This is a genomic window from Maribacter sp., from assembly GCA_020629415.1.
Taxonomy (GTDB): Bacteria; Bacteroidota; Bacteroidia; order Flavobacteriales; family Flavobacteriaceae; genus Maribacter; species Maribacter huludaoensis.
The window spans coordinates 1-50,703 of the sequence record JAHDDL010000028.1 but is presented as its reverse complement, the minus strand read 5'-3'; the positions used below and the strand labels follow the sequence as shown (position 1 = coordinate 50,703).

Annotated in this window: 51 protein-coding genes and 1 pseudogene; 23 read left to right on the top strand and 29 right to left on the bottom strand. The window is 34.8% G+C overall.

The annotated features are described in order from the left end of the window. Positions 1-1,154 (top strand): PDZ domain-containing protein (locus QZ657_RS12250; RefSeq protein WP_291967181.1); only part of this gene is annotated, 1,154 nt, incomplete at its 5' end. Positions 1,155-1,207: 53 nt separating this feature from the next. On the opposite strand, the gene QZ657_RS12245 is transcribed toward QZ657_RS12250, so the two are convergent. Beyond that, positions 1,208-1,600 carry a DUF1573 domain-containing protein gene (locus QZ657_RS12245; protein ID WP_082643031.1) on the bottom strand — a complete coding sequence of 131 codons (393 nt, stop codon included), beginning with the start codon at positions 1,598-1,600 and terminating at the stop codon, positions 1,208-1,210. A gap of 193 nt (positions 1,601-1,793) precedes the next feature. Between QZ657_RS12245 and QZ657_RS12240 the strand changes: the two are divergent. The 4 genes and pseudogenes from QZ657_RS12240 to QZ657_RS12225 all read left to right on the top strand — a co-directional run bounded on the left by QZ657_RS12240 (position 1,794) and on the right by QZ657_RS12225 (position 6,583). Further along, a pseudogene (locus tag QZ657_RS12240) lies at positions 1,794-4,419 on the top strand (valine--tRNA ligase). Between the two features lie 124 nt (positions 4,420-4,543). Further along, a complete protein-coding gene (locus QZ657_RS12235) occupies positions 4,544-5,428 on the top strand; it encodes a dienelactone hydrolase family protein (protein ID WP_291967179.1) in 885 nt (294 codons plus the stop codon). A gap of 140 nt (positions 5,429-5,568) precedes the next feature. Beyond that, positions 5,569-5,736, top strand: coding sequence for a lmo0937 family membrane protein (locus tag QZ657_RS12230; RefSeq protein WP_027067903.1), 168 nt, complete (start codon positions 5,569-5,571; stop codon positions 5,734-5,736). Positions 5,737-5,818: 82 nt separating this feature from the next. Beyond that, entirely contained in the window at positions 5,819-6,583 is a 765-nt protein-coding gene (locus tag QZ657_RS12225) for a creatininase family protein (protein ID WP_291967177.1), read from the top strand. Positions 6,584-6,783: 200 nt separating this feature from the next. Here the strand turns inward: QZ657_RS12225 and QZ657_RS12220 are convergent, their stop codons facing one another. The 6 genes from QZ657_RS12220 to rsfS are packed head-to-tail and all read right to left on the bottom strand — an operon-like array spanning position 6,784 to position 11,540. Next, positions 6,784-7,038 (bottom strand): acyl-CoA-binding protein, encoded by a 255-nt coding sequence (locus QZ657_RS12220; protein ID WP_276473631.1) that lies wholly within the window; start codon positions 7,036-7,038, stop codon positions 6,784-6,786. Continuing rightward, positions 7,019-7,702, bottom strand: coding sequence for a phosphatidylserine decarboxylase family protein (locus QZ657_RS12215; RefSeq protein WP_276473630.1), 684 nt, complete (start codon positions 7,700-7,702; stop codon positions 7,019-7,021). The genes QZ657_RS12220 and QZ657_RS12215 overlap by 20 nt, the downstream gene beginning before the upstream one ends. After that, on the bottom strand, positions 7,692-8,495 hold the full coding sequence (locus tag QZ657_RS12210; RefSeq protein WP_291962675.1) for a phosphatidate cytidylyltransferase: 804 nt from the start codon (positions 8,493-8,495) through the stop codon (positions 7,692-7,694). Before QZ657_RS12210 ends, QZ657_RS12215 begins: the two co-directional genes overlap by 11 nt. Before the next feature lies 1 nt (position 8,496). Beyond that, positions 8,497-9,108 (bottom strand): LUD domain-containing protein, encoded by a 612-nt coding sequence (locus QZ657_RS12205; protein WP_276473628.1) that lies wholly within the window; start codon positions 9,106-9,108, stop codon positions 8,497-8,499. Positions 9,109-9,149: 41 nt separating this feature from the next. Next, complete coding sequence (gene ftsH, locus QZ657_RS12200; protein ID WP_276473627.1) at positions 9,150-11,153, bottom strand: ATP-dependent zinc metalloprotease FtsH; 2,004 nt, start codon at positions 11,151-11,153, stop codon at positions 9,150-9,152. Between the two features lie 12 nt (positions 11,154-11,165). Beyond that, positions 11,166-11,540, bottom strand: a complete 375-nt coding sequence (rsfS, locus tag QZ657_RS12195) for a ribosome silencing factor (RefSeq protein ID WP_276473626.1) — start codon at positions 11,538-11,540, stop codon at positions 11,166-11,168. 93 nt (positions 11,541-11,633) lie between these two features. Between rsfS and QZ657_RS12190 the strand changes: the two genes are divergently transcribed. Then, on the top strand, positions 11,634-12,365 hold the full coding sequence (locus tag QZ657_RS12190; RefSeq protein ID WP_291967174.1) for a biotin--[acetyl-CoA-carboxylase] ligase: 732 nt from the start codon (positions 11,634-11,636) through the stop codon (positions 12,363-12,365). Here QZ657_RS12190 and QZ657_RS12185 read toward each other — a convergent pair. Both QZ657_RS12185 and pyrE read right to left on the bottom strand, forming a co-directional pair. Beyond that, on the bottom strand, positions 12,362-12,754 hold the full coding sequence (locus tag QZ657_RS12185) for an SRPBCC family protein (protein WP_276473624.1): 393 nt from the start codon (positions 12,752-12,754) through the stop codon (positions 12,362-12,364). The two genes, QZ657_RS12190 and QZ657_RS12185, sit on opposite strands and share 4 nt — an antisense overlap. 2 nt (positions 12,755-12,756) lie before the next feature. Next, complete coding sequence (pyrE, locus tag QZ657_RS12180; protein WP_291967172.1) at positions 12,757-13,401, bottom strand: orotate phosphoribosyltransferase; 645 nt, start codon at positions 13,399-13,401, stop codon at positions 12,757-12,759. 7 nt (positions 13,402-13,408) lie between these two features. On the opposite strand from pyrE, the gene QZ657_RS12175 reads away from it, so the two are divergent. Beyond that, positions 13,409-13,999 (top strand): NUDIX hydrolase, encoded by a 591-nt coding sequence (locus QZ657_RS12175; protein WP_291962045.1) that lies wholly within the window; start codon positions 13,409-13,411, stop codon positions 13,997-13,999. Between the two features lie 6 nt (positions 14,000-14,005). Here QZ657_RS12175 and QZ657_RS12170 read toward each other — a convergent pair whose 3' ends face one another. The 6 genes from QZ657_RS12170 to QZ657_RS12145 all read right to left on the bottom strand — a co-directional run bounded on the left by QZ657_RS12170 (position 14,006) and on the right by QZ657_RS12145 (position 21,696). Beyond that, positions 14,006-15,745, bottom strand: a complete 1,740-nt coding sequence (locus QZ657_RS12170; protein ID WP_291967170.1) for a M14 family metallopeptidase — start codon at positions 15,743-15,745, stop codon at positions 14,006-14,008. A gap of 68 nt (positions 15,746-15,813) precedes the next feature. After that, the gene (locus QZ657_RS12165) at positions 15,814-16,218 is read right to left on the bottom strand and encodes a response regulator (RefSeq protein WP_291967169.1); all 405 of its coding nucleotides are present in this window, start codon (positions 16,216-16,218) and stop codon (positions 15,814-15,816) included. Beyond that, positions 16,205-18,145, bottom strand: coding sequence for a PAS domain-containing sensor histidine kinase (locus QZ657_RS12160; protein WP_291967167.1), 1,941 nt, complete (start codon positions 18,143-18,145; stop codon positions 16,205-16,207). Before QZ657_RS12160 ends, QZ657_RS12165 begins: the two co-directional genes overlap by 14 nt. A gap of 27 nt (positions 18,146-18,172) precedes the next feature. Then, entirely contained in the window at positions 18,173-20,020 is a 1,848-nt protein-coding gene (locus QZ657_RS12155) for a PAS domain S-box protein (protein WP_291967165.1), read from the bottom strand. A gap of 123 nt (positions 20,021-20,143) precedes the next feature. Beyond that, positions 20,144-20,596 carry a pantetheine-phosphate adenylyltransferase gene (gene coaD, locus QZ657_RS12150; RefSeq protein WP_276473617.1) on the bottom strand — a complete coding sequence of 151 codons (453 nt, stop codon included), beginning with the start codon at positions 20,594-20,596 and terminating at the stop codon, positions 20,144-20,146. Positions 20,597-20,721: 125 nt separating this feature from the next. Further along, positions 20,722-21,696 carry a D-alanine--D-alanine ligase gene (locus tag QZ657_RS12145; protein ID WP_291962036.1) on the bottom strand — a complete coding sequence of 325 codons (975 nt, stop codon included), beginning with the start codon at positions 21,694-21,696 and terminating at the stop codon, positions 20,722-20,724. A 174-nt stretch (positions 21,697-21,870) separates the two neighbouring features. Between QZ657_RS12145 and QZ657_RS12140 the strand changes: the two genes are divergently transcribed. From QZ657_RS12140 to QZ657_RS12125, 4 genes are all read left to right on the top strand, one after another. Next, positions 21,871-22,461: a PASTA domain-containing protein gene (locus QZ657_RS12140; protein WP_291962034.1), complete on the top strand. Its 591-nt coding sequence runs from the start codon at positions 21,871-21,873 to the stop codon at positions 22,459-22,461. Beyond that, on the top strand, positions 22,462-23,493 hold the full coding sequence (locus QZ657_RS12135) for an RluA family pseudouridine synthase (protein WP_291962032.1): 1,032 nt from the start codon (positions 22,462-22,464) through the stop codon (positions 23,491-23,493). Between the two features lie 91 nt (positions 23,494-23,584). Then, a complete protein-coding gene (gene yaaA, locus QZ657_RS12130) occupies positions 23,585-24,346 on the top strand; it encodes a peroxide stress protein YaaA (protein ID WP_291967163.1) in 762 nt (253 codons plus the stop codon). Between the two features lie 46 nt (positions 24,347-24,392). Then, positions 24,393-24,758, top strand: a complete 366-nt coding sequence (locus QZ657_RS12125) for a hypothetical protein (RefSeq protein WP_291967161.1) — start codon at positions 24,393-24,395, stop codon at positions 24,756-24,758. 2 nt (positions 24,759-24,760) lie between these two features. Here the strand turns inward: QZ657_RS12125 and QZ657_RS12120 are convergent, their stop codons facing one another. Beyond that, positions 24,761-24,889 (bottom strand): 30S ribosomal protein THX, encoded by a 129-nt coding sequence (locus QZ657_RS12120; RefSeq protein ID WP_276473611.1) that lies wholly within the window; start codon positions 24,887-24,889, stop codon positions 24,761-24,763. A gap of 83 nt (positions 24,890-24,972) precedes the next feature. Here QZ657_RS12120 and QZ657_RS12115 point away from each other — a divergent pair, with 83 nt between their 5' ends. Together QZ657_RS12115 and QZ657_RS12110 are read left to right on the top strand one after the other, a co-directional pair. After that, complete coding sequence (locus tag QZ657_RS12115; protein ID WP_291962028.1) at positions 24,973-25,641, top strand: uracil-DNA glycosylase family protein; 669 nt, start codon at positions 24,973-24,975, stop codon at positions 25,639-25,641. A gap of 297 nt (positions 25,642-25,938) precedes the next feature. Further along, entirely contained in the window at positions 25,939-28,485 is a 2,547-nt protein-coding gene (locus QZ657_RS12110) for a phosphoenolpyruvate carboxylase (protein ID WP_291962027.1), read from the top strand. A gap of 71 nt (positions 28,486-28,556) precedes the next feature. Here the strand turns inward: QZ657_RS12110 and QZ657_RS12105 are convergent, their stop codons facing one another. The 13 genes from QZ657_RS12105 to QZ657_RS12040 all read right to left on the bottom strand — a co-directional run bounded on the left by QZ657_RS12105 (position 28,557) and on the right by QZ657_RS12040 (position 42,059). Beyond that, entirely contained in the window at positions 28,557-30,641 is a 2,085-nt protein-coding gene (locus QZ657_RS12105) for a hypothetical protein (protein WP_291967159.1), read from the bottom strand. A 343-nt stretch (positions 30,642-30,984) separates the two neighbouring features. After that, complete coding sequence (locus QZ657_RS12100) at positions 30,985-31,305, bottom strand: hypothetical protein (RefSeq protein WP_291962023.1); 321 nt, start codon at positions 31,303-31,305, stop codon at positions 30,985-30,987. Positions 31,306-31,525: 220 nt separating this feature from the next. Further along, a complete protein-coding gene (locus tag QZ657_RS12095; RefSeq protein ID WP_291967158.1) occupies positions 31,526-33,019 on the bottom strand; it encodes a M20/M25/M40 family metallo-hydrolase in 1,494 nt (497 codons plus the stop codon). Between the two features lie 510 nt (positions 33,020-33,529). Then, a complete protein-coding gene (gene trpA / locus QZ657_RS12085) occupies positions 33,530-34,294 on the bottom strand; it encodes a tryptophan synthase subunit alpha (RefSeq protein ID WP_291967156.1) in 765 nt (254 codons plus the stop codon). 7 nt (positions 34,295-34,301) lie between these two features. After that, on the bottom strand, positions 34,302-35,486 hold the full coding sequence (gene trpB, locus QZ657_RS12080) for a tryptophan synthase subunit beta (RefSeq protein WP_291967154.1): 1,185 nt from the start codon (positions 35,484-35,486) through the stop codon (positions 34,302-34,304). Then, complete coding sequence (locus QZ657_RS12075) at positions 35,483-36,109, bottom strand: phosphoribosylanthranilate isomerase (RefSeq protein ID WP_291967152.1); 627 nt, start codon at positions 36,107-36,109, stop codon at positions 35,483-35,485. The genes trpB and QZ657_RS12075 overlap by 4 nt, the downstream gene beginning before the upstream one ends. Positions 36,110-36,114: 5 nt before the next feature. After that, positions 36,115-36,894 (bottom strand): indole-3-glycerol phosphate synthase TrpC, encoded by a 780-nt coding sequence (trpC, locus tag QZ657_RS12070; RefSeq protein ID WP_291967149.1) that lies wholly within the window; start codon positions 36,892-36,894, stop codon positions 36,115-36,117. Positions 36,895-36,945: 51 nt separating this feature from the next. Further along, positions 36,946-37,941: an anthranilate phosphoribosyltransferase gene (trpD, locus tag QZ657_RS12065; protein WP_291961502.1), complete on the bottom strand. Its 996-nt coding sequence runs from the start codon at positions 37,939-37,941 to the stop codon at positions 36,946-36,948. A gap of 101 nt (positions 37,942-38,042) precedes the next feature. Continuing rightward, positions 38,043-38,666 carry an anthranilate synthase component II gene (locus QZ657_RS12060; protein ID WP_291967147.1) on the bottom strand — a complete coding sequence of 208 codons (624 nt, stop codon included), beginning with the start codon at positions 38,664-38,666 and terminating at the stop codon, positions 38,043-38,045. Positions 38,667-38,709: 43 nt separating this feature from the next. Beyond that, complete coding sequence (locus QZ657_RS12055) at positions 38,710-40,107, bottom strand: anthranilate synthase component I family protein (RefSeq protein ID WP_276473598.1); 1,398 nt, start codon at positions 40,105-40,107, stop codon at positions 38,710-38,712. A gap of 252 nt (positions 40,108-40,359) precedes the next feature. Next, the gene (locus QZ657_RS12050; RefSeq protein WP_276473597.1) at positions 40,360-40,941 is read right to left on the bottom strand and encodes a YceI family protein; all 582 of its coding nucleotides are present in this window, start codon (positions 40,939-40,941) and stop codon (positions 40,360-40,362) included. A 25-nt stretch (positions 40,942-40,966) separates the two neighbouring features. Continuing rightward, positions 40,967-41,602 (bottom strand): NAD(P)H-dependent oxidoreductase, encoded by a 636-nt coding sequence (locus tag QZ657_RS12045; RefSeq protein WP_291967145.1) that lies wholly within the window; start codon positions 41,600-41,602, stop codon positions 40,967-40,969. Between the two features lie 10 nt (positions 41,603-41,612). Further along, positions 41,613-42,059: a MarR family winged helix-turn-helix transcriptional regulator gene (locus QZ657_RS12040; protein ID WP_276473595.1), complete on the bottom strand. Its 447-nt coding sequence runs from the start codon at positions 42,057-42,059 to the stop codon at positions 41,613-41,615. 142 nt (positions 42,060-42,201) lie between these two features. On the opposite strand from QZ657_RS12040, the gene QZ657_RS12035 reads away from it, so the two are divergent. From QZ657_RS12035 to hpf, 10 genes are all read left to right on the top strand, one after another. Continuing rightward, a complete protein-coding gene (locus tag QZ657_RS12035) occupies positions 42,202-42,510 on the top strand; it encodes a rhodanese-like domain-containing protein (RefSeq protein WP_276473594.1) in 309 nt (102 codons plus the stop codon). A 57-nt stretch (positions 42,511-42,567) separates the two neighbouring features. Beyond that, positions 42,568-43,842 (top strand): DUF2851 family protein, encoded by a 1,275-nt coding sequence (locus tag QZ657_RS12030; RefSeq protein ID WP_291967143.1) that lies wholly within the window; start codon positions 42,568-42,570, stop codon positions 43,840-43,842. Between the two features lie 10 nt (positions 43,843-43,852). Then, on the top strand, positions 43,853-44,080 hold the full coding sequence (locus QZ657_RS12025) for a PspC domain-containing protein (protein WP_291967141.1): 228 nt from the start codon (positions 43,853-43,855) through the stop codon (positions 44,078-44,080). Positions 44,081-44,083: 3 nt separating this feature from the next. After that, on the top strand, positions 44,084-45,091 hold the full coding sequence (locus QZ657_RS12020) for a potassium channel family protein (protein ID WP_276473591.1): 1,008 nt from the start codon (positions 44,084-44,086) through the stop codon (positions 45,089-45,091). 86 nt (positions 45,092-45,177) lie between these two features. Continuing rightward, a complete protein-coding gene (locus QZ657_RS12015; RefSeq protein ID WP_291967139.1) occupies positions 45,178-46,866 on the top strand; it encodes an alanine/glycine:cation symporter family protein in 1,689 nt (562 codons plus the stop codon). Positions 46,867-46,874: 8 nt separating this feature from the next. After that, positions 46,875-47,744: a ComEA family DNA-binding protein gene (locus QZ657_RS12010; RefSeq protein ID WP_291967137.1), complete on the top strand. Its 870-nt coding sequence runs from the start codon at positions 46,875-46,877 to the stop codon at positions 47,742-47,744. A 10-nt stretch (positions 47,745-47,754) separates the two neighbouring features. Continuing rightward, on the top strand, positions 47,755-48,924 hold the full coding sequence (locus tag QZ657_RS12005; protein WP_291961519.1) for an acyl-CoA dehydrogenase family protein: 1,170 nt from the start codon (positions 47,755-47,757) through the stop codon (positions 48,922-48,924). 99 nt (positions 48,925-49,023) lie between these two features. Beyond that, on the top strand, positions 49,024-49,218 hold the full coding sequence (rpsU, locus tag QZ657_RS12000; protein WP_036155953.1) for a 30S ribosomal protein S21: 195 nt from the start codon (positions 49,024-49,026) through the stop codon (positions 49,216-49,218). Between the two features lie 89 nt (positions 49,219-49,307). Beyond that, complete coding sequence (locus QZ657_RS11995) at positions 49,308-50,201, top strand: tyrosine-type recombinase/integrase (protein WP_291967135.1); 894 nt, start codon at positions 49,308-49,310, stop codon at positions 50,199-50,201. A gap of 45 nt (positions 50,202-50,246) precedes the next feature. Next, a complete protein-coding gene (hpf, locus tag QZ657_RS11990) occupies positions 50,247-50,549 on the top strand; it encodes a ribosome hibernation-promoting factor, HPF/YfiA family (protein WP_276473586.1) in 303 nt (100 codons plus the stop codon). Positions 50,550-50,703 lie beyond the last annotated feature (154 nt).

Here is a 50,703-nt window from a genome sequence, read left to right as displayed (position 1 = left end):
CTGGTGTGGGCACGCCCATACTGTTCAATTTGGCGGATCAAGATTCCATTCAGTTAAATAATGTTACGGAGATAACCATTAACGGTTTAGGGGAAGGTGATCCCATTAACGCATTAAAGTCTACCAATAATAGAGTGGAACTGGGTGGTGTAAAGAACCTTTATCAAAATATTTATGTAGTGATGGATGCTGGAATTAATTTTTCTCCAAGTCTAGGTATTCCTGTGCATGGTATTATTGGGTATGATTTGTTTAGGGATTTTGTTGTGGATGTCAACTATATCAAAAAGACCATTAAGTTTTATGATCCAGCGCTTTATACATATAAAACGTCTAAGCATACTAGGGTAGTGGATATGTCGGTAATTAGAAGGAAGGCATATTTAGATGCTCATGTGATGATCAATAAAACCGATGAAATTCCTGTCAAGTTATTGTTGGATACGGGTAGTAGTGACGCGGTTTGGTTGTTTGAAGATGAGAGAATTCAACTTCCAAAAAAACACTATCAGGATTTTCTTGGCAAAGGTTTGGCAGGAGATATTTTTGGAAAGAGAACCAAAATAAATCATTTAAAGATTTCTGATTTTATTTTGAGCGATGCCAAGGCGGCATTTCCTGATATGGAAACATTTAATTCTATTTCCGATTTTGGTGGTAGAAATGGCAGTCTTGGTGGGGAGATTATAAAGCGCTTTCATGTGGTGTTTGATTATGCTAATGAAAAGCTCATACTTACCAAGAATTCAAACTTTGGTAAACTATTTCAGTATAATGTAAGTGGTATTGATCTTCAACATGCCGGTATGCGGTATGTTTCAGAAAGAATTACCGATGCTAACGGTATTGTAAATAGTAATGCAAAATCTTATGGAGATGTTCAAATCTTGCTTCAAGGAGCTACAAGGTTGAGTTTGGTGCCAGAGATAATTGTATCGGGAATTCGTCAAGGGAGTCCGGCACATTCAGCAGGGTTACGTGAGGGCGATGTAATTTTAGCAGTAAATGGTAAGCGTATTCATAGATACAAATTACAAGAGATTATGCACATGCTCAATGTAAACAAAGATAATAGGATAAAGGTTTTGGTAGAGCGTTATGACAATGATTTGTTGTTCAGCTTTGAGTTAAAACCCCTTTTCGATGATCAATAAGACAAAAAAAGCCCAACTTTTCAGTTGGGCTTTTAATTTTACAACAGTAATTTTTATTTGGTACCGGTAGAAGCTTTTACTTCCCCTTTGATCTTTAAAACTTTTGTTGGTGTATCTGCGTTAGATATTACCGTAATCGCTTTACGAATAGGTCCAACTCTGTTAGTATCATACTTAACTTGAATTTCACCTGTTTTACCTGGTAAAATTGGATCTTCCGGTTTTTTTGGAATTGTGCATCCACAGCTAGAACTTACTTTACTTACAATAAGCGGAGCAGTACCGGTATTGGTAAATTCAAAAACTCTAACTCCGTCAGAACCTTTTGCTATTTCACCATAATCAACCGTTTCTGACTTAAACTCTATTTTGGCCGCAGTGTCTTGAGCGGTCAAGCTAAATCCTAGTAAGCCTACAAATAATACAAGTACTATTTTTTTCATCATTTTTAATTTTGGGTGGATTTCAAAATTAAATCTTTTCAGATCAACCTCAAAATCCTTTTGTTATACTCTAACGTTACTTATTTTTGTTTCGTATTTAATTTTAGGTAAAATTTAGCTGAAATGACCGTTAGAATGTCAGTTCGGCTTTATTTTTAATAACCACATATTTATTTATTCAAAAACTGTTCCAAATATGGAAATTCCTTCAAAATATAATCCGCAGTCCACAGAATCTCAATGGTATGAGTATTGGATGAAAAACGGATATTTTCATTCGGTTCCCGATGATAGGGAACCTTATAGTATTGTAATACCACCACCAAACGTAACCGGTATTCTTCATATGGGGCATATGCTGAACAATACTATACAAGATGTATTGATCAGAAGAGCTCGTTTATTAGGTAAAAATGCATGCTGGGTACCTGGTACGGATCACGCATCTATTGCTACAGAGGCAAAAGTGGTGGCTAAATTAAAAGAGCAAGGTATCAATAAAAATGACCTTACAAGGGAAGAGTTTTTGAAACATGCTTGGGACTGGACACACCAGTATGGAGGTATCATACTAGAGCAGTTAAAGAAATTGGGCTGTTCTTGTGATTGGGACCGTACCGCGTTCACTATGGATCAAGAAAGATATGATAGTGTTATAAAAGTGTTCATAGACCTTTATAATAAAGGGTTGATTTATCGCGGTTATCGTATGGTAAATTGGGATCCAGAGGCGCAAACAACATTGTCTGATGAAGAAGTGGTGTATGAAGAAAAACAAGGTTTGTTGTACTATTTGTCATATGCCATAGAAGGTTCAGATGAAAAAGTGACCATTGCTACTACAAGACCGGAGACTATTTTGGGTGATACTGCTATATGTATTAACCCTAACGATGAGCGCTTTACTCATTTAAAAGGTAAAAACGTTATTGTGCCTATTTGTAATAGGGTAATACCTATTATAGAAGATGAATACGTTGATATGGAGTTCGGGACCGGTTGTTTAAAGGTGACACCTGCGCATGACATAAATGACAAAGCGCTAGGCGAAAAGCATAACTTGGAGACTATAGATATCTTTAATGATGATGCCACCTTAAATAGTTTTGGTATGCATTACGAGGGTAAAGATCGCTTTGTAGTTAGAAAAGAAATCTCAAAAGAATTGGAGGAAAAGGGTATTTTGGTAAAAACCGAAACCCATATCAATAAAGTAGGTACCTCAGAAAGAACCAAAGCTGTCATAGAACCTAAACTGTCTGATCAGTGGTTTTTAAAAATGGAAGATTTGGCAAAACCCGCTTTAGAAGCAGTGTTGGAAAGTGGAGATGTAAAACTGCATCCAAAGAAATTTGAAAATACATATCGCCATTGGATGGAGAACGTTCGTGATTGGAACATCTCTAGACAATTGTGGTGGGGACAACAGATACCGGCGTTCTATTTTGGTGACGGTCAAGAAGATTTTGTGGTTGCCGCTAATTTAAAGGAGGCCTTAGAACTGGCAAAGGAGAAATCTGGCAATTCAGATTTGCAGGAAAGTGATTTAAGGCAAGATGCCGATGTGCTAGATACTTGGTTTTCATCTTGGTTATGGCCTATGAGTGTATTTGGAGGCATTATGGATCCGGATAATGAAGAGGTTAATTATTACTATCCTACCAACGATTTGGTTACGGGTCCGGATATTCTATTCTTCTGGGTGAATGATAGTTGCCTGGTATGAGTTTAAAGGTAAGAAACCTTTTGAGAATGTTTATTTCACAGGCTTGGTAAGGGATAAGCAGCGCCGCAAGATGTCTAAATCTTTGGGGAACTCGCCAGATGCATTAAAATTAATTGAAGATTATGGAGCGGATGGCGTACGCGTTGGTTTGTTGCTAAGTTCGGCGGCAGGTAACGATTTAATGTTCGATGAAGATCTGTGTCAGCAAGGAAAAAACTTTGCCAATAAAATTTGGAACGGTTTCCGATTGGTTAAAGGTTGGGAAGTTGCAGATATACCACAGCCCGAAGCATCAAAACTTGGTTTAGAGTGGTACGAGTCTAAATTGAACAAGACCTTGGTAGAGATTGAGGATCACTTTAGCAAGTTCCGTATTTCCGATGCTTTAATGTCAATTTATAAATTGGTTTGGGATGATTATAGTTCTTCTTTATTGGAGATTATTAAACCTGCATACCAGCAACCTATTGATAAAATTACTTTTGATAAGGTAATTCAGCTATTTGAGCAGAACTTGAAATTGTTACATCCGTTCATGCCATTTTTGACCGAGGAGGTGTGGCAGCATATTTCAAAAAGAAGCGAGAGCGAAGCATTGGTGATTGCAAAGTGGCCAACAATAGGTAAAATAGATGAACAATTATTGGAAGAGTTCGATTTTGCCGCTGAGGTTATTGCCGGGATTAGAACTATAAGAAAGAACAAGAATATTCCTATGAAAGAAGCATTGGAATTATCTGTTTTAAATACCGAAAAGGTGAGCGATCGTTTTGATGTTGTCATATCAAAACTTACCAATGTTTCTGATATTGCTTATACAGAAGAGCAGTTAGAAGGTGCATTGACATTTAGGGTAAAGAGTAACGAATACTTTGTGCCTATGGAAGGTGCTATAGATATTGAGGCTGAAATTGTGAAGATTAATGAAGAGTTGAAATATACCAAAGGATTCTTACAGTCTGTTCAGAAGAAATTATCTAATGAGCGTTTTGTCAATAATGCCCCTGAAAAGGTAATAGCAATTGAGCGTCAAAAATTAGCTGATGCCGAGGCTAAAATTGAAACTTTAGAAAAGAGTTTAGCAAGTTTAGGCTAATATTTTTTAATATATAACAAAGCCTCATTCCCATTTTTTGGGAGTGAGGCTTTTTCTATTGTTAAAATCATGGACGCACTCAAGTGCTTTTTGTAATTTTAAATAGAACCAAAAAGCTTTGAAAATGAAATCATTAAGAAAAGAGGATATTAAACAAGAAGTGTTCGATCTCTACGATGCCTATGCCCATAATAAACTAGAACGACGAGACTTTGTGCAAAAACTATCAATGTATGCGGTAGGAGGTATTACGGTACCTTCGTTAATGAGTTTTTTAATGCCTAATTACGAAACTACGTTATTGGTCGATAAAAACAACCCTGATCTTGATTCTGGTTTTATTACCTATGATTCGCCAAAAGGCGGTGGTGAGATTAAGGCGTTACTTTCAAAACCAAAATTAGCTGACGAAAAGTTACCGGGTATAGTGGTGGTACATGAAAATAGAGGTTTAAATCCGTATGTTGAGGATACGGCAAGAAGAGCTGCCCTGGCGGGTTTTATCACGATTGCCCCAGACGCTTTGAGTCCGTTAGGTGGTTATCCGGGTAATGATGATGAAGGTAGGGAAATGCAACGTAAAAGAGACAGAAATGAAATGCTTGAGGATTTTATTGCGGCATTCAACTATTTAAAGAATCATGAAGGGTGCACAGGTAAGATAGGGGTTGTAGGTTTTTGTTTTGGTGGATGGATCTCTAATATGATGGCAGTAAAAGTGCCAGAATTGGCAGCTGCGGTTCCATTTTATGGTGGTCAGCCTAAGGAAGGAATAGAAGATATAATCGCTCCTTTATTACTGCAATACGCAGGTTTGGACGAACGGGTAAATGCCGGATGGCCTGAATATGAAAAAAAGCTTAATGAGTTGGGTAAAGAAAATACAGCCTATTTCTATCCAAATGTTAATCATGGTTTTCATAATACGTCTACTCCAAGGTATGACGAACCGGCAGCAGAATTGGCATGGTCGCGAACCATTGATTTTTTTAAGGAAAATTTAATGTAAGTGGTTGGTTTTTAGTACTTGTAGTGCAGTGTGTTGATGGTATGGCGTTGATTTAGAGCTAGTAATCAATTCGTTTGAGTTAAGGGTATAGGGCTAATGCCTTTAACTTTGTCATATAAACAATCTAAAAAACACACATTATGAGAAGTCTATTATGGTTAGTAGCAGTTATTTGTATAATTATATGGTTATTGGGAATGTTAGGAATTGTTCCTGGACTTGCAACCGGTAGTTTAGTACATATTTTATTGGTGATTGCAGTTATTGTAATTCTATACAACATTATATCTGGTAAAAAAGTCCTGTAATTACATTACATTATGTAAATAATATACAGACCCTTGAATTTATTCAAGGGTTTTTTTATGCGTATATAGTATCTTTAATACTATGATACGACCATATATACTAGCAGAAACAAATTGGAATCATTTAAAGGATGAAAATATAGAACTGGCGGTATTACCGTGGGGTGCAACAGAAGCGCATAATTATCATTTGCCATATGGCACAGATAACTACCAAGCTGAAAATATGGTTGAAGCTGCGGGTAAGATTGCATGGGAAAAGGGTAAAAAAGTAATTATTTTGCCCACTATACCTTACGGTGTCAATACAGGGCAAAAGGATATTTATTTGGATATGAATTTAAATCCGTCTACCCAATTGGCAATATTGAAAGACTTGGTAACTGTTTTGGATAGACAGGGAATTAGAAAGCTACTATTGTTCAATGGGCATGGTGGAAATAACTTTAAACCGATTGTTAGGGAACTGGGTTTAATGTTTCCAAAGATGTTCATCAGCTTCTGCTTTTTTCCACCAATGTTAGATAAATCTAAATATTTCAAGGAAAAAGGTGATCATGCAGATGAGATGGAGACTAGCCTCATGCTTTATTTAAGACCAGAACTGGTATTGGCGAAAGAAACATGGGGTAGTGGTAGTGCTAAAAAATTTAAGATCAAAGCTTATAATGAGGGTTGGGCTTGGGCAGAACGCCAATGGTCTAAAGTTAGTAGTGACACAGGTATAGGTAATCCGGAGTATGCTACTGCTGAAAAGGGAGAACGTTATTTTAAAGATGTATGTGAGAAATTGGAGGATCTTATCTGTTCCCTTTGTGATGCGGATTTAGAAGATTTATATCATTGATTTTTAATGGCAATCAATTTAACTAGAATATTGTTTTACGGCCATTCTATAAGAATTAGCACATAAATACAATGATAAATTATTTGCAGATTTAAATGAAATAGACCCAACGTTAATTTAACCTAATAATCTGTAAATTGATAAAGAGTTGTGTCTTAGGAAGAAGTAATAACGTTATCTACCCATTAAACAATCTAAGGTTATTTTTTTAGTTCTTTGTTAACCAAATCAATATAAGATTGCATGGCCTTTTTCTTACTCATGTTTTTAGCTTGAATCAAAGCATTTGCCTTAAAGGCATTGATTAGAGGGGTTTTGCTACCTGGGTTGTCAAAATTTGCATTGGCTATTTTGTAGTAGGCATACAATTTTAGTAAAATGTCCGCAGGTATTGGTTCGGTAAAGCTATTGACCAAAGCAACTTTTTCCTCAAATTCAATACGTAATTTCTTCATGCTCGTTTGGATCGACAAAAGTAGCTATACAAGTTTCCGCGCCTTTAACTTTCTGATTTAACTTGACATTTATCTGGCAATCTAAAGGTAAAAATAAATCTACTCTAGAGCCAAACTTTATGAATCCTGCGTCATCACCTTGCTGAACGCTTTCTCCTTTTTCGGCGTAATTGACAATACGCCTAGCCAGGGCACCTGCAATTTGGCGATATAGAATTTCACCAAATTTAGGAGTTTTGATAACAACGGTAGTTCTTTCGTTTTCTTCACTGGATTTTGGGTGCCAAGCAACTAAGAATTTTCCAGGGTGATATTTGGAAAATGTTATACTACCACTAGCCGGGTATCTGGTAACATGTACGTTCACGGGAGACATGAATATAGAAACCTGTCTTCTTTTTTCCTTAAAAAATTCTTTTTCAAAAACCTCTTCTATAACAACGACTTTGCCATCTACCGGAGATAAAATTTCATCAAAGTTCTTCACCGCTAATCTTTTCGGGTTTCTGAAAAACTGGAGAATTATGATCAATAGCACTAAGCCTAACAATTGAACTGTCAATTTCAACCATGCTATATCAATAAAAAAATGAGCTAGCAATACGCTAATCCCAACTAAACAAAAAGTAAGTAATATAATTTTTTGTCCCTCCCTATGAAACATAACTGAATATATTTAAAGTTAAATATGCAAATGGTGCGGCAAAGACCAAGCTATCTAAACGGTCTAACATGCCTCCGTGACCTGGTAAAATGGCTCCGCTATCCTTAACGCCGGCCGCCCTTTTTAATTTAGATTCAATTAAATCGCCCAAGCTACCTGCAACGACAATTACAGTTGCTAGAATCATCCATTGTATTGGACTGATCAGCGCTTCAAAAGTTGCCATTAAATAAGCTGCAGCCAGTGCAAATATAAAGCCTCCAAGAGTACCTTCAATAGTTTTTTTAGGAGAAACTGAAGGAAAAAGTTTAGTTCTTCCTATGCTTTTGCCCACTAGGTATGCAAATGAGTCATTTACCCAAATTAAAATGAAAATACCCATTATCAACAGTTTGGCGAAAGCATCATTTTTATAAGGTATCATAGTTAAAAAAATACACCCTCCGCCAATATAGAAAAGACCGACAATAAATTTCATTGGAGTATTGAATTTAATAGGCTTTTTCGTGAATAGGTTAATGAGCAAATAAATATCTACAACAATGGTAATTACCATTAATATATTAATGACCTGTTGATCTTTTACCAAATATATAAATGCCCACCATATGGCTAAATAAGCAGCAAAAATATGATATCCTCTTAAGTGAACTAATTTTTTGTACTCATATAAACAAGCCAACCCAAAGGTCATAAATAAAAAGTCAAAGGCATCAGAACTTAAAAAGACTGCTGACAATAATAAGATTATGTACACAGCCCCAGTTAGTGACCTTCTTAGAATTTCTTTCATACTATAAATCTTCCAAAAGTAAAAGATAAAGATTTTTAGTACTACTACCATATGTTAGAAAATCATCTGAGTTTTCTGGGGTAGCTTTAAAGTGTTTTAGTGTAGTTATATTAGCCGGTATTTTTTGACCGTATTTCTTTTTTATGGTCTTTAGTCCTTCGCCTATAGACTCGATCAGCTGACTGGTGGTTGCAAAAACTACTACATTACTAGGTAGTTCGTTTACTTTTTTCTCCAATAATTGATTGGAGCAAACAAGTATACTGCCGTTTTGTGCAATTAAGTGCTCACAAGTAGTAAAGAATACTTCGCTTGATCTTGCTTGGTCTGTAAAAGTAATGGGCTCTTTTGAAAATTTTTGGGCTAGCCTTTCATCTAGAACGAAGAAAGGCTCGCTTTCCCAATTATTTTCAGTTATTATATTTTGAATTGCTTTTGAAACTTCGGCATCAGAATCGCAATAAATAAACTTTCCGCCATTTTGCTTAAAATGAATAGTAAATTTTTCGTCAACAGGAATATTCAAATCTGGCATATGATCTCCGCGCGTTTCTGTAGTTTCTTTCGAAACCTTCTTCTTGCCACCACCAAATAAAATATCTAAAAACCCCATTTACGTTATTGAAATAATTGCTAATCTAAAGTACTGCAATTTTACTTATTCTCTGTAATTTCTTGCTCTTCCGTAGATTTGTTGTCCTCTTCTTCCTTAAGTTTCTTCTCGTTTTCTAAAGCTAAAATATCCTTTTCGAAATTTCGCTTGCCAAAGATTTTTTCTAAATCTTCCTTAAAGATAACCTCTTTCTCTAATAATCTTTCAGCTAAAGTGGTAAGTTTATCTTTATTCTCAGTTAAAACCTTGATAGCACGTTGATACTGCTCTTCAATTATTTTTGAAATTTCTGCATCTATTTTACGCGCAGTGTCTTCACTGTAAGGTTTTGAGAAACCGTAAGAATCTTGACCAGATGAATCATAATAGGTGATATTACCAATTTCATCATTAAGTCCATAAATAGTAACCATTGCTCTAGCCTGCTTGGTTACTTTCTCCAAGTCACTTAAGGCGCCTGTAGAAATTTTATTGAAAATCACTTTTTCAGCAGCTCTACCGCCCATAGTTGCACACATTTCGTCCAACATTTGTTCTGGCCTAACAATTAAGCGCTCTTCCGGTAAATACCATGCAGCACCTAATGATTGTCCTCTTGGTACTATGGTAACTTTTACTAAAGGAGCGGCGTGCTCCAACATCCAACTAGTGGTTGCGTGACCAGCCTCATGATAAGCAATGGTTTCTTTCTCACCAGGAGTAATAATTTTATTTTTCTTTTCTAGACCACCAACGATTCTATCGACCGCATCTAAGAAATCTTGCTTTGTAACCGCTTTTTTCTCATTACGAGCTGCAATTAGCGCAGCTTCGTTACAAACATTTGCAATATCTGCACCAGAGAAACCAGGCGTTTGTCTTGCCAAGAAATCTAAATCTAACGTTTCTGCAGTTTTGATAGGTCTTAAATGAACTTCAAAAATTTCCTTACGCTCACGAATATCTGGAAGATCCACGTAGATTTGTCTGTCAAATCTACCGGCACGCATTAATGCTTTATCCAATACATCTGCACGGTTGGTTGCTGCAAGTACAATTACGTTTGTATTGGTGCCAAAACCATCCATTTCGGTCAATAACTGGTTCAATGTATTTTCACGTTCATCATTAGATCCCGTAAAATTGTTTTTACCTCTTGCTCTACCAATGGCATCGATCTCATCAATAAATATAATGGCAGGAGATTTGTCTTTTGCTTGCTTGAACAAGTCACGTACTCTAGATGCACCAACACCTACGAACATTTCTACGAAATCTGAACCGGATAACGAGAAGAAAGGAACCTTAGCTTCACCAGCAACGGCCTTGGCCAATAGTGTTTTACCAGTACCTGGAGGTCCTACAAGTAATGCACCTTTTGGTATTTTACCACCTAATGAGGTATACTTGTCCGGGTTTCTTAAGAATTCTACGATCTCTTCAACTTCTTCTTTTGCACCTTCTAATCCGGCAACGTCTTTAAATGAAGTTCTTGTATCTGTCTTTTCGTCAAATAATTTTGCTTTAGACTTGCCTATATTAAAAATCTGACCTCCGGCACCGCCGCCGCCGCCGCCAGACATTCTACGCATTAAATAGATCCAAATACCTATAATCAATACAAACGGTAAAAGCGATAACAAGAAATCTAAAATAGCAGTAGATTCCTTACCAAATTCAATGATTGTATCTAAATTGTTTTCTTTTTTGATTTCAGTGATTTCATTCTGAAATATTTGAAGGTCACCATAATCTAAAGTGTACTGAGGTACATTGCCGGATGATGGAAGAAAAGACTTCTCGTTCACATCTTTGTGAACTTCTTTTGCAATAGCATCATCGGTTAAAAAAACCTTTGCTTGATTGGTGTTGGTAATGATCAATACTTTTTTGACATCACCATTTCTTAAATACTGCTGTAATTCTGAAGTAGTCGTTTTTTGTGTGCTAGCTAGGTCATCACTATTGAATAATTGAAATCCAATAAGTAATACTGCTACCAATCCATAAATCCACCAAGAACTAAACTTTGGTTTTTTCGGATTTGTTTTGTTTTCTTTTGCCATTTTAATTTTTTATTAATTTACGCTACTTTCTATAGTTGTGAATTTTGCATCTCCCCATAAACCTTCTATATCATAAAATTCTCTTACTTGCTTTTGGAAGATATGAACAACTACATTAACGTAGTCCATAAGTACCCATTCGGCATTGTCTTCGCCTTCTACGTGCCAAGGTTTGTCTTGAATCGCTTTACTTACTGTTTTTTGAATAGAACCTACAATAGCATTTACATGCGTATTCGAAGTACCGTTACAAACTATGAAGTAATCACAAACGGTATTCTCAATTTCTCTTAAATCTAATAGGTTGATGTTGTGACCTTTTACTTCGTCAATTCCCTGAATTATTAATGCAATTAACTCATCTTTGCTAGTTTTATTTTCCTGCATTCAAAAATTTTAGTTTTTACAAAGTTATTATTTTTTTGTTCTTTTAGGACTAGTTTTTAACAATACATTAAAGATTCACAATAAGAACAGTAAATGCAAATAATCAAACTTGATGCCACGCAATCTACGAACACCTATTTAAAAGATTTGTCATTTAATAAAGTATTGGAAGATTTTACTGTAATTAGTACTGCAAACCAAACTTCCGGTAGGGGGCAAATGAGTGCTAAATGGGAGTCTGAGCCTTATAAGAATCTAGCTTTCAGCGTATTGAAAAATGATATCAATGTGCCCTTACAACGTGTTTTTTTAATAAGTGTTTGTGTGTCACTTGCAATAATAGATGCTTTAAACCGGTTGGCAATACCTGATTTAAGTATAAAATGGCCTAACGACATTCTGTCAGGTAATTCTAAAATAGGAGGTATCTTAATAGAAAATATTTTGTCGGGTTCAAAAATTAAGCGCACAATTATAGGATTTGGATTAAATGTTAACCAAGAAGTATTTAGAAATGCACCAAATGCATCTTCTATGAAAAATATTGTGGGCACTGATTTTAATCTAGATTCGGTATTTTATTCAATAATTGAACAGTTGCATTTGTATTTAAACAAACCTATAGATAGTTTAGAGGAAGAATTATATGCTCAGTATCATTCTAAACTGTTCAGAATAGGTAAGGTCAGTACTTTTCTAAAAGAAGATGATTCACGCTTTACCGGCACAATAGAAGAAGTTTCTATTGGCGGTAAATTAGTGGTAAAACATGAAAATGGTAATTTATTGGAATATGGGTTAAAGGAAATACGTTTGTTGTATTAGACTTTGCCCAAATTTGTTGATAGGGTATTGATGAAATTTGTAATCGGTTTTTTGATCATCATGGCCATCATTGCATTGAATTCACCTTTAAAACTTAGAACAACCTCGCTTTTATCGGCATCTATTTCTATAATATCCGCAGTTAAGGTAAATGGTAGTTTTTCACTTGCAGCACCTAAAACAATTTGGTTGAACGGTGTTTGCTCTTTTTTCTCCAATACAATTTCTGGCATTCCTTTTAGTGCGAAAAGAAATCTATTTTCATTTAAAACTTCGAATTTGTCAATATTTTCAGGCATTAACAATCTAAAATTAGGCAGGTCGTTCAAGAAGTTAAAGGTTTCTTCTTTATTTTTTGATATTTCTGCCTTTGGTGTTTCTATAAACATAGTTATTTATTTGTCCATTTTGAAGGATCTTTCCTCCATTGCTTTAATGTAATTAGTTGCTCTTCTTTGACGTAGCCTGTGTCAGATGCCTGTTCAATTAAATAATCATAACTACTTAAAGTATGCAACTTTGTATGTTCTTCTTTAAAGTTAGAATCGGCAGTTTCAAAACCATATGTAAAAATTGCCAACATACCCTTTACTTTGGCATCTACCGCCTTTAGTGCTTTTACAGCGTTAAGGCTACTTTTTCCGGTGCTGATCAAATCTTCTATAACCACTACTGTTTGGTGGGCTTCTAAATGACCTTCTATTTGATTTTGTCGACCATGTGATTTAGGTTCAGGCCTAACGTAAACAAACGGTAAATTAAGTTTGTCGGCAACTAAAGCTCCAATTCCAATTGCGCCTGTAGCTACACCTACAATACAATCTGGCTTGCCGTAAAGTTGCTCTACCTGCTTTGCCATTTCATCACGAACGTAGTTTCTTATAATAGGATAAGAAAGTAAAATTCTATTATCGCAATATATAGGAGATTTCCAGCCCGAGGCCCATGTAAAAGGATTTTCGGGTTTCAATTTTATTGCATTAATTTGCAAGAGAAGCTCTGCTGTTTTTTTTGCAGTGTTTTTGTCTAAAACCATAACGCAAATGTATAAAGTTTTTGTTAATGAATTGCCTTTGATTTTGACAAATAAACTCTCTGACACAACAAATGGAGAGTATTATTCTTTAAATCAAGAATCTATTGAGGAGGCAATTACTTCATTGAGAAAGGAGAAGTTGAGGGAAGCGTTTATTTATCATCCTAATTACGATGAAATTTTAAAAAAATTCACTCAAGTCGTTCCTTTGGTTATTGCCGGTGGGGGTGTCGTTAAAAATAGAGAGGGGAAAGTACTTTTTATTTACCGAAACGATAAATGGGATTTACCTAAGGGCAAATTGGACAAAGGGGAATCTATTGAGGAATGTGCCGTTCGTGAAGTAGAAGAAGAAACCGGTGTAAAAGGTCTTGTTATAGATCGTTACATTAGAACAACATATCATATATTTAAGCGTAATGGCGTTAATAAACTAAAGCAGGTTTATTGGTATGAGATGCGTACTAATTTTGAGGGCAAATTAAAACCTGAAAAAAAGGAGGGTATCTTTAAGGTAAGATGGAAAGGGCCTGATAAAATAGAAAAAGCACTAGAAAATTCTTATGCCAACATCAAAATTTTATTTGGGAAAGATTAACGTCTATTACTTTATTCTATAGACCGGATATTGTAAATGTGCCTTTTCATAAAGGTTACTTTTTTTAAAAAGCCAATCTAATTGCATGTACCAGTTTTGGTTGAAATCTGGTTCATGCATTTTTTTATGATCAAATTCTGCCTTAAGAATAGAATCTGTCTCTAAAAGTTTTAGTGCGGTATCTTCAAAAACATATGGAGAGAAACCTTCTTTTTGTTGAAGAATGGTGTCAAAATAATTCCAATTAAAAAATGAATCTACGGCAGAAGGTTCTAAAGTTTCTAAAATATATCTAAAACCTGGCTGATCTGTTGGTATAATAATATCTCCTACCAAGAAAACTTTATTCTCCTCGGTTTTAGTTACGGTTGTATTGTAATGTGGGTAATGTCCTTCATAAGGTGATGTGTAAGTCTGGTATTCATTTATCCTATAGCTCTCTACTGTTATGGCCGAATCTTTTTTAAGCGTGGAATACGTAATTTTGTTCAGATTTAATTTTTCTATAATATTTTCCCACTGTTTGCCCAATACATACGCTTTAGGAATTTTAACGGAGTCTGTAGCCATATAATAATCTTGGTAGATTACTTCTTTTTCAATCGGAAAATTTCGGTTGTATTTAAGTCTAGTTGATCCTGTAACATCACTAATAATTGTATCTGCCCGATAGCCTTTGAATATATACTTGGAATTTTTGGTAGCGTCAACTGTCCAGGAAATAGGGTAATGTTCTTTTTTGCTGTTCTTTGAAAATGCCGCATTTCTTAAGTTTTTTATTTTACTGCCATCGTTTTCGGCAATGGAAATCATGTTTTTCATTAGTTGATAGGTACCTTCTACACGCATGTGGTATGGTTTTAACATATGTGTCTCTACCATCATGCCTACGGTATTGAATAATGTGGTATAACCTGTAGAATATCTTGGGTGGTCCATAAATTGTTGAAAACCATTTTCAGGTGGACTATTGAATACATTAACATATGGGGTAATATCCCAATTGGCTTTTGATAAAGAATCTTGTAGTTGAGGCATTAATGAGCCATGAACGTATTCACCTAATTCACCGCCCAATTTATTATGTTGCGTAAATAAATGTGTAAGTGTGTATTGGTAATCCGCACCATTGCTTACATGGTTGTCTATAAAAATATCAGGATTTATGAGATGAAAAATTTTTGCAAATGTCTTGGCGTTCTTGGTATCGGTTTTAATGAAATCTCTATTTAAATCGTAGTTTTTTGCATTGCCTCTAAAACCATATTCCAATGGTCCGTTTTGGTTGGCACGAGTAGTACTGTTCCTATTGAGCGCCCCTCCTACATTATATATAGGAATTGTAGCTATTATAGTTTTCTGTGGTGTTTTAATTTCATTGCCGGCCAAATCTCTAAATAACAACATTGTAGCATCAATACCGTCACTTTCACCAGGGTGTATACCATTGTTGATTAACATCATGGTATTGGTCTCGCTAAGTTTTTTGTAATCAAAATCTCCTTTTGGACTATAGGTGACAACATGCAAAGGCTCACCGCTGTCAGTATTGCCAATGGTTTGTATATTGATCGATGAAAATTCTTTGGATAGTTTTATGTAAAAATCTATGACCTCGTTATAGGTTGCAGTCTCTTTTTTGTTTGAAACTTCAAAAGGAGTAAGAAAATCTGTTTTAGTATTCACAACTTTACTTTCACAAGAGAAAATTAATAGTGCTAAAAAGATGAATGATATATTTTTCATAAACAGACAATTACAAAGGCAATTAATACCATGAACTGAATGTAAAAATAATCAATACTTTTATTGCCTTAAGCTACTTGTGTAATTTCTGATATTTTATTTCTATCAATAGGTTTTTGATTGAAGGTAATTAAATGATGGCTTTTACTTTTATAATTTTCCCATTGCTTTTTATCAAAAGGATCAATTGAAGAAGTAACGATATTTATTCTAATTTTATCTTTAATAGGAATTTTAATAAAAGCTTCTAAAAACTCCCATCCATCCATTATAGGCATATTGATATCTAAAAAAATGACTTGTGGAATTTTTTGTCCATTTTCAAAAAACTCCGTCATTGCGTCTAATGCTATTTTGCCGTTATCATATGATTCTATTGAGCTACAGTCAACACTTGATGATATTAATTTTCGTAAACCGAACACGGTAATAGCGTCGTCATCAATTATAGTGATATCATTAATTTTTTTCATTAAAAAAAATTTTAAATTCTGTTCCTTTACCTACTTCGCTGCTAACTTCTACCTTACCGTTCATGGCATCTATTTGATTCTTTGTTAAGTACAGACCTATTCCTCTGGCATCTTTATGGTCATGAAAGGTTTTATACATTCCAAATAACTTTTCTCCATATTTTTCCAGGTCAATGCCTAGACCGTTATCCTTTATGGAAAGAATTGCATAGCCCGCTTTCCTCTCAGCGCTTAGAATGATATGCCCTTGTCTCTCTGGGTGTTTATATTTTATTGCATTAGAAATAAAGTTGGTTAGAATACTGTCTAAATATGCAGGTACCGTTTTAATTTCAAAATCCGTAGGAATAATATTTTCAATTTTACTTTTACTGTTTAAAATAAAAGGAGAAAGGTTTTTGCAAACATCAACTACCTTGTTGTTCAAGTTCATTTTTTGGATGGCAATATTGGTGTTGGTATTAATTGATACCACTTCGTTTAAATTATCTAGTGTCTCCAAAAGATTGTTAGATGCTTTGGTTAGCATTTTAATTATACTCTTTTTTTCGTTTTCATCACTTTCGCTTTCTAAAAAGCTTAGTAACATTGAGAAATTGGCAGAGTGTGAACGAAGGTTGTGTGAAACTATATGAGCGAAATTTAAAAGCTTTTTATTTTGTACAGATGCAATGTTTATAATATTTCTAAGCTCTTTTTCCTTTTCCTTTAAAGGTGTAATGTCCAAACTGATGCCTACTATACCATATGCAATACCCTTGTTGTTTAAAAGTGGAATTTTAGAGCTTAAAAAAGAGGTTTCCTTGCCGCTTAAAGTAGTTCTAACTATTTCTTTTCCAATAACTGGTTTTAAGGTGTTCATAACCTTTAAATCTTCTTCTCTTGACTTTTTGGCAACTTCATATGAATACAGTTGAAAATCATTTTTTCCAATGATGTCTTTTGGGTTGTTGACACCTAAATATTCACATTCTGCTTTGTTGATTAAGACTTTTCTTGATTCGGTATCTTTAATATAAACATTGACCGGTAAATTGTCGATCAAGGTTCTTAATAATTTTTCGTTATCTATAGTCTTGATGTCCGCTTCTACTTGCTCGTGAATATCTTGAAAAGTACCTATGAGACCCACCATTTTACCTTTATTATAAATAGGTTTTCCCCCGGCCATAACCCACTTTTCTTTTCCTGAGCCCGTTATAATTTGAAGTTTTAGATTACTCCAGGCTTTACCATTGTTCTGCGCTTCAAACAGCGCCATGGATATTGCGTTTCTACTATAGCCCTCTTTATAGTAAAATAGGGCTGTTTCAATATTTGGTAGAAAACCCGGTGAAACCTCATGAATAGATTTTGTAGTGGAACACCAGAATAATTTGTTCTCGGCAATATTATATTCCCATCGACCAATTTTGGTGATTTCTGCTTGCTGCTCTAAAAGTAATTCCTTTTTATTGAGTTCTAGCTCATTGTTGACAGCTTCGGTAATATTACTTAATTGAATTATTGCGCCTACTATATTTTCGTTCGTATCATACCATGGTGCATTTGTCCATTCAAACCATTGTTCATGACCTGTACAGTCAATAGATTGATGAATGCCCATGGGTTGCGGATTTCCTTTAAAACAATTATTTAATACCATTTTCCATTTATGGCTTAAATTGGGGAATACAGCAAATAAGCTTTTGGAGTCGCTACACGATTCATTCTTGTCAAAAATGCTAGACCACTTGTCAGATGTCTGAACAATATTGTAATTAGTGTCAATAAACGCCGTTGGTGTTGGCAATTGTCTAATTAGGTACGAAGCATTTGATATTTGGGGAACTTTTATCATACCGATGTAATTTCTTACAAAGGTAGTGGGAATGTCGTATTTGGCTATATTATTGTTGTGAATGTTGTCATTTACGTTGTATAACAATTATTATTCTTTTTAAATGATGAATTTTTACTTTTTGTTGAAATAGAACTTAAAAGTAGTTCCTTGGTTAGGAATACTATCAACGGTAATTTTTCCGTTCATTGCTTCCATTTGATTTTTGGTTATGTACAGCCCAATTCCTCTAGAATCTTTATTCCTATGGAAGGTTTTATAGAGCCCAAAAATTTGATCTCCATATTTTTCCATGTCAATACCTAGTCCGTTATCTTCAACATTTAGTATCGTGTAGTTTTTATCTTCTTCTACGCTAAGTATTATTATCGGTTTCTTTTCCTCACATCTATACTTAATGGAATTTGTAATACAATTGGTCAAAATACTGTTTAGATAGGCGGGTAGGGCTTTTACCTGGGTTGTTTCTGGTATTTCGTTAATGATTTTACCATTGGTTTCTTTTAATAGACCGGCAACATTCTGTTCAACTACAAATAAACTTTCGTTGAGAGACAGTAATTTTTTCTCTTCATTAATACTGGATTTTACGGCTACTATTTCTCTTAGTCCCTTGATGGTTTCAGATAAGTTATCCGAAGCGCTGAATAGCATGTTCATATATTTGTTACGTTGAACCAAACCTGTCTCATCATTTAAAAAATTCAACAACAATGAAAAGTTTGTTGCGTGTGTTTTTAAATTATGTGATACCATATGGGCAAAGTTTAAAAGCTGTTCATTTTTTTCTTTAGCTGCATTAATGGTGTTTTTTAACTTTTTTTCTAACTGGTTTTGCGTGGTAATATTCTGAATAGTACATAAAATACTTGTCCTATTATTCAGCCCGTTTACAAGATTTCCGGTTACCTTAAGGTTTAACGTATGGCCTAATTTATTTATAAAAGTAAAATCTATAGGATCAAAAGATTCTTTTTCCTTTAATTGATTTACAATGTCCGTTTCTTTTTTTAAAAATGTTTTACCTATAAATTCCTTAAAGTTTTTATTTATAAAATATTCTTTTTCAAAACCTGAGAGTTTTGCAAATTGTTCATTTACATTTAAAAAACTTCCGTTTTTAAAATCTATAATGGCAAGGCCAAAAGGCACTTTTTCAAATAAAGGATATTCGCTAAGCTCTGTCTCAAGTATGGTATTTTTGACCTCAATTTTATTTTCTTCGTCTACTTGTTGTATGGTACCAATTATTCTAGTGCAAACACCGTCTTTAAACTTAGGTCTTCCAATAGTATTGACCCAAATTACCGTACCGTCTTTTTGTATTAATTGTGCTTTTACATTCCAAGGTTTGCCTAAGGTGGTTGCCTCATCAACAACTTTTTGTATTACTTTTTTAGATTCATCTTCATAAAAATCTATAGCCGTTTCCAAAGTTGGTTCAAAATTTGCCGGAAGACCATAGATTTTGTTGACTATAGGTGTCCAAAGCAAAGAATTATTTATAGTGTCCAATTCCCAACTACCAATCTTAGCGACTGTAGTTTTATTATTAAGAATTAGTTTGGTTCTATGTAGTTCCAATTCCAGTTCTTGGGTCTTGGTTATGGGGTCAATTTTTATGATTACGCCAATGATATTGCCATAACCATCTTTCCAAGGGTTTAAATGCCAAATAGAATCTTTTGATGCATACTTACATTTATTGGCATTGTGTTTAAACTTAATATCACGAAGGCCGTCTAAACTATATTTTAATCTTGTTTTAAGTTCTTGTGCCAACTCAGGAAACAAGTCAACAAAATATTTACCCTTTATTGGCTCTAGATCGAGTTGAAAATCAGCCTCCCATCTTGGCGATGCACTAATTAACTTAAAATTAGTATCTACAATAACAATAGATGATGGAATTTGTTTGATCCAATCTAAAGAAAACGATGAACTATTTTTTGATCTAATCATTGGTGGAAAGAATTTTCTTACGAATTTATAGGAAAATTGTAGTTTGCCCACCTAAATTGTTGTGTTTTTGCGAAAAGTTGTGGTTGAAAGTGGTTTATCTGTTGTCAGGCCGACGAAATACACTTATTTTCTTACAGAATTGGGTACTAAACCTGTATAGTCACCTCCATTGCGTATAACGTCTCTAACTATAGACGAGCTTATGTATGATTTGCCCGATGAGGTCAATAGAAACACGGTTTCTATCTCAGATAATTTTCTATTGGTATGTGCAATTGCCTTCTCAAATTCAAAATCGCCCGGATTTCGTAATCCTCTTAAAATAAAGTTGGCATCGACTTTCTTACAAAAATCTACAGTGAGTCCTACATATGATTTCACAGTAATTGAAGGAACATCTTTAAAGGCTTCCTCTATAAATTGTATACGCTGTTCTAAGCTGAACATGTACTTTTTATCGGCATTTTTTCCAATGGCAATAATGACCTCGTCAAATAAAGTTATGCCACGCATAATTATATCATGATGTCCTAAAGTTAAAGGGTCAAAAGAACCTGGAAAAATTGCGCGTCTCATATGTGTATTTTACTCGATAATCGAGATTTAAAATAATCCGATGTTTTGGTCAAATTATTTGTTGTTTTTTATCAATACCTCGCAGGCTTTGCCTGCGGGTAATTTAATTCTTAAATATAGTCAAATTATGACAATGCCTCGTTAATGGCGTACTCAAATAACATACTTAATTCAATACCGGCCTGCTTAGCTTGCTGCGGTAAAATACTCTCAGTAGTTAAACCTGGTGTTGTGTTCATTTCCAATAAATATGGTTCGTTACCAATGAATATAAATTCACTTCTAGAAAAGCCTTTCATTTTAAGCACATCATATATTCTTTTAGATGCTTTGGTTACTTTTTCTAATTGTTCAGCATTTATTCTTGCCGGAGTTATTTCTTGAGATTTGCCTTCGTATTTTGCTTGGTAGTCAAAGAAATCATTTTCCGATACTATTTCTGTAATAGGAAATACTGTGGTTTTCCCATTTAATTTTAATACGCCTACAGAAACCTCTGTGCCATCAAGAAAACCTTCAATGATAATTTCATCATCTTCTTTATAGGCTGTTTCAATGGCGCCTTTAAGCTCTTCTGCTTTATAGACTTTGGTAATGCCAAAACTGCTACCAGATTTATTTGCCTTTACAAAGCAGGGTAATTTGACCTTGTCAATGATTTCGGATTCATTTATTTCATCACCTAGATTTAGGTAGTAAGATGGTGCAGCTTTAATTCCATAAGGTTTTAAGACACTCAATAAATCGCGCTTGTTAAAAGTAAGGGCGGCTTGGTAGAAATTACAAGAAGTGTGCTTAATGCCCAATAGTTCAAAATAAGCTTGCATGAGTCCGTCTTCCCCCGGTGAGCCATGTATGGCATTAAAAACACAATCAAAAGTAATAGATGCTCCTTTTAAAGGAATGGAGAAGTCATTCCTGTCTATAGGTGTCTCATTGTCCTTTTCATCAATATAGACCCATTTATCTTTAAAGATATGTATTCTATACAGATTGAATTTATCTTTATTAAGAAAATCATAGACCACATTTCCACTTTTGAGCGATATTTTATATTCGCTAGAATAACCGCCCATGATAATTGCTATATTTTTTTTCATATGTATGGTCTATTAAGAATGTTAAAGCAAAGATGAAGCATTGAAATAAAATAAAAAAGAAAACATTGGGCATTCAACAAATAACAAGAATTTTTTATGATCCCAACAAGTATAAACCAATGCTGCAAAATGGTATGGGGGCATTTACTATATTTGTCGGGTCAAATAATAGGTATGAGGAATTTTTTCAATTTTTTAAAAAGCAAAACCTTCTTTATTCAGTTGGGTCTTGCAGTTTTGGTATTAATTATTACGATTTTTATCGTTTTAAGATATTTAAATAGTACCACCAATCATGGCGAGTTTGTGGAAGTACCGGATTTTTCTAAAAAATCTGTGATGGATATGAGAAAATCAATAGAAGAAGCCGGTTTACGATATGAAGTTTTAGACTCGGCAAACTATAATCCAGATTACCCAAGGTTTTCAATTATTGAACAGAATCCTAGTGCGGGATCAAAAGTTAAGGAGAATAGAAAAATATATTTCACCGTAAATCCCTCAGGATACAAAAAAGTAACCGTTCCAAAGATTATTCAGGTAACCAAACGAAATGCCTCTTCTATGTTGAAAGCTGTAGGTCTTGATGTACAGCGCGTTACCTACGTAGATGAATTGGGCAAGGATATGGTATATCGTATAAAATATAAGGGAAAAGATATAAAGCCTGGTGATAAATTACCTAAAACATCTAAGATAGAGTTGGTTTGTGGTAATGGTAGTATTACTGAAAGAGCAATAATTAAAGCGGAATCTGAAGATTAGATGGAGGAGAATATTGAGCGCCCAGAAAATGAAGATGGCGAACTTTTTGAGCATCATAAAGTAATAGCATCTAAAGGTCAAGTTCCTTTGCGAGTAGATAAATTTTTAATGAATTTCATTGAAAATGCCACACGGAATAAAATACAACAATCTGCCAAAGACGGTCATGTTTGGGTCAATGATAAAATTGTAAAATCTAATTACAAGGTAAAAGCAGGTGATGAGGTAAAGGTGTTGTTTGAACATCCGCCACATGAATTTTTGTTGGTTCCGGAAGATATACCGTTAGATATTGTGTATGAAGATGATGTTTTAATGGTTGTAAACAAGCCCGCCGGCATGGTAGTGCACCCGGGTCATGGTAATTATTCAGGAACGTTGATCAATGCCTTGATTTATCATACAGATAACTTACCATCTAACAGTAATGAAAGACCAGGTTTGGTACACCGTATAGATAAAGATACTTCGGGTCTGTTGGTAGTTGCTAAGACAGAAGCGGCCATGACACATTTGGCAAAACAATTTTTTGATAAAACTTCTGAGCGTGAGTATGTTGCTTTAGTTTGGGGAAATATAGAAGAGGACGAAGGCACCATTGTTGGCAATGTAGGTAGAAATCCTAAAAACCGCTTACAGATGCACGTTTTTCCAGAAGGGGAAGAAGGTAAGGAAGCGGTAACCCATTTTAAGGTATTGGAAAGATTAGGTTACGTTACTTTGGTATCCTGTAAATTAGAGACCGGAAGAACACATCAAATACGGGTGCATATGAAATACATTGGGCACACTTTGTTCAATGATGAACGCTATGGTGGTGAAAAGATATTAAAGGGGACAACCTTTACAAAGTACAAGCAATTTGTTGAAAATACCTTTAAATTACTACCAAGACAAGCTTTGCATGCCAAAACATTAGGCTTTGTTCATCCTGTTACGGGAGAGCAAATGAGTTTTGATTCTGAAGTGCCGGAGGATATGACGAGTGCCATAGAAAAATGGAGAGGTTACAGTAAAAATAGCACAGAATAAGTTTGGCCAATACCACTATTTAAACTCTTTTTTGTCTTTTGTAGGTCTTCCAATTTATCCTGTTTATTTTTGGGAATATTAAAATTGTACTATGAAAATTGTTATTTCTCCGGCCAAGTCCTTAAATTATGAAAGTGATTTGCCAACTATTACATATACTTCTCCAGAATTTATTGATGATGCCGAAAAGCTGAACAAAGTTCTTAAGAAAAAGAAACCGAAAGCACTTGCTGAGCTGATGTCCATTTCAGATAATTTGGCAGAATTGAATTGGCAACGTAATCAAGATTTTACCGTACCCTTTACACCACAAAATGCAAGACCAGCGGTTTATGCTTTTAGCGGAGATGTTTATCAAGGTTTGGATGCATATACGTTGACAGAAGAAAAAATAGAGAAACTACAACAGACTCTAAGAATTTTGTCTGGGCAGTACGGTATCTTAAAACCGTTAGATTTAATGCAACCTTACCGTTTAGAAATGGGTACTTCCTTAAAAATAGGAAGAAAGAAAAACTTGTACGAATATTGGGGAGAGAGACTTACCGATCATTTAAACAATGAGATGGCAGATGGCGAGCTTTTAGTGAACCTAGCTAGTAATGAATATTACAGTGCCTTAAAACCTAAAAAAATAAAGGCAGAAATAATTACTCCCGTATTCAAAGATTGGAAGAACGATAAATTGAAGATTATAAGCTTCTTTGCTAAAAAAGCTAGGGGAGCAATGGTAAGATATATCATAGATACTGATGCCAGAACTTTAGAAGATATAAAAGGGTTCAATTTAGATGATTACCAATTTAGTAAAGAACATACTTTGAAAGAAAATGAACCTGTCTTTATTAGATAAAATATAATCATTGCTTTTTCGTTCTTTAGTATATAAAAGTACGTCTATGAAAAGGGTTATTTTGTTTGCTGTTATATGTCTTGGTGTTCTATTCTCTTGTACAGATAGGGATGATGAAGTTAACTTGGTCAATATTCGCGTTCAAAACAGTACGGAACTTTTTTTTAGCGAAGTACGCATTGTAGAAAATGATACCGTTTATGAGAATATTGAGGCAGGTGAATTTTCAGAATACAAGGAGTTTGAAAGAGCTTATGCGTATACTGCATTATCAATACTTACAGATTCTACTAGCTTAAATTATGTACCTGTAGAAATGTCTATGGATACTTTGCCAATTGGTTTTTATACGTATGAGATTTCTTTAGATGAAGAGAACCAAGTAGACTTGACATTCAAAATTGATAATTAAGTTTATTTCTTTTTATTAATTTTTATTTTTTCTTCTACCGTAGGTCTCTTTTTAATTTTACGGGGTCTTCTAGTCCCGTAAGAGTTATTGGATATTTTTCCTTTTCTAGATTTCTTATCTCCTTTTCCCATATCTCGTTTTCTTTGATTTCTGTTTAAGTTGGTAAATTAGAGAAGATTTGGCTGTAAAATAAGCTCAAGAGAATAAAACACTAATGCAAAAGAAATTTCAACACACGCATCCGTATGAGCCGTTTATTAATGAATCTACTGAAAAATTAATTGTAGGTACGTTGCCGCCCCCACGTTTTACCACGGGAGATTTAAAAGAGGGCGATGTAAATTTTTGTTACGGAAGCTGTGATGGTCAGCTTTGGCCCATTTTAGACAGAATATTCAGTTTACATCTTAAATATGAAACAACCTATGAGGCCATAGAGCAACGTAAATCATTTTTAAAAGCAAGAAAAATTGGTGTTTGTGATATTGTAGCTTCTGCCGAAAGAGAAAAAATAGATGCCTCGGATATTGGTATGCAGAATGTTGAATTACGAAATGTATTGGGCTATCTAGAAAAGTATCCTAAGGTAACAACCTTATTGTTTACAGGAGGCAACAGTAAAAATGGTCCTGAGTTTTTGTTCAGAAAACATTTGCGCGAAAATAATGTTGCACTGCATATTATTTCCAATGACGTGCCACGAATTCATAAGTTTGTGCATCCCATTACCAAAACTACCATTAAGACAGTTTCTTTGATAGCTCCTTCTGGTGCCGCCAATAGGGCTGTGGGTAGTCTTGAAAGTTATAAGAGAATGAAAAGGGAAAACCCTAAGTTCAATACCTTGGATTTTAGGGTTCTTCAATACCAAGTTCACTTTTAGATGTAAAAATATTTTTAAAATTTCTACAAACTAAAAAGAGTCTTGCTTTTAAGACAAGACTCTTTTACGAGAACACTATATGAAAATGAAAAATTTTATTACTTATTTACACTGTAAAGATAGATAGCTTGTACCGTATTTTGAATTATTTGTTGTCAATACAGACAATTTTGTGGTATACTTCTACGAATATGATATTTCACAAAAAGGATGCTCTAAATTATCTAGGAATAGCGATATTTATGTTCGAATTTTAGAAAGTTTGCCGTAATGGTACGGCGTAAAGTTTTTTGATATATGCAACAACAAGAAAGGTTGGCAGAGTTTAAGAAGTCTGTCCAAAATAAATTCAATGTCTATAATAGTCTATTCTTAAACCTACCTTATGAGAATATTGAGAATGTGGGTATGTTAATCCCACTATTGCTCAATCAATCTGAAAAGGGATTGAGCAATGGTCTCAACCCAAAAGAAATACTAGAGAATTTTTTCGAAAATTTTGTAGCCATAAAATCTGAAAAAGAACAGATAGATTTTATGTTCCGCATCATACAGTATGTAGAGCGCCAAGTAGTTCTTTATGATAGTGTAGAAGATGCCGCTTTCCCAAAACTGCATAAACACTCTAGTTCCCTGTCCTTAAAAGATTATTTTCAATTAGTTGAAAAAAATAAATCTTGGGACACCATATGGGACAAATTAAGCACATTTAGCGCGCGTATTGTTCTTACGGCGCACCCAACTCAATTTTATACGCCTGCAGTTTTAGATATTATTACAAACCTAAGAACATTAATTTTAGAAGATAAAATCGATGAGATCGATGTAGGCTTGCAACAATTAGGGTTAACTTCATTGATCAATGCCAAGAAACCTACCCCTTTAGATGAGGCAAAGAATATTATTTACACACTAAGGCATGTATACTATGATGCTATTGGTGATATGTACGCATATATAAAAGGCAGTACTGGTTCTAAACAATTTGAAAATCATGATATTGTAAAATTAGGTTTCTGGCCCGGTGGTGACCGTGACGGTAACCCGTTTGTAACTGCGGATATTACAAGAGACGTCATGAACGAGCTTCGTTTAACCTTAATGAAATGCTATTACAATGATCTAAAAGGGTTGGTGCATAAATTGACTTTTAAAGATGTACAAGGGCCTATAGAAAAATTAAGGTCCAATCTGTATACGGCAATGTTCGATAGTTCCAAGGATATAGGCTATGAAGATTTAATTGTGCCTTTAGAAGAAATCAGATTAATTTTAATTGATAAATATCAAAGCCTTTACTTAAAAGATCTAGAGAAATTTATTGATAAAGTAAAAATCTTTAAAGTACATTTTGCAACTATAGATATTCGTCAAGACCATAGTATGCATACTAAGGTCATGGTAGAGGTTTTGAAAAAGAACGGTTTAATCAAGGAGGAGCTTAGTGAATTATCTGAAGAGAAATTGATCGATATTTTACTGCACGAGAAATTGCAGTTAGTGCCAGATGATTATGAGGAGGATATTGTAAAAGATACCATCAAAAACATACTTCAGTTACAGACTATACAGGATAAGAACGGCGAAGAAGGTTGTAATAGATATATTATTAGTAACTCTGAAGATAAGTTCTCTATTCTATTTGTTTACGCATTGTTTAGATGGTGCGGTTGGGCAGATAAGAAAATTACTTTTGATATTGTACCGTTGTTCGAAACTATGAACGGCATGGATACTGCTCAAGATACTATGAGATTTTTATTCGGTTTACCGGAGTATAAAGCACATTTAGAAAATAGAAATAACAAGCAGACTATTATGCTCGGTTTTTCTGATGGTACCAAAGATGGTGGTTACTTAAAGGCAAACTGGTCTATTTTAAAAACGAAGGAAGAGTTGTCACAGGTATGTGATGAAAATGATATAGCTGCCATTTTCTTTGATGGTAGAGGAGGACCACCGGCAAGGGGTGGTGGTAAAACACATCGTTTTTATGCGGCACAGACCAATAAGGTTGCCAACAACGAAATTCAATTGACCATTCAAGGGCAGACCATAACCAGTACATACGGTACAAAAGAACAGTTTATCTATAATAGTGAGCAACTTTTGACCGCAGGACTGTCAAATACTATCTTAGGAAAAGAAATTGTTATATCTGATGCTGATAGAGAGTTGATTGAAGAGCTGTCAGAATTAAGTTTTAAAAAGTATGATGACCTAAAACACCATGATAAGTTCATGCCATACTTAGAGAACATGAGCACCTTAAAATACTATACCAAAGCAAATATTGGGAGTAGGCCAGGTAAAAGGGGAAATAAGGCAAAACTGGAACTTTCAGATTTAAGAGCTATTTCCTTTGTTGGTTCTTGGAGTCAGCTAAAGCAGAATGTACCAGGATACTACGGTATTGGCACCGCGTTAAAGACATTGGAAGATGATGGTAGATTGGAAGAGGCTAAAAGATTATATAAGGACGTACCGTTCTTTCAGGCATTGATGATGAATAGTATGATGAGTCTTACCAAATGCTATTTTGAATTGACCAGTTATATGAAAGAGAATAAAGAATATGGTGCGTTTTGGGAAATTCTCCATGCTGAATATGAATTATCAAAAGCAATGCTTTTAAAACTTTCAGGTATGGAAATATTGATGAAGAAAGAAGCAATTTCTAGAGAGTCTATCAAAATTCGTGAGAATATTGTATTGCCACTATTGGTAATTCAACAATATGCACTTCAAAGAATTGGCGAGGGTACCCAGTATAAAGAATTGTATGAGAAGATTGTAACAAGATCTCTTTATGGTAATATCAATGCCAGTAGAAATTCGGCATAATAGTCAATAATAGAAAGTAAAAAGGCTCTGCAATAAAACTGCAGAGCCTTTTTTATTTAAAGCTATTAAGATTAATGAACCTTTCGTACTACTTCTATTGAATTGGAAATATCAAAGCAACCATTGAATTCATCAAATGTCCAACCGGGTTCCATACCGGTCAGTCCGTCTTCATATCTTATATAATAGATAAAACAAGTTCCTTCGCCAGCTGCATTAAAGTCTACTGAGTTAAGATCTTCAATAGTAGGAGGTAAGCCTAGTATTCTACCTGTTTCGTCAGTGATTATAAAAGAACTATTGGCACCCGAAGCATTTTCGTTGTTAACGGAAATACCGGTTACGTAATCAGAAGTTTCATCAACTATAAATTCAAAAGGACCACCGGTTAGCGTTCCTGCGTGCGTTTCCGTTCTTACCACCGTTAACGGATTTGATAAGGCAAAGTTTCCGGAAACGTTATTTGCATTCATATCAACTTGTAATCCGCTGATTTCACCTTCATAACGTGCGTACCATATAAGGCAAGTTCCGGCACCCGCTCCGTCAAAATTAACTCCTTCAACAGCTTCTAGTGTTGGAGGTAAACCTAAAATTTTTCCTTGATCATCGGTAATGATCCATGTACTTTGTGAACCTGTAGCGGTAGAGTTGTCCAAAGAAATACCGTAAACATTGTCAACTTCGCCGTCAACACAAAAACTGAACGGACCACCTTCTAGCGTACCGGCATTTACACCTTGTATCCTTTGAACTTCTATTGGGTTGGATAGATCAAAACAACCGGATAAATCTGCTGCATTGCTCCCCATTGTTGCACCTTCCAATCCGTCTTCATATCTCAAATACCATATTAGGCATGTACCCGCACCTGCACCATCAAAGTTAACACCTCTTACGGCATCTAATGTTGGTGGAAGTCCCAAAATATTTAAATCCTCATCCGTAATGACCCATGTGCTATTGGTGCCGGAAGCATCAGATGCATCTAGCATTATGTCTGTAACATAATCTGCTTCGCCATCAATATAAAATTTGTAGGGACCACCGGTCAACTGCCCAGCTTCTGTTCTACTGCGTATTACTTCTATAGAATTGGATAAGTTGAAATTTCCCTGAAGATCATTGGCGTTCATATCAACGGCTAGTCCTGTTAATTCACCTTCATAGCGTAAATACCAAATTAGACAAGTGCCTGCACCTGCGCCATCAAAATCTACTCCTTCAACAGCATCTAATGTTGGAGGCAATCCTAAGATTTTTCCTTGGTCATCTGTAATGACCCAGCTGCTATTGCTTCCTTTTGCATTAGAACTGTCTAAGGTAATACCGTATACATTATCTACTTCGCCATCAATACAAAAGTTAAACGGTCCTCCGGAAATTGTACCCGCATTAGCGGCATCTAACCTTGTTACCTGAATGGAGTTGGATAGGCTAAAGCAACCTTCAAGTTCACCTGCATTCATACCGGCTTCTGCGCCAATTAGACCATCTTCAAAACGAAGATACCAGATCAGGCAAACTCCGCTTCCGGCCATATCAAAATCAACTTCTTTAACAGCATCTATGGTAGGCGGTAACCCAAGAATATTCAGTTCATCGTCGGTAATGACAAAAGTGCTATTAGTACCTATTGCGTTTTCGCTGTTCAAAGAAATATCTGTAACAAAATCTGCATTTCCGTCAACGGTAAATTCATATGGTCCGCCAGAAAGAACACCGGCAGCGGTTTCATTTCGTTGTACCTCAATTGAGTTAGATAAATCAAAAGAGCCTTCAAGGTTGTTAGTGTTCAGGCCCATTTCTAAACCTACAAGTCCTTCTTCATAGCGTAGATACCAAATAAGGCAAGTTCCTGCCCCGGCAGCATCGAAGTCAACACTATATACGGCATCTAAAGTAGGAGGAAGTCCTAAAATATTATTTTGATCATCTGTTATGACCCAACTGCTTAAGCTGCCTGCAGAGGTATCACTGTTCAAGGTAATTCCACTTACCATATCCGGTATTCCATCAACACAAATAGTGAACGGTCCACCGGCAATATCGCCAGATGCAGGGACAATGATATCTGCAACGGCATTGTCGTCATCTGAGCAACTTGCCATAATTAGCAAGAGCGTTAAAATCGATAAAAAGTTAAAATGTTTCATATGTCCTGTTTTTTTTGGTTACAGACAAATGAATGAAATTGATGTAACAGGGTAGTCACAAGAATATCAACAAGTTGTGATAACTTCCGTGATGTTTTTGTGATAATTATATGAATTGCGGTTTAAACTTATTGTAGGATTAGTGTATTGATTGTCAAGTGCTTGGTCGGTAATTTAATAGATAATTTCTCGGTTCGGTATCCCGTATTTAAATTTTTAGAGCGATGTTTTGCTTACATTTCTTCAAGATTATTCAATAATATGTATTGTTACCACACATTTGACGCAAGTTTAATTGAAGCCAGTGATTTGAAAATTTGATTTTTTTAATTTGGCACTTTTTTTATTTGAATAGCGCTAGAAGTCTTTTATAGCCAGACCAACTGCACGTGCTATCGCTAAATTTTAAAGATTCAAAGTCGTTGCTTAGAACATAGGTGTCTATGGTTGTGCAACCTCCAAATTCTATGTTTCTTAATTGAAGTTCAAAACTTATGAACTTATCAATATCCAAAGGAGATAAAACTTTTCTCTTATCCTTAAAGTGGGCAATTAATACATCGTCCTTGTTCAATACGGTTATAATTTGGCGTTCGCCATGAAAACAGCCTATAGAGGTAATTTGAATAGTAAACTGTTCTCCATGTTGTAGCGATTCTACCATAGTCGGAAATCGCTTTAATGAGTTCTTATATTCTTCTGTTGACTTAGAAACGTTTAAAGTAAATGCGGTAATCAAGCTAAAAATCGAAAAAAGTAAAATGTTCAGTTTAAATATCATAATAAACTTAGTTCAATTATTATGCCGATAATTTTGCAGGTTTAAGACATTTGAATTAAAATTTATATGAAGGACTATTAGTAATTTCCAATATGCCGGTATATTACAATTTGGAACTTAGAAGTGCATAAAAGGTTTCTATACCATAGGCAATCTGCCTTATTTGTAAATTCTCATTGGGGCTATGTTGATTGTTATCTGGGTTTACCATAGGAATTATGAATGCAGGAATTTTCAGTTCATTGATAAATGGTGAAATAGGAACCGTACCGCCCATTATACGGATTTGAACGGGTTTTTCTCCAAATTTGTTTTCCATTGTTTTTACAATATTGTTCCCAAACGGATTATTTAGATCCGTACGAAACGCATCTGTAACCGTGCCTTCTTTAATCGTTACTATTTTATCATATTTCAAACGATCATCCATAGTGGGTTCCGTGTCCAATATATGATAGCCTTGATTTTTGATGTGTTCTTTTACCAATTTTTTAAGTCTGTTACCATCAGTTTCTGGAACAAGTCTTAAATCTAATTCTGCTGTTGCAGTAGCGGGTAGAATAGTTCTTGCCTGTTCTCCGATCCATCCAGAACCTAGGCCCCTAATGTTTAGGGAAGGGTATTGAAGAGATTCTTGGTAAAAACTACCTACCTTTTCAGGATTTGCTATTGCTAGGTTTTTATTGATTTCTTCAATATTATCTGGTACACTCTTTAGAATTTCTAATGTTGCATCATCTAAGGTGATTCCGTCATAATAACCTTTAATAAGAACTTTACCATCAGCATCTTTCATAGTTGCTAGAAGTTGTGCTAATTGAAAACCTGGGTTTGGAGCGTAATTTCCATAATGACCACTATGCTGAGGTTTTATAGGTCCGTGAGTTGTTATGGATAATGTTGTAATTCCTCTACAACCATAAACTATAGTTGGTTTTCCAGATACATGAACCGGGCCATCATTTATAACTAAAAAATCAGCTTTCAATAAATCTTTATAGGTACGTACAGCTTGTGGTAACGGAGCGCTGCTTTTTTCTTCTTCGCTATCCAGAATCACCTTTACATTAAAAGGTATGTCTATAGCATCTTTTTTAAGTGCGTCAATAGCATTTAAAAACATAACAATGGGTCCTTTGTCATCTGATGTAGATCTTCCAAAAAGTCGCCAATCATAGTTGATGTCATCATCTAATTCTGAAAAGGATTCGGTCTTCCAACCGTTATCAGATTTAGATTTTAGCACCACTTTGTAAGGATCAGGTTGGTCCCATTTTTTAGCGTCTACAGATTGCCCATCTAAATGCATATAGAACAAAATAGTTGGCTTGTTGTCGTCCATGGGTAGAGCGGCAAAAAATAAGGGTAACCCTTCGGTTTCTAAAATGGTACTATTAAATCCGCGTTCAGTGAATTTTTTTCTCAGCCAAAAAAGGTTAGAATCTATGTCGTCTGCATTTAATGCATCATTAGGTATTGCTACAAATTCCCTTAATTCGCCAATAGCATTCGCTACTTTGGATTTTATTAAAATGGAGTCTTGAGAGTATCCAGAATAAAGGGAAATAAATAATAGAAAGGCAAGTAATTTTTTCATGTTCGTTCTCGTGGATATATTCTTTAAAAGTAAGGAAAATACAGAGAACTAAGCCTCAATTAGATTATGGCAATTGTTAAGGTTTTCTATATTAGAAATAAATATGCTCAAAAGTGTAGGTGGGTAGTTGGTTGGTTTTTATTGGTGTTACCCATACAAAGTGAAGTAGTTATATTCTTTTTGTAGCGTATAGACTAAAAAAAGGTTGCCCTATTGGGCAACCTTTTTCATTATTTCAAAATACTTTGTGTATTCAACACCTATTTAGATAACTGAAATTTAATCTGAAGTTTTTGAGCTGAATATTTTCATTATAATTAATCTAATTAGAAGTATAAAAGGAAAGCCGTGTAAAACGACATCGAACCAATCCATAAATACCATTCCATTTGCGCCACCAAAAATCCATTTTAATTTACCTAAATATGAGGTTCAGGGAAAAATGGGGCTAAACCTAGGGTTAGGCATAAAAGAATAATCAGTTTCCAATTATTTAAAAATTCTTTCAACTTAGCGTATTAATGAAATGAATTCATTTGTTTTATCTGTTCCGTAAGCTGTCAAATGTTTAATAAAAGCGGAACCAATAATTGCACCTTTAGCGGTTTTGGTCGCTTGCTTAAATGTTTCTTCATCTTTAATTCCAAAACCAACAATTTGTGGATTCTTTAAATTCATTTTGGCAATGCGCTCAAAATAATTTTCTTGTTCTTGACCAAAGCCAGATTTTGATCCCGTAACGCTTGCTGAACTAACCATATAGATAAATCCGTCTGAAGCACTGTCGATCTGATCAATACGGTCATTACTTGTCTGTGGTGTAATCAGGAAAACATTTATTAAGCCGTATTTTTTAAATATAGTTTCATAGTCATCTTGATAAACATCTAATGGAAGGTCGGGTAAAATAAGTCCGTCAATCCCAATCTCCTGACATTTTTTACAAAATGCTTCAACACCGTATTGTAATACAGGGTTAAAATATCCCATGATAATTAAAGGAATTGAAACTGTTTTACGAATATCTCTTAGTTGTTCAAAAAGAATTTCGGTGGTCATTCCATTTTTTAAGGCGGCGGTAGAACTTTCCTGAATTGTTGGTCCGTCTGCCAAAGGGTCACTGAACGGTAATCCTATTTCAATCATATCAACACCGTTCTTTTCTAATTCTTCAATAATTTTTACCGTATCGTTCAATGATGGGTAACCTGCCGTAAAATATATAGATAGAAGCTTTTTGTCTTCCTTTAATTTTAATGTTATTCTATTGCTCATAATAAGGTTATGCTAACTTAAAGTAATCAATATATGTGTTCAGGTCTTTATCTCCACGGCCAGAAAGGCTAATGACGACCACATCGTCTTTTTTAAATTTTTTATGTTCAAAAATGGCAAATGCATGTCCTGTTTCTATAGCGGGTATAATACCTTCTAATTTTGACAATTCCAATCCCGCAGCCATGGCTTCATCATCTGTGGCCGAATAAAACTCTGCACGACCAGATTTGTAAAGGTGAGAATGCATAGGACCAACGCCAGGATAATCTAATCCGGCAGAAATAGAGTAAGGTTCGGTAATTTGCCCATCAATAGTTTGCATCAACATAGTTTTACAACCGTGAATGATTCCTACTTTACCTAGAGCGGACGTTGCGGCACTCTCACCAGAATCTACGCCTTTACCGGCAGCTTCAACAGCAATAATGCCAACCTCAGGCTCGTGCAGAAAATGATAATAGGTACCAGCGGCATTACTGCCACCGCCAATACAAGCTACCACGTAATCTGGATTTTCACGACCTTCTTTCTCTTTTAACTGCCATTTTATTTCTTCGGAAATTACGGATTGAAAACGTGTTACCATATCTGGGTATGGGTGCGGACCAATGGCGGAACCAATGATATAATGAGTGTCTACCGGATTGTTGATCCAATCTCTAATGGCTTCGTTGGTAGCATCTTTAAGTGTTCTACTACCAGATTTTGCAGGTCTAACTTCGGCGCCCAACATTTTCATACGGGCAACATTTGGCGCTTGGCGTGCAATATCTATTTCCCCCATATAAACAATACATTCCATACCCATCAGGGCACAAACGGTTGCTGTTGCTACACCGTGTTGTCCGGCACCAGTTTCGGCAATAATTCTTGTTTTGCCCAACTTTTGAGCCATTAGAATCTGACCTATGGTGTTATTTACCTTGTGTGCACCGGTATGGTTAAGGTCTTCTCTTTTTAAATATATTTTGCATCCATGCTTTTCAGAAAGACGTTTGGCAAAATATAGGGGAGATGGTCTACCAACATAGTCTTTTAAAAGCTGATTGAATTCTTTTTGAAAAGAATCTTCATACATCAGTTTTAAATAATTTTGTCGTAGCTCTTCAACGTTTGGGTATAGCATTTCTGGTATGTAGGCACCACCAAATTCACCGTAGTATCCTTTTTCGTCAGCATTATAATTCATAGCGCTTCTTTAAACTTTTGTAATTCTTCAATATTTTTTAATCCTGGTTCTATTTCAAAAGAGCTATTCACATCAATGGCATAGCAATATTTAGATTCAGGCGTTTTCATAAACTCATTGATCTTGTTCAGATTATTTAAACCAATACCACCACTTAAAAAGAAAGGTTTGTTAGATGGGTAGTTTTTTAAAACAGACCAATTAAAGGTGTATCCGTTACCGCCAGGTAGTTTTCCTTTGGTGTCAAAGAGAAAATAGTCGCACACATTTTCATAGGGTTTCAATTCTTCAAAGTTAAATTCGTCTTTTATAGAGAACACTTTTATGATGTCTACTTTATGATTTAATTTTTTTAATTCACTTGCAATTTTAGTACAATATTCAGGACTCTCATGTCCATGTAATTGTAAGCTTTGTAATTGATGTTTGCTGACCATGTCTTTAACATAATCAATCTCTGCATCAACAAATACACCTACTTTATTAATAGTATGCGGAAGTTCTGGTATTTCACCTTTAAAAAATCGAGAAGAAGGTTCCCAGAAAATAAAGCCTAAATAGTCTGGTCGCAGTTGTGCGACTTCGGAAGTATTCAACTTCATTCCGCAAATTTTAAGTTTCATTACTTCTAAAGGTTTTTAATGAATTCAATGGCGCTTTTACCAGGGTCATCCGTTTTCATAAAATTCTCGCCAATTAAAAAACCTTCATATCCATACGGTTTTAGTTCTTTAATGGCATCGATAGAACTAATACCGCTTTCAGAGACTTTGACGAAATCATCTGGTATCAACTTCGATAAGGATTTGCTAGTATCTAAACTAACCTCGAAAGTTTTTAGGTTTCTGTTGTTAACTCCTAACATATCTAAGCTTGGCATTATAGATTTATGAAGTTCTTGTTCATTATGTACCTCTAATAAAACATCTAAGCCTAAGCTTTTAGCTAGTTCAGAATATGTTTTTATTTCTTGTTTTGTTAGAATTGCTGCGATAAGTAAAATAACATCTGCACCATATGCTTTCGCTTCAATTATTTGATATTCGCTAATAATAAACTCTTTTCGCAATAATGGAAGTTGAGCCGATGCACGTGCTAAAATTAAATCTTCGATAGCACCACCAAAATATTTAATATCTGTTAGTACGCTCATTCCGCAAACTCCTGCTTTTTCATAACCCATTGCTACCTGACCAACATTTGCGTTCTGGTTAATACTTTCTTTAGACGGAGACCTACGTTTAAATTCAGCAATAATACCCGTATCACTATTTTTAAGTGCTTGAGCTAAAGAGTTAGTTTTTCGATTAAAAAGTACAGATGCTTCATATTGCGACACCGGAATGATTGATTTTTTCAATTCAACCTCTTTGCGTTTATCGGCTACTATTTTATCTAGAATATTCATGAAATATATGTTCTTTATTACCTCGTCATTTCAAGGTATGAAGTAATATGCTTAATTTTTGCTTAGTTCTTGTATTTTCTTCAATGCCGCTAGTCCGTGTCCTCCTAATAAAGATTCCTTGGCTTTTTCAAAACCTTCAAGAGGTGTTAAGTTCTTTACCGTAGCAATTGCAATACCTGCATTGGCGCACACTACATTGTTTTGCGGTTCTGTACCTTTACCTTGTAGAACATTAAGGAAAATTTGTGCCGAAGAATCTATAGAATCTCCGCCAACAATATCGCTTTGCTTTATTTGCTTTACACCAAAATCAGATGGTTTTAGCATGCTTTCAGTATGATTAGAAATGGTTTTGGTATTTCCTGTAAGGGAAATTTCATCATATCCATCTAATGCATGAAGAACAGTAAAGTTTTTATCGGTTTTCTGATACAGATATCCGTACATGCGAGCTAATTCTAAATTGAAAACACCTACCATTTGGTTTTTGGGAAAAGCAGGATTTACCATAGGACCTAACATATTGAAGAATGTCTTTACCGCTAAATCTTTACGAATAGGTGCTACGTTTTTCATAGCAGGGTGAAACAGCGGGGCGTGTAGTACACAAATACCGGCTTCATCAATACATTTTTCTAAAAAGTCTGATTCATTACTGAATTTTATTCCTAAAAATTCCATTACATTACTACTGCCACACTTAGATGATACACCGTAATTTCCATGTTTGGTAACTTTTACGCCTGCACCTGCGGTTACAAAAGAAGCCAAGGTAGAAATGTTGAAGGTATCTTTACCGTCACCACCCGTACCACAAAGATCAATAGGGTTATAGGCCGATAAGTCTACCGCCAAACACAAATCTAATAGTGCGTCTCTAAACCCTTCAAGTTCTTCAATAGTAATGCTACGCATCATGTAAACGGTTAAAAATGCCGCAATCTGACTAGTGTTGTAATCACCTTTTGCAATATTCACGAGAATACGTTTTGCATCTTCCTTTGACAGTATTTCGTGATTTATAAGTTTATTTAATGTCTCTTTCATAGGCCCCACCTAACCTCCCCAAAGGGGAAGAATAAAGGTCTCCTTATTTAATTTTATTTGTATTAATTTCAGTCATTTGTTTTAGATTCTCCTTTTGTGGGCTAGGGGCGTAGCCAATTCTCTAACATTTTTTTTCCATTTGGTGTAAGAACAGATTCTGGATGAAACTGTACGGCACGTACATCATAGGTTTTATGACGTAAAGACATTACCTGTCCGTTTTCATCTACTGAAGTTGCTTCCAAAACTTCCGGTAAATCAGAATCAACTACCCATGAATGGTATCTGCCTACCTCTATCTCATTTGGAATTCCTTCAAAAATGATATCCTCTTTAATTATTTTAATGCTTGTGGCAATACCGTGATAGACTTTGTCCAGGTTTATTAAGGAACCACCAAATACTTCGGCAATGGCCTGTTGCCCTAGGCAGACGCCAAAAATACTTTTGGTAGGTGCGTATTCTTTGATAATTTGTTTTAGCAGGCCGGCTTCATCAGGAATGCCAGGTCCTGGGGATAGCACAATTTTATTAAAAGTAGCTACCTCTTCTAACTTAAGTTGGTCATTACGTTTTACGATAACTTCACAACCTAATTCCTCTAAATAATGTACTAGGTTATAAGTGAAACTATCGTAATTGTCTATAACTAAAACAGTAGCTCCACCTGACCTTCCCGAAGGGGAGGAATTTTGTTGCTCTTCAATTTTTATATTTTTACTCATAATATCATTTTAAAGCCCCTCTTTTGGAGGGGTTGGGGAGGCTTTATATGTCTTCAGCTATTTCCAGTGCCTTGGTCAAAGCACCTAGTTTATTGTATGTTTCTTGTAATTCATTTTCTGGGTTCGATGCAGCTACCAATCCTGCACCGGCTTGATAATGTAATTGGTGATTCTTGCTCAAAAAAGTTCTAATCATAATGGCATGATTGAAATTGCCTGAAAAATCCATAAAACCGATAGCCCCGCCGTAATATCCTCTACTTGTTTTCTCGTATCTTTCAATAAGTTGCATGGCCATGTGTTTAGGTGCACCACTTAGGGTACCGGCAGGGAAAGTATCGGCTACCACTTTCATGGTAGGGATATCACTTTTTTTCATTCCGGTAACCTTGGAGACCAAGTGAATTACATGAGAGAAAAATTGCACTTCCCTATAATTTTCTACCTGTACCACACTACCGTTTCTACTAAGATCGTTACGCGCAAGATCTACTAACATTACATGCTCACTGTTCTCCTTATCGTCTGTCTTCAATTCTTTTGCAAGTTGTGCATCTTGCTCATCATTACCTGTTCTTTTAAAAGTGCCGGCAATTGGGTGAATTTCAGCTTTACCATCGCTAACGATCAATTGAGCTTCTGGAGAACTACCAAAAATTTTAAAGTCGCCATAATCAAAATAGAACAAATAGGGTGATGGATTTACAGAACGTAATGCTCTATACACATTGAACTCGTCGCCCTTAAAACCTTGTGAAAAACGACGGCTCAGTACCAGCTGAAATACATCGCCACGTTGGCAATGCTTTTTAGCTAATTTTACATGCTCCCTATATTCTGCATCTGCAAGATTTGATTTTCTTTCACCTTCTATTTTAAAATTATAGGTAGCGAAGTTTCTGGTACTTAAAAGTTGCTCTAATTCTGGTATGTTATTCTCGGTATTGTAACAATGCGCAAATAGATAGGCTTCATTTTTATAATGATTGATAGCAATGATATTTTGATAAACCGCATAGTAAATATCTGGAATTTGAACAGAGTCATCTTTTACGGAAATGTCTATATCTTCAAAATAGCGAACAGCGTCATAGGCCATATAGCCAAACAATCCATTGTTAATAAACTTATAGTCATTATCATCCGCTTTAAATGCTTTACTAAAAGAATCTATAATATCTACCACGTTAGTTTGTGGTGTAATTTTTATTTCTTCATTGACACCATCTGGATATTGCTTGGTAATAACTTCGTTTTCTACTTTAATAGAGGCAATAGGATTACAACAGATATATGAGAAACTGTTGTTGTTTGCATGGTAGTCGCTGCTTTCCAAAAGTATACTATTGGGAAAACGGTCTCTTATTTTTAGATAAACACTTACCGGGGTAACCGTGTCGGCAAGAATTTTTTTATGATAGGTCTTAAATTGATAGGTCATAGATACTTTTATAAAATAAAGAAGGCTTGTCGTGATGACAAGCCTTTATATAGTTTTACTACAATGATGCTGTGCTCACGATGTTTTTCGTAAGTTGCTCCACCACCAAGTATTCACGTTTAAATTTTTCATTGAGCTCAAATATAAAAAGGAAATTTAAACTTTCAAACTTTAGATCATCAAAAATAAAAATCCCTTTGAATATATCTCAAAGGGATTTTAAATTGTTGTAATTCGATTGTTTTAAAACGATTATAGTGCTAGGTCTACCACAAGATCAAAATCATCATAGATGGCTTTATCGCCTAGGTTGTCAAAAAAGCTTCCTGAACCATATTTAATATCAAATTTGGTTCTATCTACCTTCATGGTCGCTGAAGCTTTGTTTTCAAACATTGATACAACAAGTGTAACGGGTTTTGTAATTCCTTTAATGGTCAAATCTCCTGTAACCGTATATGAGCTGTCGTTCATTGCCTTAACGGATGTGAAAACCAATTTAGAAGTCGGGTTGTTTTCAACACCAAAGAAATCTGCGGATTGTAAATGACCTTCTAACTTCTCTTTACCTTGCCCGGCCTGTAGGTCAGAGCAAGAAATAGAGGTCATGTCTATAACAAATTCACCTCCTATCAATTTTTTACCTTTCATTTCCAAATGACCGGATTTTAAATTGATGGTACCTTCGTGAGATCCTGTAACCTTATAACCTTTCCAAGTTACTTTACTTTCGCTAACCTTTACCTCTTTTTTTTCAGAGTCGATAGGGGTTGAAGCTGTTGCTGTAAATCCGAAAACGGCAACGAATACTAAACTTAATAATGATTTTTTCATGTGTCTAATTTTAAAATGATTGTGTTTAATTAATATGTGTAATAATTTGCTCTTTAGAGTATCTTACCTTGCGGTGATTTTGTGTTTCGTCCTCTTTAGATCTATAGCCTACAGCTAAAACTACCGCAGCGTTCAAACCTATGTCAGAGAGGCCTAAAATTTCATTGTACTGTTCATTGTCAAAACCTTCCATAGGGCAAGCGTCTATTTGCATATTTGCCGCTACGGTCATTAAATTACCCAATACAATGTATGCTTGATTTGAAGTCCATGCACCTTTCTGAGCGTCCGGTAAGTCCAATAATGTAGATTTCATGGTTTGTGAAAATTCTTTGAGGTCATCTTTGGATAAACCCCTTACTACCATGATGTTTTCTATATAATCATCTATAAAAGTATCGTTAAATGTAGGTTTGTTGGCCAAAACAATAAGATGGGACGCATCCGTTATTTGAGGTTGGTCATAAGATACTTTCCTTAGGCGAGTTCTGATTTCCTCATTTTCAATAACATAAATATGATAAGGCTGAAGACCGTATGAAGAAGCTGTTAACCTTGCGGCTTCTAATAATGTGTTTAAATTCTCATTGCTTAATTTCTTGGTGCTATCGAATTTTTTAGTGGCGTAGCGCCAGTTTAAATTGTCTAATATAGTTTTCATTAAAAATAGTTTAAAATTTATTTAGAAGTTCATTGAGCTGGTGTAACTCTATTTCGTCAAATTCTTTAAGTATTCTCTTCTCGGCTTCAAAAAGTATTCCATCAATTTCATTTAAAATATGTAAACCACCTTCCGTAATTACAATTTCAACCTTACGTCTGTTATTTAAGCAGATGGTTCTTTGAGCAAAACCCTTGAGAATTAGTTTATCGACCAAGCGGGTTGTATTGCTCCTTTTTTTAACCATTCTATCATTAATAGTAGAGAGATTAGCTGGTTTTCCATTCTGTCCCCTTAGAATTCTTAAAACATTAAATTGTTGAATAGATATATCAAAAGGTTTTAGGACAGTTGCTATTTCTTCGTCAATTTTATTTATAACCAATGCCAAATGAATAAGCGTCCGTTTTTCTAACGGCATCTTTTGGTTTGTTTTAATGATTTCTTCTACATTCATGTTGATACAATAATTGTATATACAAATGTATGGTTATTTTTAATGACTAAGAGGTCCTTTAGATTAATTATTTGTTAAATCCTTGAGAGTTATCCAAATAAATAAAAAACAATTATTTTTGTTTCATAAATTTTTATAGACAATGGCAGATTTATCACAACAAGATTGGGAAGAGCAATTAGAGAAAGATTCTAATGCAGTAATACTAGATGTAAGAACAGAGGAAGAAGTAGAGGACGGTATTATACCGAATGCAATTAATATTGATATATATAAAGGTCAAGAATTTGTAGCTGAGCTTGAGAAGCTTGATAAAACAAAAAATTATTATGTGTATTGTAGATCAGGTGCCAGAAGTGGTCAAGCATGTGCAATTATGAACAATTTAGGCTTTGATAAGACATATAACCTTCAAGGAGGATTCATGAATTGGGAAGGGGAAACGGCATAATATAATTTCTTTTGAGAAAATTGACCCGCTTAACGGCGGGTTTTTTATTTTTATAAAATGAAGGAAGATTTGCTTCATTTTATTTGGAAGTATAAAAAGTATCCCTTGAACGGTCTCGTATCTACATCTGGTGAAGTAGTGCATGTGGTATCCGTAGGTATGCATAATCATTTTAGTGGTCCTGATTTTTTTAATGCCCAGATAGAGTTGAGTGGACAATTGTGGGCAGGCAATGTAGAGATTCATTTAAAATCTTCTGATTGGTATGCGCATAATCATCAAGAAGATGAAAATTATAATAATGTAATTTTACATGTGGTATGGGAAGATGATGTAGCCGTTTTTAGAAAAGACGGCACTGAAATTCCTACCTTATCCTTAAAAGAATTTATACCCTTACAAATTTTGCATACCTATCAACAATTGTTTGATAGTAGAAATTATAAGTTCATTAATTGTGAAAATGAATTTAATACAGTCAATGATTTTATAAAGAATAATTGGCTAGATCGTTTATTTATAGAACGGTTAGAGCAGAAATCGATTTTTATCGAAAAACTATTAAAAGAAACCAATAATGATTGGGAACATGTATTGTTCTTAATGCTATTGAAAACCTTTGGGTCTAAAATAAATGGAGAATCTTTTGTTGAATTGGGAAAATCAATTGACTTTTCAATTATAAGAAAATTATACCATAAACCTCTTTTAATGGAAAGCCTGTTGTTAGGTCAGGCAAATTTGTTGAATAATACAAATGATGATGCTTATTTTAATAAGTTGAAAGCCGAATATGCCTTTTTAAAACATAAATTTAGCTTAACCCCAATATTTAAATCGCCAGAATTTTTTCGCCTTAGACCATCAAATTTTCCAACCGTAAGGTTAGCGCAATTGAGTGCTCTTTATGCTGAAAACAATAACCTTTTTCATTTATTGATAGAAAACGAACGGGCTGATTTTGCTAAAATTCTAACAATAACAACCTCTAAATATTGGGAGACCCATTTTAATTTCGGAAAAATTTCAAAAAAGAGTAAAAAGAGAATTTCATCCTCATTTTTAAACTTATTGGTGATTAATACGATTATTCCTTTAAAATTTGCTTACAGTCGTTATAAAGGTGGGCTTGTAAATGAGAGTTTTTTAAAGATGATGTCAGAAATAAAAAAGGAAGAAAATAGTATTATAGCTAACTTTGGTAAGCTGGGCGAAACACTTGATAATGCTAAGGACTCTCAGGCATATTTACAGTTATATTCCAATTATTGTGCAAAGGATAAATGTTTGGATTGTGCTGTGGGAGCTTTATTAATGAATATAAAAGTCTAATTTTATACCCATGAGCGCATTTTACAAATTACTGCATTATTTTCAGAAAAGAGGGTATGAAGTATGTGGTCGAATAGCAGAACGATTGGGTATAAGGGCTAGGGTTGTAAGAACATCGTTTATTTATCTCACCTTTGTCACCGTAGGTTTTGGATTCGCACTTTATTTGTTCCTGGCATTTTGGCTTAGAATAAAAGATTTGATTTATACGAAACGTAATTCAGTTTTTGATCTTTAGGATATGATGAAATTATTTAAGTCTAAAATATATTTAGCATTGACCTTAATGCTAATGGTTTTGGCTTTTGGGGTTTTAGGATATCGCTTGGTGGCAGATTATTCTTGGGTAGATGCTTTCTATATGACCATTATAACGGTAACCACTGTTGGTTTTTCAGAGGTGAGACCTATGGGTCCCGAAGGTAAAATCTTTACAATAATCTTAATAGTCACAAGTGTATTTATAGTTGGTTTCGCTATAACGATAGTTACAGACTATCTACTTTCCAGAAATTCAGTAGAACTGCTAAAAAAGAAGAAAATGAAAAATGCAATCGCAAATTTAAATCAGCATGTTATCGTCTGTGGTTTTGGGCGAAATGGTATGCAAGCTGCTGAAAGGCTAAAAGCGTATAAAAGACCGTTTGTGGTTATAGAGAAAGAAAAAGAGGTGATAGAACGCTATGAGGATGATATTTTGTTTATTGAAGGTGATGCCAATGATGATGATGTATTGCTTGAGGCAGGAATTGAAAAGGCACGTTATTTAATTGCAACATTGCCAGATGATGCCGCTAACCTTTTTGTCGTTTTGTCGGCAAGACAAATGAAAAAGGATCTATTCATTATCAGTAGGGCGTCCTTGGTAAATTCTCAAAAGAAATTATTTTTGGCAGGGGCGAACAAGGTAATCATGCCGGATAAGATCGGAGGCGATCACATGGCGTCCTTGGTTGTTATGCCAGATCTTATCACGTTTATGGACAAGCTTTCTATGGAAGGTGAGCATACAACAAATTTAGAAGAGGTTGCCATAGAGGATTTTGCTGATCAGATTGAATGTAATTCGTTAAGGGATTTGGATTTAAGAAGAAAGACGGGTTGTACTATAATAGGTTACATTTCACCTGATGGCCAGTATACCATCAACCCCGAAGCTGATATGGAATTACAGCCTAAAAGTAAGGTTATTGTACTGGGTAGACCAGAACAAATTAAGAAATTGAACGAAATGTTTAATATAGAATAATCATCTTTCTACCATATATATTTGATTGCATCCATTATTTTTAGGATATTGCTAGACAAACTAACTCAAAAATTAAATACAAACTTATGAAGTATAAACTTCTAACCCTGTTTACCTTTTTATTTCCATTTTTAATTTATTCTCAAGAACAAGGTTTAGATCAGCAAATAGATCAAGCGTTCAAGCCTATTTCAGATTTCTTCTCAGCAGTAATTTTCTTTAATATTTGGCACGATCCGGACATACCTTTTGTATTGGTACTGTTGGTAGGTAGTGCACTATTTTTTACGGTCTATTTTGGTTTTCCTAACATAAGGTTTTTTGGAAAGGCTATTAATACCGTTCGTGGTAAATATGAGGATATTGAAAAGCATGGTGCACAAAATCTTTATGGAGAAGATGGTATTGCACAAGGCCAAGATTTAACAAATGTTGATATTGAGGATCATCTTGTTAGTTTAGAAAATGATATGGCCGTTGATGGCGATATTATAGATACTATTAGAGATGAAAGTTCAGAAGGGGAGGTAAGTCATTTTCAGGCATTGGCTACTGCCGTATCCGGTACGGTAGGTAACGGTAATATTGCAGGTGTAGCCTTGGCTATTGCCTTGGGTGGTCCTGGTGCTACTTTTTGGATGATTGTTTGCGGTCTTTTGGGTATGTCATCAAAATTCGTTGAATGTACTTTAGGGGTTCAATATAGAGATGTTGGTGAAGATGGTACCGTTTATGGTGGGCCAATGTATTATATAAGTAAAGGTCTTAAAGAAAGAGGTTTTGAAACCGTAGGTAAAGTTGCTGCGGTAATTTTTGCAATTTTTTGTATTGGTGGTTCATTTGGGGGTGGTAACGCTGCTCAGTCAAACCAGGCTACAATTGTAATAAAAGAACTTTTTAACTGGCAGAGTACTGCTGCAGGTGCTATTGTAGGTCTGGTACTTGCAATCCTTGTTGGGGTAATTATTATTGGCGGTATTAAGCGTATTGCACAGGTAACGGAAAAAGTGGTGCCGTTTATGGCGGTAATGTATATTGTTGCATGTTTGTATATTATACTTAGCAACATTACACTTGTAGATGATGCAATTTCTTTAATAGTTGCAGAAGCATTTAAGCCAACTGCCATTGGTGTAGGAAGTCTTATTGGAGTTCTGTTGGTAGGATTTAAAAGAGCGGCATTCTCAAATGAAGCCGGTGCAGGTTCGGCATCTATTGCGCACTCTGCGGTAAGAACAAAATATTCTGCATCTGAAGGTTTGGTAGCTTTACTGGAACCTTTTATTGATACCGTTGTTATATGTACAATGACGGCAATAGTAATAATTATTTTCAATTTTGGTGGCGCGTTTACTTATGGTGGTGATGGTTCCGGATCAGTTTTAATTGACGGTGTTGCTTATGAAGGTGCTGGTATTACTGCTGTAGCATTTGCTAAATATATTCCTTATTCTAATGTATTTTTAACTATTGCAGTGGTATTATTTGCTGTGTCAACAATGATATCATGGTCTTATTACGGATTACAATCTTGGAAATATTTATTCGGACGTGGTAGAACGGCTGATATTGTTTATAAATTATTATTCTGTACATTCATCGTTATCGGTGCTGCGGCAAGTATGAAATCTATTTGGGATTTCTCTGATGCAATGATATTTGCAATGGTATTCCCTAATATGGTAGGTCTATTCTTCTTGTTCCCAATTGTTAAAAAACAATTGAATAGATACTTGGGTGCAATTAAGTTAAAGTATGATGCTATAGAAGATTAAGAAACATCATGAATTCATTTAAATCCCACTTTAAGTTCAATAAAGAAGAACGAAGTGGGATTTTCTTTTTCTTATTTTTTCTCATTGCTGTTCAATTAGGTTATTATTTCTATAATAAAAATACGTTAAGTAAAGCTGCTCCTTTACAGTTTGAAAGTGGTTTACAGGCAGAAATTGATTCCTTAAAGATTTTAGCGTCAATAAAAGACTCTGTTCGTATATATCCTTTTAATCCAAATTTTATTACTGACTTTAAAGGCTATACAATTGGTATGTCTGTAGAGGAAATAGATAGATTGTACAAGTTTAGAAAGAAAGATAAATATGTAAACTCGGCAAAAGAATTTCAGGATGTTACAAAAATATCAGATTCATTGCTTAAAGCTCTTGCTCCGTTTTTTAAATTTCCAGAATGGACTCAAGGTAAGAGGAGAAAAACTTTTAATACATCTACATCTAATAATAAAGTAGACGAAATAATTTGGAAAGATCTGAATACAGCAACAGCTGAAGATTTAAAAACGATAAATGGAATAGGGGAGAAGTTGTCCGCTAGAATAATAAAATTTAGAGATCGCTTGGGTGGTTTTTTAATTGATGATCAATTAAATGATGTTTATGGTCTTGAGCCAGAGGTTGTAGAAAGAGCCTTAGAGCGGTTTAAAGTTTTAACGAAGCCAAATATTATAAAAATTAACGTAAATACTGCAACGGTAGAAGAATTGTCTAAATTGATATATCTGCAAAAATACGTTGCTGAGGGCATTGTAAATTATCGTAATCTCAACGGAAGTATCAAATCTTTGAACGAATTAGTAGAAATTGATAAATTTCCGGCAGAGCGTATTAACAGAATTGCATTATATTTGTCATTATAAAAAAAACGCTATGCAAAGTATGTACTTCACAGAAGAACATCAATTATTTAGGGAAAGTCTAAAAGATTTTTTACATAAAGAAGTAGTCCCACATATAGATAAATGGGAAGAAACTGGAACTATAGAAAGGTTTATATGGAAAAAATTTGGGGATATGGGCTATTTTGGCCTGGCAACTCCTGAAGAAGATGGTGGTCTAGGTCTAGATTTATTTTATACTATTATTTTTTTAGAGGAATTACAAAAGATAAATTCCGGTGGATTTGCAGCGGCAATGTGGGCGCACGCTTATTTGGCAATGACTCATTTAAATAAAGAAGCAGATTCTTTTTTAAAGGAAAAGTATTTACGACCAAGTGTAAATGGAGATAAGATTGGTTGTCTTTGTATATCAGAGCCTTTTGGTGGTAGTGATGTAGCTGCTATGAGGACAACTGCGGTTAAGCAAGGTGATCATTATGTACTAAATGGTTCTAAAACGTTTATTACAAATGGTGTTTATGCAGATTACATGATAGTGGCTGCAAAAACCAATCCTGAATTGGGTAATAAAGGAATTAGCATTTTTGCTGTAGATAGAAGTAGTAAAGGAGTTACCGCAAATAAATTGAACAAATTAGGTTGGAGAGCTTCTGATACCGCAGAGTTAGCCTTTGACAATGTTAAGATCCCGGTAGAGAACTTAATGGGCGTTGAAAACATGGGGTTTTCATATATAATGGAGCATTTTGCGCTTGAACGGTTGATAATGGGTGTGAATGCTCATGCAAGGTCAGAGCATGTTTTGGATTATGCATTAAAATATATGTCAGAAAGGGAAGCTTTTGGAAGGTCTATTAATAAGTTTCAGGCACTAAGGCATCGTGTAGTAGATTTACATGCGGATATTGATATGTGCAAAGAATATAATTATTCGGTCGCCTATCGTTTGGATAAAGGTCAATATGTAGTTAAAGAAGCGACAATCTCTAAATTAAAATCTACGAAAGTTGCCGATGAAGTGGCCTATGAATGTTTGCAATTTTTAGGGGGTTATGGTTATATTGAAGATTATCCTATGGCTCGCAATTTTAGGGATAGTAGATTGGGACCGATTGGTGGTGGTACTTCAGAAATATTGCGTGAAATAATTTCCAAAATCATAATCGATAAAAAAGAATACAAGCCTGCTACGGTATAGTTAAGCGGATATTGGTTTAAAAAGTATATAATTGGTTGTCTATTTAAATATAGTTAGTATATTTGCAGCCTTAATCACAAAAGAGAGGAGGTTTAGCCCATGTTAATAATACCAGTAAAAGAAGGAGAAAACATCGATAGAGCTTTAAAGCGTTTTAAACGTAAGTTCGACAAAACAGGTACAATGAGACAGTTACGTAAGCGTCAACAGTTCAATAAGCCGTCAGTTGTTCGTAGAGCACAGATACAAAAAGCAGAATACATTCAAGGTCTAAGAGATCAAGAAGAAGTTTAGTTTTTTAAGATAAATATTAAATCCCGCAATTTGCGGGATTTTTTTTTGCTCAAATTTTGACAGGCTCTAAACTTTAATACCTTTAGGTAATGTATTTAAGCGAATTTATTTCTTATCTCTCGTTAGAGAAAAATTATTCTTTACATACGATTAAAGCGTATGAGAACGATATACTTGAATTTGGCAGATTTTGCTTGTCTAATTATGATGTAGAGGATATTAATACTGTAGAATACAATATTGTTCGTTTCTGGATAGTTGATTTATCGGAAAATAAAATCAATAATAGGTCTATCAATAGAAAAATAGCATCGTTAAAAGCATATTTCAAATTTCTTCAGAAAATAGGGGTGACAGATGTTAATCCTTTAAATAAGCACAAGGCATTGAAGACTGCGAAAAAAGTGGAAATTCCTTTTTCTGAAATTGAGATGAAAAATGTTCTGTCTCAAATAGATTATAAAGAAGATTTTGAAGGTAAAAGAGATGAGCTGTTAATTCATGTGTTGTATGTTACGGGTATGCGTAGGGCAGAGGTTATTACGTTAAAGGTATCAGATGTTGATTTTGAAACAATGACCATTAAGATTTTGGGCAAACGAAATAAAGAAAGGCTAATTCCTATGTTTACGGAGACTAGAGATAAGTTTAAAGAGTATTTAAAAGTTCGCTCACACCTTGATGAGGTGGTAGATGTTGAAACTATGTTCTTAACTAAATCAGGCAATAAAATGTATGAAACACTTGTTTATAGATTAATAAAAAAGTATTTTAGAGAGGTTTCCTCAAAGGTGAAGACTAGTCCGCATATTCTTAGGCACACCTTTGCTACTCATCTTTTAAACAAAGGTGCAGATTTAAATGCGGTAAAAGAGTTGTTGGGTCATTCTAGTTTGGCTTCTACTCAAGTTTATACGCATAATAGTATTGCCGAGTTAAAGAAAGTGCATGCTAAAGCCCATCCGCGGGGGAATAAAAAATAAATGTTTAATCTGGCTAAATCTTATTAGGCCATAAAATTTCTGACTATGAAAGTAAATGCGCAATCGGTAAATTTTAATGCAGACCAAAAGTTGATCAATTTTCTTCAAAATAGACTTGATAAAGTGGAAACCTTTTATTCTAAGGTAATTAGCTCAGATGTTTATATGAAAGTTGAGAATACCAGTGCAAAGGAGAATAAGATAGTGGAAATTAAAATTTCTGTTCCTAAAGATAAATTTGTAGTAAAAAAGCAATGTAAATCTTTTGAAGAGGCTGTAGACTCTGCCTGTAGTTCTCTGGAACGCAGACTAATAAAGCAAAAAGAAAAAATAAGATTACAAGCTTGATAAAAATTTTTTAAAATTTGTTTTGAATAAACAAAAAATACTATACATTTGCAGTCCGTTAGAAATAGCGGGCTTTTTTATGACAGAAAAAGTTGTAAAATAAGCCGATGTAGCTCAGCTGGCTAGAGCAGCTGATTTGTAATCAGCAGGTCGT

What these genes read in the sequence shown, in the direction of transcription:
- QZ657_RS12245 (WP_082643031.1), bottom strand. Translation starts at nt 1,600, where the DNA reads ATGATGAAAAAAATAGTACTTGTATTATTTGTAGGCTTACTAGGATTT.
- QZ657_RS12235 (WP_291967179.1), top strand. Translation starts at nt 4,544, where the DNA reads ATGAAATCATTAAGAAAAGAGGATATTAAACAAGAAGTGTTCGATCTC.
- QZ657_RS12230 (WP_027067903.1), top strand. Translation starts at nt 5,569, where the DNA reads ATGAGAAGTCTATTATGGTTAGTAGCAGTTATTTGTATAATTATATGG.
- QZ657_RS12225 (WP_291967177.1), top strand. Translation starts at nt 5,819, where the DNA reads ATGATACGACCATATATACTAGCAGAAACAAATTGGAATCATTTAAAG.
- QZ657_RS12220 (WP_276473631.1), bottom strand. Translation starts at nt 7,038, where the DNA reads ATGAAGAAATTACGTATTGAATTTGAGGAAAAAGTTGCTTTGGTCAAT.
- QZ657_RS12215 (WP_276473630.1), bottom strand. Translation starts at nt 7,702, where the DNA reads ATGTTTCATAGGGAGGGACAAAAAATTATATTACTTACTTTTTGTTTA.
- QZ657_RS12210 (WP_291962675.1), bottom strand. Translation starts at nt 8,495, where the DNA reads ATGAAAGAAATTCTAAGAAGGTCACTAACTGGGGCTGTGTACATAATC.
- QZ657_RS12205 (WP_276473628.1), bottom strand. Translation starts at nt 9,108, where the DNA reads ATGGGGTTTTTAGATATTTTATTTGGTGGTGGCAAGAAGAAGGTTTCG.
- ftsH (WP_276473627.1), bottom strand. Translation starts at nt 11,153, where the DNA reads ATGGCAAAAGAAAACAAAACAAATCCGAAAAAACCAAAGTTTAGTTCT.
- rsfS (WP_276473626.1), bottom strand. Translation starts at nt 11,540, where the DNA reads ATGCAGGAAAATAAAACTAGCAAAGATGAGTTAATTGCATTAATAATT.
- QZ657_RS12190 (WP_291967174.1), top strand. Translation starts at nt 11,634, where the DNA reads ATGCAAATAATCAAACTTGATGCCACGCAATCTACGAACACCTATTTA.
- QZ657_RS12185 (WP_276473624.1), bottom strand. Translation starts at nt 12,754, where the DNA reads ATGTTTATAGAAACACCAAAGGCAGAAATATCAAAAAATAAAGAAGAA.
- pyrE (WP_291967172.1), bottom strand. Translation starts at nt 13,401, where the DNA reads ATGGTTTTAGACAAAAACACTGCAAAAAAAACAGCAGAGCTTCTCTTG.
- QZ657_RS12175 (WP_291962045.1), top strand. Translation starts at nt 13,409, where the DNA reads ATGTATAAAGTTTTTGTTAATGAATTGCCTTTGATTTTGACAAATAAA.
- QZ657_RS12170 (WP_291967170.1), bottom strand. Translation starts at nt 15,745, where the DNA reads ATGAAAAATATATCATTCATCTTTTTAGCACTATTAATTTTCTCTTGT.
- QZ657_RS12165 (WP_291967169.1), bottom strand. Translation starts at nt 16,218, where the DNA reads ATGAAAAAAATTAATGATATCACTATAATTGATGACGACGCTATTACC.
- QZ657_RS12155 (WP_291967165.1), bottom strand. Translation starts at nt 20,020, where the DNA reads ATGATTAGATCAAAAAATAGTTCATCGTTTTCTTTAGATTGGATCAAA.
- coaD (WP_276473617.1), bottom strand. Translation starts at nt 20,596, where the DNA reads ATGAGACGCGCAATTTTTCCAGGTTCTTTTGACCCTTTAACTTTAGGA.
- QZ657_RS12145 (WP_291962036.1), bottom strand. Translation starts at nt 21,696, where the DNA reads ATGAAAAAAAATATAGCAATTATCATGGGCGGTTATTCTAGCGAATAT.
- QZ657_RS12140 (WP_291962034.1), top strand. Translation starts at nt 21,871, where the DNA reads ATGAGGAATTTTTTCAATTTTTTAAAAAGCAAAACCTTCTTTATTCAG.
- QZ657_RS12135 (WP_291962032.1), top strand. Translation starts at nt 22,462, where the DNA reads ATGGAGGAGAATATTGAGCGCCCAGAAAATGAAGATGGCGAACTTTTT.
- yaaA (WP_291967163.1), top strand. Translation starts at nt 23,585, where the DNA reads ATGAAAATTGTTATTTCTCCGGCCAAGTCCTTAAATTATGAAAGTGAT.
- QZ657_RS12125 (WP_291967161.1), top strand. Translation starts at nt 24,393, where the DNA reads ATGAAAAGGGTTATTTTGTTTGCTGTTATATGTCTTGGTGTTCTATTC.
- QZ657_RS12120 (WP_276473611.1), bottom strand. Translation starts at nt 24,889, where the DNA reads ATGGGAAAAGGAGATAAGAAATCTAGAAAAGGAAAAATATCCAATAAC.
- QZ657_RS12115 (WP_291962028.1), top strand. Translation starts at nt 24,973, where the DNA reads ATGCAAAAGAAATTTCAACACACGCATCCGTATGAGCCGTTTATTAAT.
- QZ657_RS12110 (WP_291962027.1), top strand. Translation starts at nt 25,939, where the DNA reads ATGCAACAACAAGAAAGGTTGGCAGAGTTTAAGAAGTCTGTCCAAAAT.
- QZ657_RS12105 (WP_291967159.1), bottom strand. Translation starts at nt 30,641, where the DNA reads ATGAAACATTTTAACTTTTTATCGATTTTAACGCTCTTGCTAATTATG.
- QZ657_RS12100 (WP_291962023.1), bottom strand. Translation starts at nt 31,305, where the DNA reads ATGGTAGAATCGCTACAACATGGAGAACAGTTTACTATTCAAATTACC.
- QZ657_RS12095 (WP_291967158.1), bottom strand. Translation starts at nt 33,019, where the DNA reads ATGAAAAAATTACTTGCCTTTCTATTATTTATTTCCCTTTATTCTGGA.
- trpA (WP_291967156.1), bottom strand. Translation starts at nt 34,294, where the DNA reads ATGAGCAATAGAATAACATTAAAATTAAAGGAAGACAAAAAGCTTCTA.
- trpB (WP_291967154.1), bottom strand. Translation starts at nt 35,486, where the DNA reads ATGAATTATAATGCTGACGAAAAAGGATACTACGGTGAATTTGGTGGT.
- QZ657_RS12075 (WP_291967152.1), bottom strand. Translation starts at nt 36,109, where the DNA reads ATGAAACTTAAAATTTGCGGAATGAAGTTGAATACTTCCGAAGTCGCA.
- trpC (WP_291967149.1), bottom strand. Translation starts at nt 36,894, where the DNA reads ATGAATATTCTAGATAAAATAGTAGCCGATAAACGCAAAGAGGTTGAA.
- trpD (WP_291961502.1), bottom strand. Translation starts at nt 37,941, where the DNA reads ATGAAAGAGACATTAAATAAACTTATAAATCACGAAATACTGTCAAAG.
- QZ657_RS12060 (WP_291967147.1), bottom strand. Translation starts at nt 38,666, where the DNA reads ATGAGTAAAAATATAAAAATTGAAGAGCAACAAAATTCCTCCCCTTCG.
- QZ657_RS12055 (WP_276473598.1), bottom strand. Translation starts at nt 40,107, where the DNA reads ATGACCTATCAATTTAAGACCTATCATAAAAAAATTCTTGCCGACACG.
- QZ657_RS12050 (WP_276473597.1), bottom strand. Translation starts at nt 40,941, where the DNA reads ATGAAAAAATCATTATTAAGTTTAGTATTCGTTGCCGTTTTCGGATTT.
- QZ657_RS12045 (WP_291967145.1), bottom strand. Translation starts at nt 41,602, where the DNA reads ATGAAAACTATATTAGACAATTTAAACTGGCGCTACGCCACTAAAAAA.
- QZ657_RS12040 (WP_276473595.1), bottom strand. Translation starts at nt 42,059, where the DNA reads ATGAATGTAGAAGAAATCATTAAAACAAACCAAAAGATGCCGTTAGAA.
- QZ657_RS12035 (WP_276473594.1), top strand. Translation starts at nt 42,202, where the DNA reads ATGGCAGATTTATCACAACAAGATTGGGAAGAGCAATTAGAGAAAGAT.
- QZ657_RS12030 (WP_291967143.1), top strand. Translation starts at nt 42,568, where the DNA reads ATGAAGGAAGATTTGCTTCATTTTATTTGGAAGTATAAAAAGTATCCC.
- QZ657_RS12025 (WP_291967141.1), top strand. Translation starts at nt 43,853, where the DNA reads ATGAGCGCATTTTACAAATTACTGCATTATTTTCAGAAAAGAGGGTAT.
- QZ657_RS12020 (WP_276473591.1), top strand. Translation starts at nt 44,084, where the DNA reads ATGATGAAATTATTTAAGTCTAAAATATATTTAGCATTGACCTTAATG.
- QZ657_RS12015 (WP_291967139.1), top strand. Translation starts at nt 45,178, where the DNA reads ATGAAGTATAAACTTCTAACCCTGTTTACCTTTTTATTTCCATTTTTA.
- QZ657_RS12010 (WP_291967137.1), top strand. Translation starts at nt 46,875, where the DNA reads ATGAATTCATTTAAATCCCACTTTAAGTTCAATAAAGAAGAACGAAGT.
- QZ657_RS12005 (WP_291961519.1), top strand. Translation starts at nt 47,755, where the DNA reads ATGCAAAGTATGTACTTCACAGAAGAACATCAATTATTTAGGGAAAGT.
- rpsU (WP_036155953.1), top strand. Translation starts at nt 49,024, where the DNA reads ATGTTAATAATACCAGTAAAAGAAGGAGAAAACATCGATAGAGCTTTA.
- QZ657_RS11995 (WP_291967135.1), top strand. Translation starts at nt 49,308, where the DNA reads ATGTATTTAAGCGAATTTATTTCTTATCTCTCGTTAGAGAAAAATTAT.
- hpf (WP_276473586.1), top strand. Translation starts at nt 50,247, where the DNA reads ATGAAAGTAAATGCGCAATCGGTAAATTTTAATGCAGACCAAAAGTTG.